The organism is Lawsonibacter faecis, assembly GCF_014287675.1.
Classification (GTDB): Bacteria; Bacillota; Clostridia; order Oscillospirales; family Oscillospiraceae; genus Pseudoflavonifractor; species Pseudoflavonifractor faecis.
Genome location: NZ_JACOPQ010000014.1, coordinates 1 through 57671, shown reverse-complemented (window position 1 = coordinate 57671; position 57671 = coordinate 1). Strand labels below are relative to the sequence as shown.

The following is a 57671-nucleotide window of genomic DNA, read 5'->3' as shown; positions in this document are numbered from 1 at the left end:
GCCACCACCGTGACGGCCTGGATGCCGCCATGGCTGCCCGCAATACCGATTGCGATGGGAGTGGTGACCGACTTGGGCATGAGGGAGGCGGTCATGGCCTCATCCAGCCGAAAGAGGCGGCACAGTCCCCAGACGCTGCCCATGGAGGTGAGGGAACCCACTGCGCAGCCCACCAGGATGGGGAGCCAGTTCTCCCTGAGCAGGGGGAGCTTGGTGTAGATGGAAACGGCCAGACAGGCCGTGGCGGGGGCGAGGAACATATTGATGACAGCGCCTCCGGCATTATAGTCCTCATAGGGGATGCGCAGGAGGAGGAGCACGGCTGAGACCAGAACAATGGCGATGAGCAGAGGATTGCAGAGGACCAGGCCGGTCCTCTTCTGTATTCTGACGCCCACCCAGAAGGCGGCCACGCTCAGAGCGATACCGAAGAAGGGGGAAGCGAATAGTTCGCTCACTGCTTTTTCCTCCTGTCCATAAGATAGCGGGTCAGCCGGACGCTGTAGGCTGTGGCGGCGAAGGTCAGCACCGTGGTGACAAGGCAGATGACCAGCAGGGGAAGAAGGGCGGAGCGGAGCACGTCGAAATAATTGATGATGCTCACCCCGGCGGGGATGAAGAAAAAGGCCATGTTGCCCAAAAGAAAGTCGGACTTCTCACGGATGTGGTCCACCCGTACCGCCCGCAGGCAGAGCAGGGTGAAGAGCAGCACCATGGCGGCCACGCTGGCGGGGAACGGGAAGGGGAGCAGAGACTCGATGATCTGCCCTACCCAGCAGATTGAGAAGATAATGGCGATCTGATAGATGATGTTCACGTACGGCGGCCTCCCGGCGCGTCTCCGGCGCGGGGTATGCGCAAAGACGCAGGATATTCACGTCAGGCGTGCCGGCTTTGCCGAAAACGTGGGTCGGCGGCGGAAAATACGGCGATGTCCTGACGGGAAAAGAAAAATCTGGGGCGGGCTGGCGTGGGGAGAGGCGCTTTGAGGGACGATACGCTTCAGGCCCGGCCCGGGTTTTGATTCTACCGCCGAAGAGACGGATTGTCAAACTGAGTTTTTGCCTGGGGCCAAATCAGCGGCTAGAAAGCACAAAATATAACAGGTTGCCCCAATTGGGGCAACCTGTTATAATATGGAAGATTCAAGAATTTATTTTTCCTTCCGCTGGAGCTGGAGGCGGTCGGCAATCATGGCGATGAACTCGCTGTTGGTGGGCTTGCCCTTGACGTTGGAGACGGTGTAGCCGAAGTACTTCTGTAGTACGTCCAGATCGCCCCGGTCCCAGGCCACCTCGATGGCGTGGCGGATGGCCCGCTCCACCCGGGAGGCGGTGGTGTTGAAGCGCTTGGCAACCTCCGGATAGAGGACCTTTGTGACGGCGTTGATGACCTCCATGTTCTCCACGGCGATGATAATGGCCTCGCGGAGATACTGGTAGCCCTTGATATGGGCGGGAACGCCGATTTCGTGGATAATGCCGGTGACTGCGCTCTCCAGGCTCTGGCTCTGCTCCCGGAGGCCGGAGTGAGAATCGCCCTCACTCTGGTCGGCCTGACGCAGGGAGGCGAGCTGGCGGATGCGCTCCAGCACGGTGCTGATTTTACAGGGCTTCATGAGGCAGTAGTCCGCGCCGCCCGCGGCCACATGGCTGGTCATGCTGAGATTGGCAAAGCTGGAGAGCACCAGCACCCGGGGCCGCGGAGAGAGGGCGGTCAGCTCGGTAAGAACCTCAAGACCGTCCATCTGGGCGAGAATCAGATCCATCGCAACCACGTCGGGATTCAGCTCGCGGACCAGGGAGATAGCCTCCTTGCCGTCGCCGGTGGCGCCCACCAGCTCCATGTCCGACTCCTCCGCCAGAGCGTCCGTCAAGAGCCTGCGGAACTCCTCGCCCGCATCCGCAACCAGAATCTTTATCGTCTTATCCACTACACTCGTCCTTTCCTGTTAAAGCGTCATCGCTTCTTCAAATCCATCGTATGGCCATCGCGTATTTACCGGTTGCCTATAATTTACCATAATCAGACAGCGAACGCAAGAGGGAAATGACAATTTCTGGATAAAATTGATTCGACTTCCGTCGACTGCAAAAGTCGAAGAAATTTGACGAAAGAGCGGGATTAAAGGAAATCATTGTCTATTTTTGCAAATAAACTGTAAAAAGATGGATGTTATTGTTGCCGGGAGAGGGGCATTAGTGCCTTTCGGGGTAACTATTACGACCATGCTATGGCAGGGAGTTTCTTCACTATTCTCAAAATGGGATGCATCTACCGACACAAGCTTGCTTCCTTTGAGGAGGCCAAGGACATGGTTGCCTGCCCGCTTCATCTATTTCAACAACCATGAGCGCGTGCAGTTAATAACCGGAGAGGCGCCGCTCTCGCGGCGCCTCTCCATTTAATCCTGGCGTTTTCCTACAGGGGGCTTTTTTGTGCTGTCCGAATAAACTGGAGCTTTCAAGCTCTGTTTTACACCAAGGGCATTTTATCTATTTTATGCTATTAGCAGGACTATTCATGGCACCGCTTTTTGCCTGTTGTCTTAATCGGATTTTGTCAGATATGCTCGCTGGCCTCGGCGGCCTGGGCCAGCATATTCTCCGCCAGGATGCCGTAACCGCTGGTGGGGTCGTTCACGAGTACGTGGGTGACAGCGCCTACCAGCTTGCCGTCCTGGAGGATGGGGCTGCCGCTCATACCCTGGACGATACCGCCGGTGGCATCCAGCAGGCGGGAGTCCGTAACCTTGAGCATCAGATTGCGGGTATCGTTGTCGTTCTGAGGATAGACGCGGGTGATCTCCACCTCGTACTCCTCCACCTTATCGCCGGCGATGTTGGAGAGAATGGTGGCTTTGCCGGTCTTCACGTCGCTGCGCTGCGCCACCTCCACCGGCTTCGCGCCCGCGGCCAGGCTCTCGTCGGTGAGCTGGCCGAAAATGCCGCTCTTGGTGTTGGCGTAGAGATCGCCCATATCCCGGCTGACCTGGAAGGTACCATGGAGCTCGCCGGGGGCGCCGCAGGTTCCCTTCTTCACGTCGCTGACCTCGGCATACATAATGGAGCCGGAGGATAACGGCATCAGCAGTGCCGTATCCACGTCGTTGATGCCGTGGCCCAGGGCTCCAAAGACGCCTGCCTCCGGGTCGTAGAAGGTCATGGTGCCGATGCCGGCCATGGAGTCCCGAATCCATGCGCCCAGTTTATAGGAGCCGTCGGGGCTGCACTTGGCGGCCTGGACGGTCATCTGGACCTGCCTTCCGTCGCGCATAGCCCGGATACTCAGCTTGTCATCTCCTACGGTCTGCAGGATCTCCTGTACTTCTTCAATGGTATCTACTTCTTCGCTGTTGATGTGGGTTATAATATCGCCCTCCCGCAGGCCGCAGTCCTTGGCGGGGGTCAGCGACCCGTCTGCGGTGGGAATCTCCGACAGGCCCACGACCAGAACCCCGTCGGAAAAAAGCTTGATGCCCACCGCCCGGCCCAGCGGGATCACCGTCCGTACCGCGCCGGATGACGCGGATTTTGACGCCGGCACCGCCTGCGCAGCTGAAGCCGGTCCGCCTGCTGCGCCCAATGCGAAGGCCGCGGCGAGACATACCGCCAGCAGCCGGGCCAGCGGGAGGGCGAATGACGCCCAGTGTGGACTTTTCTGTTCCTCCTTCATGCAACCACCCCTTTAAATAAATCAAAAATGAAAACGGCGCGCCTCAAGCGCCATCTTTAATATGGCCGATCCGCCGTGAAAAAAGCGCCGTCCGCACTGCCAATGAAACACACCTTTGGATGGAAGAAAAAACCGATCCACGCGCCGCAGGGCTTTCAAAAATCATGCTGACGGTTATTTCCCCGATTGCAAATATCCTGCGCTTTTTCCGTGGAAGACTTTTCTTTTTCCCGCATATGTGCTAGACTAAGAGATAAATAAGACGGCTGATTTTGAAACATTTTTGATGTGAAATGCAAAAAAACATAATAAAATAGCCGAATTAACGCGAGTGACAGCGGGAAATTACCATTTGCGCGAATTTGTTCCAACGAGGGGGCAGAGCATGGAGAAACCGGCGATCCGGGAGAAAGAGGCGGCATTTGACCTGAACGCGGCGCGGACGGCGGCGGAGTCCTTTGCCTGTGCCTGCGGCGTGGGCTGCGCCCTCTTCGACACCCGGGGAAATCGAATGTATGATAAACGGGACCGGGACGGCGGCTGCGCCACCTGCCGGGCCGTCGCGGCCCGGCGCGGGGAGGAGCTGGGATGTGAGGAGCTCCACCTCTACGGGGCCTTTCAGGCCGAGCGCTTCGGAGGGCGGTACATCTACTTCTGCCCGTCGGGGCTGTCCTACTTCGCGTCCCCCATCCTGGTGGGCGGCGAGGTGGCGGGATTCCTGGTGGGCGGGCCGGTGCTCATCATGGACGTGGAGGACTACCTGGCCGGGAACACCCAGAGCGAGCGCCGGCTCACCGACGAGGAGATGGAGCCGCTGCGCATCGCCCTGGAGCAGGCGCCCAGAGCGGAGCCGGCGCGGTTGTCGCATATGTCCAGCCAGCTCTTTGCCACGGCGGTCTACATAGGAGATAATTCAAATGCGCTCTTTGCCCACCGGGACGCCACCGAGCAGCAGCGGGACATCGGTGTGCAGATTCAGCAGCTGAAAATCGACGGCGCGGCCCCGGCGTACCCGCTGCCCAAAGAGCGGGAACTGGTCCACGCCATCACCGAGGGGGATCAGCCCACCGCCCGTCGGCTTTTAAATGAAATGCTGGGGCACATCCTCTTTCTCACCGGCGGAGATTTCCAGCTCATGCGGGCCCGGGCCATTGAGCTGATGGTGGTCATCTCCCGGGCTGCGGTGGACGGAGGCGGCGATATCGATCAGATTTTCGATCTGAGCCGGCGCTACCTGGGTGAGGTGGACACCCTGCGCACTTCCGAGGACCTGATTTTCTGGCTGACCCGGATTATGGAGCGGTTCTCCGAGCTGGTGTTTAATCTGGTGGACATCAAGCACAAGGACATCATCTACAAGGCCATTGAATATATCAAGCGGGGCTACCGCGGAAAGATTACGCTGGACGATACCGCCCTGCACGTGGGGCTGTCCCCCTCCTATTTCAGCAAGGTTTTTAAGGAGGAGATGGGGACCACCTTCAACAGCTACCTGGGCGAGCTACGCGTGAGCAAAAGCAAGGCCCTGCTCCTGACCACCGACGCCACGATTGTGGAGGTCTGCGAGCAGTCGGGCTTTGAGGACCAGAGCTATTTTACCAAGGTCTTTAAAAAATACACAGGCGTCACGCCGGGCCGCTTCCGGGAGCGCCGGGGCCGGCCGGACAGCGAGATTGATCCGGGATAGGGCAATGCGCCGCGATGATTTTAAATGCAGGGAGACTGACAACATGGATATTTTAAACGAGATTTCGCAGGCTATGCAGAAGGGGCGGGCCAAGCTGGTCCGGGAATTGGTTCCCAAGGCCATGGAGGAGGGAATCTCCGCCAAGCAGATCCTGGAGGAAGGGCTGCTGGCGGGCATGAACATCGTGGGCGATAAATTCCAAAACAATGAGATTTTTGTCCCCGAGGTGTTGATAGCAGCCAGGGCCATGAACGCGGGCACGGAGCTGCTCAAGCCCTATCTGGCCGACGCCGATACCCGCCCGATGGGAAAGGCGTGCCTGGGCACGGTGAAGGGCGACCTTCACGACATCGGCAAGAACCTGGTGCGCATGATGTTCGAGGGCAAGGGCATTGAGGTGATCGACCTGGGCGTGGATGTGAGCGCGGAGACCTTTGTCCAGACCGCCATTGAGCAGGACTGCGATATCATCGCCTGTTCCGCCCTGCTGACCACCACCATGCCCGTCATGGAGGAGGTCGTCCGCAGGGCCGACCAGGCTGGAATCCGTGACAGGGTGAAAATTATGGTGGGCGGCGCCCCCGTGACTGAGAAATTTCGCGCCTCCATCGGCGCGGACGTCTACACCGCCGATGCGGCCAGCGCAGCCAATGCCGCCGCCGAGATTTTGAAATAAACACAAGACCCCCGGCGCACTGTGCGCCGGGGGTCTTGTGTTTTTCACCGCGCTCCGGCGCGCGTGGGGCGTTGACAACGCCGGGGAGATGTGCTATGGTTTGGATATAGTTAGTGAAGACTAACCGTGGGCATGAAACAGGGATAGCCCGGCGCGCCTGCGCGCATAATAGATAGAAAGACCGCGCTGTTCTGGCGCGGGTGAGGTGAATCCATGAAAACATTGCTGTGGGCGGCCGGGGGCACCGGCTTTACATTTTTGATGACAACCTTGGGAGCGGCGGTGGTGTTCTTCTTCCGCAGGCAGGCCACCGCGATGGCCCAGCGGATTTTCCTGGGCTTCGCCGCCGGCGTCATGACGGCGGCGGCAGTCTGGTCCCTGCTGATTCCCGCCATTGAGGAGGCCGAGGCGGCGGGAATGGTTGGCTGGATCCCCGCCGCGGGAGGGTTTATCGTGGGCGTTGGGCTGATGATCGCCCTGGACGGCCTGCTGCCCCATCTCCATCCGGGGGCCAGGGAGCCGGAGGGGGCCAAGTCCAAGCTGAAGCGGACCAGCCTGCTGATCTTCGCGGTTACGCTCCACAATATCCCGGAGGGCATGGCGGTGGGACTCTCCTTCGCCCTAGCCGCGCAGCACGGGGAGGACCCGGCCCTCTACGCCGCCGCCATGGCGCTTGCCATCGGCATCGGCATTCAGAACTTTCCCGAGGGCGCGGCCGTGGCCCTGCCTCTGCGGCAGGAGGGGGCGAGCCGTGGACGGGCCTTCCTCTACGGAAGCCTCTCCGGGCTGGTGGAGCCGGTCTTCGGAATCCTCACCGTGCTCATCGCCGGGACCATCCAGCCGCTGATGCCGTGGCTGCTGTCCTTCGCCGCCGGGGCGATGATCTATGTGGTGGTGGAGGAGCTGATTCCCGAGGCCCACCTGGGGGATCACTCCAATATCGGCACCCTGGGTGTGATGGGCGGCTTTCTGGTGATGATGGTTCTGGACGTGGCGCTGGGGTAGACGGGTGCTGCGGGAATGGGGGCACGGCCGAGAATATGCGACAATATTTTTCAAAGAGCCGCGGCGGGATTTTCTCCCGCCGCGGCTCTTTGAAATTATAGCTTTTTCCGTGCCACCAGGAAGCCGAAGGCGGTGCCGCAGGCGCCGCCCACCAGATGCATGAAGTTGGCCACGTTGCTCTGGACGAAGAGGGCGGCATAGACCTCCTTGCCCATATAGAGCAGGGCCACCAGGATGAGGGTGATGGGGACGGAGCCGTTTTTCATACCCGCCAGAGAGGAGAGCATGATGAGCATGAACACGATGCCGCTGGCCCCCAGCAGGAGCGTACCGGGGAAGAAGAGGCACTGGAGCGCGCCCGAGATGACCGCCGTGAGCAGAATGCCCACCAGCAGGGTCTTGCTGCCGTACTTCTCCTCCATGGGAGGACCCACCACGAGGAGCAGCAGCATATTGCCCATAAAGTGATCCCATCCCGCGTGGCCCAGCACATGGCCGAAGAGCCGCACGAAGAAGAGGGGCGTCATCGGAGAGCGGTAGACTGAGAAGAGATGGGTGTTGGTCCAGCCTCCGGTGGCGAGGCCCAGGAGAAGGGCGGTCAGGGAGACGAGGAAAAAGGTCAGGATGACGGGAGAGTTATAGTGCAGCTTTTTCATTTACGACACCTCACGGCTTACAGTTTCCGCAGGGCTTGTACCCGGCGGCGGCAGCCTCGTCCCGGCTGCTGAAGACAATCTGGTTTTTCTCCGCGGGGAGGTTGGAGCAGGTCTCGGTATGGAAGGTCTTGGAGCGCACGTTGCCGATGTATGCTGACTCGGCCGCGCCGTCCCGGCCGGGCGCAGGGGCGGCGTCCGTCTCCGTGGTGAACGAAACCGTGGTTCCGTCGCTCACCGCCACCACCGTACCCTGCCGGTCGGTGCGGTAGACGGTGCAGTCCGCGTCCCTCAGGCGGCTGAGGGTATCATCTGAGGGGTGGCCGTAGGAGTTGCCCTCCCCCGCGGAAATCACGGCGTACTCCGGCATGATTTCCCGCAGGAAGGGGTAGCTGGTAGAGGTGTCGCTGCCGTGGTGACCCACCTTGAGGACGGTGGCGGAGAGATCGGCGCCGGCGTCCAGCAGATCGGCCTCGGCTGTGCGCTCCATGTCCCCGGTGAAGAGGAAGGAGGTCTCGCCAAAGTCCACACGGAGGACCAGGGAGGTGTTGTTGGTCTCGGAGTATTCCTTCACCGGACCCAGTACGGTCACCCGGGCCTCGCCCAGGGAGAAGGCATCTCCTGGAGCAGGAATCTCCACCTCCAGGCCCTGGGCGGAAGTGTACTTGAGAAAGTCCCGGTAGGCCTTGGAGTCGTACTCGGTGACGGGGGAGTAGACGTGGTTTGCCGTGCAGGCGTTCAGCGGTCCGGAGAGGCCGCCCACATGGTCTTCGTGGGCGTGTGTACAGACCACATGGTCCAGGGTATCCACACCCTGGGATTCCAGATAGGACACCACCAGACTGCTGTCGGCCACGTTGCCGCCGTCGATGAGCATGGACTCGCCCCCGCAGAGCAGCAGGGCGGAGTCTGCCTGACCCACGTCGATAAAGTGGACGGCCAGTGTTGAGCCGTCCGTGGGCGGCGGGGAGGAGGGGGTGTGGGTATCCCCACAGGCGGAGAGGGGGAGGAGCAGGGCAAGGGCCAGCAGAAAGGCAGAATATTTCTCTCGCATGGGAACTCCTTTGGAAGTATAATGTCATCAAAGATTATAACCCACGGAGGAAGAAAAGTGAAGATCATCATTTCTCCCGCCAAGAAAATGAATGCGGATTTGGACAGCCTGCCGCCCCGGGGATTGCCGGACTATCTGGACCGGGCGGAGGCTCTGGCGGCGTATCTGCGGGGACTTACCTATCAGCAGCTGAAAAAGCTTCTGGCCTGCAACGACCAGATTGCGCAGCTGAACTTCAGGCGCTATCAGAGCATGGATTTGCGGCGGGATCTCACCCCGGCCATTCTGGCCTACGAGGGAATCCAGTACCAGTATATGGCCCCCGGCGTCTTTACCGCCGGGCAGTACAGGTACATAGAGGCGCATCTGCGGATTCTCTCTGGGCTGTACGGTATTCTGCGGCCCTTTGACGGCGTGACGCCCTACCGGCTGGAGATGTGCTGCAAGCTCAGGACGGATTTCTGCGCCTCCCTCTACGACTACTGGGGGGAGCGCCCGGCGGCTGCCTTGACGCGGAAGGACGGCACAGTGCTGGATTTGGCCTCGGAGGAGTACAGCCGGGCGGTACGGCCCCATCTGGACAGGAAGATCCGCTGCGTCAAGGCGGTGTTCGGACAGATGATTGGCGGCAGGGTGGTGGAGAAGGGCGTCTATGTGAAGATGGCCCGTGGAGAGCTGGTCCGCTGGATGTCCGAGCGGGAGACGGAGGATGTGGAGGAAATCCGGCGCTTTGACCGCCTGGGCTACCGCTATGAGGCCGCCCTCTCCGACGATGCCGCTTATGTTTTTATTAAGGAATAAAGAGCGTGTGGACGCGCATACCCTCTATTGAACAAAAAAGGGGGTATCGCCCATGCCGCGCCTCAGTAAAAACACACTCATCGCCTTTGTCGCCGCCACCCTGGCGGGAGCCTGCCTGCACTTCGTCTATGCCCTCGCGCCCAATTTCGTCACCGCCGTCTTTTCCCCCGTGAACGAGAGCCTGTGGGAGCATGTTAAGATCATTTTCTGGCCCTTCCTCGCCACGGCCCTGCTCCTCACCCGGAGGGGGGAGAAGGGATGCCGGGGGCCGTGGCTCCTCTCCCTGCTGATGATCTGTGCCGTGATGCTGGGCGTGGGATACGTCTATCACGTGAAGGCTATGGGGGAGTCCCTCGTGTTCGACGTCGTCCTCTATGTCCTGCTTATGGCGGCGGGCTTCCTCCTGGCCTTGATGCTGGACCGCCCTGCCGTCCGTAAACGCACCGATTTGCTGACGCTGATGGTTCTGGCTCTGGGGGTGGGACTGGTGCTTTTTGCCTTTCTTCCGCCGGACAATATACTTTTTACAGACCTCTCCGGGGTCAATACCTGGGCCAGAATCCCCTGCTGAGCGGGACGCGGCGGAAAAATCGAATGAAAAAATAAAAGAGCCCCTTTACAAATTGGGAAAAGGTTGATATAATAATCAAGCGCCTCTGAGAGGTGCTTGATTACGCGCCCGTAGCGCAATTGGATAGAGCGTTAGATTCCGGTTCTAAAGGCTGGGGGTTCGAGTCCCTTCGGGCGTACCAACAATACAGACCTGTTTTTTATTGAAAGATAAAAGACAGGTCTGTTGCTATTTTATAACATTGTTCTGGAAAACCGCTACATAACGATCGTGTTTCGCCACATGTGAAAATAATTTATCTGTTTTTTAATATGGCCTTTGTTCAATTCAGCTTCTAACCATACAGTCTTCGGATGCCTTTAAACACACTGATGTTCGTGTTTGGTGGCCATTTTAATTATAAGGTACCTATGCGTGCCATTTAGGAGAAAGGACGGCCAATCATGGGATATATCCCGTATGGATTTGTGCAGAAACCCGTCGGCATTTTCGTCGAACCACAGCAAGCAAACGTAGTAAAGCAAATCTATCAGCGATATCTGGAGGGTGACAGCCTTGAAGGTATCGCTGATTTTCTTTTTCAGGAGAGTATCCCCTCCCCGCAGGGAAAAGAGCGGTGGACCCGTCCAGTAATCAATAACATGCTCTCCAATCAAAAGTACGTCGGCTACATTATTGATTTTGCAGACTTCTTCATGGTGCAAGGAGAAAAGAGCAAACGCAGTAATATAGACGAAGACACAGGCAAACGAAAGGCCGCCCGGTACAGTTCTCAGAACGTACTGAGCGGCCTTGTAGTTTGTGAAGAGTGCGGCGCCAACTACCGCCGAATCACCCGACCTTCCGGGGAGGTTGTCTGGCGCTGTGCCAACCGTGTGGAACATGGAAAGCGGATTTGTAGAAGAGCACCAACTATTCCGGAGGAAAGGCTTAAAACTGCCCTTTGCAAATTTCTTAGTCTGGATGATTTTGATGAACAGATGATTCAAAAGCATATAGAACGGATCACCATACAAGCAGAAGGAGTTCCTTATATACAGGATTATCAGCTGCATGAGCGTGGCATGGCGCTTCTATAGAGGGCTGCCCTGCTATAGGATAAGCAGCCACTCAAGGGAACATGGTCAAAAACGTCTTTCGTTGGTCCTTCTTACAGACAAGATAGTAAACGACCTGAACTTCCGGGTCTGTGATTGGGATGGTCACTCGGTCTTTGGGCGGCGGCGACTGGGAGGCGAGGTCGGTGGCGAAGGATGGCAGCACGGAATTTTCGACCAGTTCCATAAAGGAATAGCGCTCTGTTTGCAGCAGGAAGCGGGAATCCGGCATTTTTTCACTGACGAGATCGTACCAAAACCCGATGTCCTGAAAGAGCAGCATATTTTCACCGTTCATATCCGAAAGAGAGAGTTGCTGCCTTTTAGCAAAGCGATGCTTCTTCGGCAGGCAGAACAAGAGATTCTCCCGCGCGAATTCTTGACTAAAAAACTCAGGGTCGTCCGGACGCGTGGGGAACAGGACGAGCTGATAGGTGCCGGCCCTGAGTCCCTCCAGCAGCAGGGGCAGCTTTTTGATCTCGGTGGCAATCGTCGCCTCCGGGTGGGCATAGGACAGCCTGCGCACCAGATCTGGGAGCAGCACCGGCGTACAGGCCCCGACGGTGATTGTGCGGTTGGCCCGGTCAAATTCCCGGACCCGGTGGAGCATCCCCTCCGTCTGCCGGAGCACCAACTCCGCCTCCTGGGCTGCCAGACGGCCGGTCTCGTTGAGGATGATGCGGTTCTTCGTTCGGGCAAACAGAGGGACGCCAAACTCCGATTCTATTTTCTGCATACTTCTCGTGAGCGTGGACTGGGAAATATGGAGCCGCTCCGCCGCCTCGGACAGCGTACCCACATGATGAAACGTGACAAATTGATGCAATTCACGATAGTCGATCATGGACCCGCCTCCTCTCATTATGTATAGTATCCTACATTCTCGGTAGAAAGGCAAGTAGCTCAGATTGCATTTTGTGAAATCTGGATTGCAGGATTGATATTGTACATTTGGGCAATTTCTTTTTATACTGAATACAACAGGAGGCGCAGAGAGATGGTATTTTATTTCACAGGAACGGGAAACAGCCTGTACATCGCCAAAAAGCTGGACGCCGCCCCCATCAGCATCCCACAGATCATCCGGCGGGAGAACCTGACCTTTCGGGCGGAGCAGATCGGTATTGTCTGCCCCATCTACGGCCACGAGATGCCCGCCATGGTCAAGGAGTTCCTGCAAAAGGCCACCTTCCACACCGATTATTTCTATGTGGTACTGACCTATGGCAAACGCCACGCCAATGCAGTGGAGCTGGCCGACGCCGCCATGGTCAAGGCGGGCAAGCTGGCGGACTACGTCACCACCCTGCTGATGGTGGACAATTTCCTGCCCGTCTTTGACATGACTGAGGAGACGGCTCTGGAAAAGCATGTGGAGGAAAGCCTTGCTGCCATCCAGGCAGACATTCAGGGGAAAAGACGCTGGCGGCAGGAAGTGACCGACGCCGACCGGCAGACCCACCGGCAATACCTGGATTCGGTGAACGGCCAGCCGGAAACCGTGTGGGCAGCCTATCAGGTCACGGACGCTTGTATCGGCTGCGGCATCTGCACCAGAGTGTGTCCGGCCGGGTGCATCCATCTGGAACACCAAAAGGCGATCCATACCATCTCAGGCTGTCAAGCCTGCATGGCCTGCATCCACGTCTGCCCGGAGGGGGCGCTGGTACTGGACCTGCCCATGAAAGAGCCCAACCCGGAGGCCCGCTACCGGAACGAGCACGTCAGTCTGGCGGAGCTGATCGCCGCCAATGAGCAAGCCGCTCAAGGCGCCCCAGCCAAATGATGGAGATATGGAAGTGAGGCGCGGAATGAATTTTATGACACTGGTTTTGACAGGAGCGCTTTTGCTCTCCGCCTGCGCCGCCCCTATGGAGCCTCCGGCGCAGGATACGGACAGCGCCCCTGCCGTGACCCGGCCCGCTGATGAAGTGGATGTCTTTCAGGACGAGAGCGCCTATGTCACCGGGGGCGATCAAGACTACGAGGACTTTACGCTGGACCATGTACTGCACTCGGACCGCCATGCCGACATCCACTACAATCTCTACGTTCCGGAGTCCTACGACGGCAGCCGCCCCTACGCCATTTTCTTCACCTTGCCCGGCTGGGAGGGGCTGTACTTCCAAGGAGTGGGGATGAACATCCGCGCGGAGCGGTTCGGCTTCGAGGCACAGAAGTACCACACCGATATGATCGTGGTGGCGCCCCAGCTCTCCGGCTGGGGCGAGACCTCGGCGGACGAGACCATCGCCCTGGTGGAGTATTTTTTGAGCCACTACAACATCGACCGGGAGCGGGTCTATCTCAACGGCTTTTCCGGAGGCGGCGAGACCCTGTCCCTGGTCCTTGCCAAGCGGCCCGAGCTGTTCACCGCCGCGCTCCATTGTTCTTCTCAATGGGACGGCGACCTGGCCCCTCTCGCGGAGAGCCGGACGCCGCTCTATCTGGTCATTGGGGAATCCGATGAATACTACGGCTCCCAGCCTGCGGCCCAGGCGTATGACGCCCTCCGTGCCCTCTATACGGAAAAGGGGCTGACGGAGGCGGAGATCAGCGCGCTGCTGGTGCTGGATGTCAAGGACCAGACGTACTTCACCAGCCGGGGGCTGACCAACCAGCACATGGGCGGCGGCCTGTTCGCCTCTGACGAGGAGATCATGGGCTGGCTGTTCGGCCATGGGGAAAAAGAAGATGTGATTTCATTGACTTCGGAAACGGCGACTGCGGATGTGGTGGCGCGGCCCGCCTTTGAGGGCTTCGGACAATTCCTGTTTCCGCTGCGTTACAATACTCTGAATACCGGCATGACCCTCTCGGAGATCGACAGCCTGCTGCCCTACCACGACCACATTCGGGTGGAGACCACCATCGACGTGTTGACCGCCATGGAGGATAATGCGGTTTCCGGGGCGCGGATTTTTTATGACATCTACTCCGACGTGGAAAAGGCCGCTGATCCCATCAAGGAGAATACCGGGCTGTTCTTCTTTCGGGGGGACCCGGACGCGCCCTTTGCCATTGTAAGCGCGGGCGGCGGATTCTCCTATGTGGGCTCCATCCACGAGAGCTTCCCCCACGCTTTGGAGTTGAGCCGCCGGGGCTACAACGCCTTCGCCCTCCAATATCGCACTGGCGGCGCCGACGTGGCCTGTGAGGACTTGGCGGCGGCCATCTCGTTTGTCTTTGCCCACGCCGGAGAGCTGGGCGTCTCCACCGAATGCTATTCGCTATGGGGCGGCTCGGCGGGGGCGCGGATGGCGGCCTACTTAGGCTCCTACGGCCCGGCGGCCTTTGGCGGAGACGACCTGCCCAGGCCCGGAGCTGTCGTCATGCAGTACACCGGCCACAGCGACTACACAAAAAATGACCCGCCCACCTATGTCTGTGTGGGCGAGGATGACGGCATCGCAAGTTGGCGGACGATGGAACAGCGGACCAACCATCTCAAGGCCTTGGGCATTGAGACGGAGTTTCACAAATATCCTGACCTGGGCCACGGCTTTGGCCTCGGCATCGGCACCTCGGCGGAGGGGTGGCTGGATGACGCATTGGCCTTTTGGCAGACACAAATCGAAACGACAGGGGGAACGGTATGAACAATTTTGTTTTTGAAAACAGTACCAAGGTCTATTTTGGGAAGGGCTGTGTGGCGGAAAATCTGCCCGCGCTGACCGCTGCCGCCCGCACGATCCTGTTGGCATACGGCGGCGGCTCCATTAAAAAGAACGGCGTGTACGACGAGATTACCGCCATCCTGCGCTCCACTGGCAAACAGGTGGTGGAGTTTGACCGGATCATGCCCAACCCCACCTACGAAAAGGTGCTGGAGGGTGCGGCGCTGGTCCGGGAAAACCAAGCGGACCTGATCCTGGCCGTGGGCGGCGGCAGCGTGATGGACTGCTGCAAGGCCGTTTCTCTGGCGGCGGCGTATGACGGGGATGTGTGGCGGGACTTTTGGGCCAAGCCCGGCATCATCGACTTCCAGACTGTCCCCCTGGGCGTGGTGGTCACCGTATCCGGCACCGGCAGCGAGTGCAACGGCGGCGCGGTCATCACAAACCAGAAGGTCAAGGTCAAGACCGGGCGGGATTACCCCGCGCTCAACGCCCGCTTCGCCCTGTTGGACCCCGCCTACACGCTCTCAGTCCCCAGAACGCAGATTCTCTCCGGCGGCTTTGACACCCTCAGCCACATCATGGAGATTTACTTCAGCCCGCCAGACACGGAGAACGTCTCCGACGATCTGGCCGAGGCCCTAATGCGGGGCGTCATCCGCGATCTGCGGGCGGCGGCCAGGGACCCGCGGGACTATGCCGCCCGCAGCAATCTCATGTGGGAGGCCACCATGGCGGAGAACCGCGTTCTGAAGCTGGGCAAGCAGACCGACTTCCAGGCTCACATGATGGAGCATCAGTTAGGGGCCTACACCGACTGCAACCACGGCCTGGGGCTGGCGGTGCTGCACCCGGCTTACTACCGGCATATCTGCGAAAAAGGCACGGTGAAGTTCGCCCGGTTCGCCGCCCGTGTTTGGGGCATCGACCCGGTGGGCAGGAGCGAGGCCGAGCTGGCCCGCGCCGGAGTGGAGGCTCTGGCGGATTTTATCCGCGAACTGGGCCTGCCTGCCACGCTGCGGGAGCTGGGCGTGAGGTCGGAGACGCCGCTGAAAGAGATCGCGGATTCCGTCCCCCTGACCCCCGGTGGATACGGGAAACTAACCCATGCGGAAGTTCTGAACATATTCAAAGCCTGTTACTAAGGAGGAACCTCTATGAGACGAATTACCGCCCTGCTTTTGAGCCTGACCATGCTGTTCGCCCTCGCCGCCTGCGGCGGTCCCCAGGCGGAACGGCCCGGCGCCCCTTCTCTCACACCAGAAACGACGCCAGTTCCCACGCCGGAGGCATCCCCCTCCGAGACCCCGGTGACTGACGGCAGCCGTATCCTGGTAGCCTATTTCTCTGCCACCGGCAACACGGAGACGGTGGCAGGGCATCTTGCGGAGACGCTGAATGCCGACACCTACGCCATCACCCCAGAGGCCCCCTACACCTCCGACGACCTCAACTGGAGGGACGAGACCAGCCGCAGCGTTCAGGAGCATAACGACCCATCCATCCGCCCGGCCATCAGCGGCGGCGTGGAGGACATGGCCGGGTACGATGTGATTTTCCTGGGCTACCCCCTCTGGTGGGGCGACGCGCCCCTCATCGTCCGCACATTCCTGGAGAGCTACGACTTGACCGGGAAGACCATTGTGCCGTTCTGCACCTCCTCCAGCAGCGGGTTCGGTGACAGCGGCAAAAACCTGGAGGAATTTGCCCCGGACGCCCTGTGGCGGGACGGGGAACGCTTTACCGGTAGTTCAACCCAGGATGAGGTGGCGGAGTGGGCGGACAGCCTGGGCCTCGCGGCAGACAATACTTCCGTTTCCGCCAATAGCGGAGACGGCAATATACTGGTGGCCTATTTCTCTATGCCGGAGACCGCCGCCCCCAACAACATGACCCAGGACGAGGAGCAGAGCACCGTGGTCATAGATGGCGAGATACTGGGAAACACGCAGTATGTGGCCACTGTCATCCAGGAGCAGACCGGGGCGGACCTCTTCCGCATCGAACCGGCGGAGCCCTATCCCACCGACCACGATACCCTGGTGGAGCAGGCGTCGGAAGAGCAGAAAAACGCAGCCCGTCCGGCGATCCTGGGGCGGGTGGAGGATATTGGCCGGTACGACACGATTTATCTGGGCTACCCAACCTGGTGGAGCGATCTGCCCATGATCCTCTATACGTTCCTGGAGGAATACGACCTGTCCGGCAAAACCATCGTCCCCTTCAACACCCACGGCGGCAGCGGCTTTGCCGACACGCTCGCAACCATTGCCGATTTGCAGCCACAAGCTGATGTGCTGGAAGACGGCTTCACCGTGTCCCGGAACGATGTACAGGAGGCGGAAAGCGACATCATTGCCTGGCTGAATGGGCTGGGTGATATGAAATAAAGGAGAAGAACACAATGAATAAAAGAGTATTGATTTTGTCTGGCAGCCCCCGCAAGGGCGGCAATTCCGATCTCCTGTGCGATGAATTTCTGCGGGGCGCGCAGGAGAGCGGCCATCAGGTGGAGAAGATTTTTCTCCGCAGTAAGAAAGTGGATCCCTGCAACGCCTGCTATCACTGCAAGAAAAGCGGCGGGAAGTGCGCTATCCAAGATGATATGGGCGAGATTCTGGACAAGATGCAGCAGGCCGATGTGATCGTCATGGCCAGCCCCGTCTATTTCTACTCCATCGACGCCCAGATGAAGGCGGTGATTGACCGCTCGGTAGCCCGGTGGACGGACATCCCCAATAAGGAGTTCTATTACATTATGACCGCGGCTGAGGACACGGATACCGTCATGGACTGCACGCTTGAATGCTTCCGGGGCTTCGCCGCCTGCCTGAAGGGCGCGCAGGAGAAGGGCGTCATTTACGGCAAGGGCGTGTATGAGGCCGGGGCCGTCAAAGGCCTGCCTGTAATGCAGGAGGCCTACGAGATGGGCAGACAGGTGTGAAAGGAGTACCCCTATGGAAAAGGTAACGGCAGGCAGAGACGCCATGGGGGACTTCGCCCCCAAGTTCGCGCAGCTCAACGACGACGTTTTATTTGGAGAGGTCTGGAGCCGGGAGGAACAGCTCTCCCCCAGGGACCGCAGTCTCATCACAGTCTCCGCGCTGATGGCCAGTGGGATTCTGGACAACTCCCTGCTCCACCACATCCAGAGGGCCAAGGCCAACGGCGTCACACAGGCGGAGATGACCGAGGCCCTGACCCAGCTGGCCTTTTACGCCGGGTGGCCCAAAGCCTGGGCGGCGCTCCGTATGGCAAAAGAAGTTTACGAGGATCAATAGGAGGAATATGAGCATGGAATATATCAAATTGCAGAACGGTGTCAAAATGCCGCTTGAGGGCTTCGGGGTGTTTCAGGTGCCCGATCCGGCGGTCTGTGAGCGGGCGGTGCTGGACGCCATTGCCTGTGGCTATCGGCTTATCGACACCGCCGCAGCTTATGGGAACGAGGAGGCCGTCGGCAGGGCAATCGCCAAATGCGGCGTGCCCCGCGAGGCGCTGTTTATTACCACCAAGCTGTGGGTCCAGGACGCAGGCTGTGAAACAGGCAAGAAAGCCCTTGAAACCTCGCTGCGCAAGCTGGGCACTGATTATATCGACCTCTACCTTATCCACCAGCCTATGGGCGACTATTACGGCGCGTGGCGCGCCATGGAAGAGGCTTACAAGTCCGGGAAAGTAAAGGCCATCGGCGTGTGCAACTTTTATCCCCACATCCTGGCCGACTTCTGCGAGACCGTGGAGATCAAGCCCATGGTGAACCAGGTGGAGCTCCACCCCTTCTTCCAGCAGGAGAGCGCCCTGACACTGATGCGGAAGTACGGCGTTGTCCCTGAGGCCTGGGGTCCCTTTGCCGAGGGTGGCCACGGCATCTTTGCCCACCCTGTTCTCACCGCCATCGGGGAGAAATACAGCAAGTCCGCGGCCCAGGTGGCCCTGCGGTGGAACGTCCAGCGGGGCGTGGTGGTCATCCCCAAGTCCGTCCATAGAGAGCGGATGGAGCAGAACATGGAAATCTGGGACTTTGTCCTTTCAGAGCAGGATATGGCGGACATCGCGGGATTGGACATCGGACACAGTGAGATCGTGAACCACGCCGACCCGGCCTTTGTCAAGACGCTCCATTCCATGAAGCTCCACGACTGAACAAGGAGGACTTTTCATGAAGAAAGCCCATAAAACCATGGCCCTTATGTTGAGCGGCGTTATCGCCCTCTCTCTCCTGACGGGTTGCGGCAACACTCCGTCGGCTCCCTCTGATCCTCAGCCCGGCGATCCTTCCGTCTCCAATGCCCTGGTGATTGCGGAGCAGGGCATCTTTTCCGCCGGAGGCATCACCATGACCTCCGACGGCGCCTTTGACCCGGAGAACCAGTGGGAGGAGTCCGGCGCGGGCCAGACCGCCCATGTTGACCACGCCAACGTGCTCTACCAGATTCCCAAAGACGAAACCGGCCTACCCATGGTATTCCTTCACGGCTACGGCCAGTCCCGCATGGGCTGGATGACCACCCCGGATGGGCGGGAGGGTTGGTCAGACCTGTTTTTGAAGATGGGGCACAGCGTCTGGTTGATTGACGAACCAAGGCGGGGTGAGGCCGGGGCCACCTCAGTGGCGGGCACCATCAGCACCAAAACTCTGGACCAGCGGTGGTATACGCAATTTCGGATTGGCCGCTGGGAGGATGGGCGGTCGGTTGCAAACGATGGCTCCCAGTTCCCCAACGATTCGGAATCCGTGGACCAGTTTTTCCGCCAGATGACCCCCGACACCGGCATGACCAACGATATGGGTGGGGATTTTGACAACGAAGTGGTGGCCCAGGCAGTGGCGGCGGCTATCGATGAGATATACGCACGCACCGGTAAAAACGCCATCCTGGTCACACACTCCCAGGGCGGAGGACCGGGCTGGACGGCAACCCGGCACACCGACCACATCGCCGCCATCGTCGCTATCGAGCCCGGCGGGGCTCCGGGGGCGGACAGCGTGGACTTCCAGACGCTTGCCGAGAAGAACATCCCCATCACCATGTACTTTGGCGACTACATCGACAATGGAGACCCGGCCATCCAAGCCACGGCCATGTGGCAGATGATGCGCCAGACCTGCTACGACTTCGAGACGGCCTACACCGCCCAGGGTGGTAACTGCACCGTGGTGGACCTCCCGAAGGAGGGTATCACCGGCAACGACCATTTCATGTTCCAGGACCTCAATAACGATGTGATCGCGGACCATGTGGAAGCCTGGATTCAGACAAACACGGCAGGATAAGGAATAGGAGTGAATCCAATGAAAAGACTGACACGAGTGACTACTGTACTGCTGGCGGTGGTAATGCTGCTGGCCATGAGCCTTCCCGCTTTCGCCGCTGTGGACGATACCGGCTTTACCGATGTGGCCGCGGACGCCTGGTACGCCGACGCAGTAGAGTACGTTCGGGATAAGGGACTGATGAGCGGCACCGGCGCCGACACCTTCTCTCCGGAGGCCACCACCAGCCGGGGGCAGATCGCCGCCATCCTCTACCGGGCCGCCGGAAGCCCCGCCGTGACGGGAGACAACCCGTTTCCGGATGTGGAAAGCGCCGCCTATTATACGGACGCCGCCCGCTGGGCCTCTGCCAGCGGTATCATCTCCGGCTATTCCAACGGCAACTTCGGCCCCAACGACCCCATTACCCGTGAGCAATTTGCCGCCATCCTGTGGCGCTATGCCGGAAGCCCGGCCGCTGACGCTGGGGAGGATTTCGCGGATGAAGATACCATTTTCCCCTATGCTTCTACTGCGGTGGACTGGGCCAGGGCCAACGGTATCATCAATGGCAAGGAGGGAAACCGCTTCGACCCTGACGATAGCGCCACCCGCGCCCAAGCAGCCGTGATCCTCCGCAACTACATGGAACTGGAGGCCGGACAGGCCGCCCAGCCTGACGGCTCCCGTGTCCTTGTGGTCTACTACTCCGCCACCGGCAGCACCGAGGCCGTGGCGCAGACCATTGCCAATACTTTGGGAGGCGACCTCTTTGAACTTGTTCCAACGGACCCCTATACCTCCGCCGACCTGGACTGGACGGCGGACGGCAGCCGGGTCAACCGGGAGCATGACGACGAGGCTTTGCGGGATATCGCCCTGACTTCCACAGAGGTGGAGGACTGGGAGGATTATGATACTGTGTTCATCGGCTACCCCATCTGGTGGGGCATCGCCGCGTGGCCGGTGGATGCCTTCATCAAGGCCAACGACTTTACCGGCAAAACGGTGATCCCTTTCTGCACCTCCGCCAGTTCCGGCCTGGGCCGGAGCGGCGAGCTGCTGGAGGAGATGGCCGGGACGGGTAATTGGCTTGATGGCCAGCGGTTCTCCAGCGGTGCGTCCAGCTCCGCCGTGGACGCATGGGTAAACGGTCTCAGACTGCCCGCCGTGTCCGATTCCTCCAATGAAACAAATCATTCCACGTTGGTGGTCTACTTCTCCATGCCTGAGACCATGCAGGCCGGGAATATGACTACCGAGGAGGACAACAGCACCGTGGTAATCGACGGTGAGGTGCTGGGCAACACTCAGTATATGGCCCAGGTCATCGCAGAGGAAACCGGCGCGGACATATTCCGCATTGAACCTGTGACCCCCTATCCCGCCGACCATAGCACTCTGGTGAATCAGGCGGCGGAGGAGCAGAAAGCAAACGTCCGGCCCGCCATTCTGGGAAGTGTGGATCTGGAAGATTACAACACCGTTTTCATCGGCTACCCCATCTGGTGGAGCGACATGCCCCAGATCCTCTACACCTTCTTTGACAGCTACGATCTCTCCGGGAAAACGGTGATCCCCTTCAGCACCCACGGCGGCAGCGGCTTTGCCGGGACGCCGGACACGATCCGGGAGTTGGAGCCGGACGCCAACATGCTGGACGGCCTGACCATCTCCCGCGACAGCATCCAAGAAGCCAGGGATAAGATCGTGGACTGGGCGAAAGGGCTGGACATCACATATGGCCCTGTTTCCTAATATCGATTTTGCAAGGTAGTGGCAACAAAACAGACCTGTTTTTTATTGAAAGATAAAAGACAGGTCTGTTGCTATTTCGGTCATAAAACAAGGAAATAAGGGACGAGGGAATGATATCCCCTAAAATGGAGGTCCCGATCCAGCTAATATATACAAATGAGTACCTTTAATCATCTCGCAAAAATAAATATAATGATATGTGCCTTTTGCGGCGCCAGAAAGGACAATTAATTATGGGATACATTCCATACGGCTTCGTGCAGAAGCCAGCCGGTATTTTCATCGAGCCTCAGCAGGCAAAAGTAGTCCAACAAATCTATCAGCGGTATCTGGCAGGCGACAGCTTGGAAGGTATCGCTGATTTTCTTTTTCAGAACGGTATCCCCTCTCCGCAGGGCAAAGAGCGATGGACAAGGCCCATAATTAACTGCCTGCTCTCCAATGAGAAGTACGCAAAATATATCATTAGCTCTGATGACTATTCCACGGTGCAGATTGAGAAGGAAAAACGTAGTAATATAGATAAAGATACAGGCAAACGAAAGGCCACTCGGTACAGTTCACAGAACGTACTGAGTGGCCTTTTGGTTTGTTCGGAGTGCGGAGCCAACTACCGCCGAATCACCCGGCCTTCCGGGGAGGTTGTTTGGCGCTGTGCCAACCGCGTGGAGCATGGCAAAAGAATATGTAAGCATTCACCCTCGATATCAGAAGTACTGCTCAGAGAAGATATTTGTAAGCTTCTGGAGATGGACTCGTTCCATGAATTAAACGTAGAGAAGTTTACTGAAGGTATACACGTTCAGGAAAACGGTACATTGGAGATAAACTACAAGGAACAGGAATTTTCTCTAGTTATGAGGGGTTAAGGCTATCTTTGCAGTAACCTGTCTGGTATAATATCCCTATAATCGGCTTTGTGCGATTGAGGTGAATACATTGACGGAACGGGAAGCGCAAATCGAGGCTCTATGGACCTATGAGGTGGCCACGGAAAAGGTTCTGAGACGGTCTGTGAAGAAAGGGTACATCACTCAGGAGGAAGCAGAAGAATTCTCCGAAAAGCTCTTTGAGCAGCTCAACACAGATAATATCCCCGGCTTCCGACCTTCCTCACTGGGCGAGATAATGCGGATGGAAGACATTCATGTGAACCCCTTTGTATCCCTGACGGAAATCGCAAGGGAGAAGAAATCCTCCAGCCCCAGCTATCTGATTCAGAGCTGGCTGCGGAGCAGTACCACGATCGAATACCTGCGGATGTGGGAGAAAATCTACAATCCAAAATTTCAGGAAGATGCGTGTGAACAGCTTATCGAAACAGTTCATAAGACGAGTACAACTATGACGCCAAGTCTCTGGATAAACACTACGCATGCGTTAGGAATTAGGTCGAGTCGGGGCAGAGGTGGCGGGACGATAGCGCATCCGGAGATTGCGGAGGCTTTCCGAGCGTGGTTATTCCCGGAGTATATGTTGAGGCTGGTAAAATGGTATCGAATGTATCATCGTGAAGGTAACCTATAAACTCAAGAAGCAGCTGTATTCAAACCCTTAATACGGTTTACGGATTGGCATATTTCATTATCAAAAAGTTGTGTGGTTGTGGCGATATACAATAAATCTTAAAAGTGTTGGGGGCGTTACGATGTATATCCAAAAAATATCAATCAAGAACTATAGATGCTTTCAAGATTTTTCTATGGAATTTCAAAAGGGGTTAAATGTCATAATCGGTGCGAACAATTCTGGTAAGACAGGGCTGCTTTATGCCATACGACTCTTAAATGAACCGACTTTATCTGTTGATGATTTTAACAAAAATAATCTTATGAAATACGCTAAGCAATACCTTGAGGATGCTCCAAGGATTGAGATAGAATATGTCATTCGGCACCTGATTTCCGAAAATGATACAGAAGACGAAAGCATTATTCGTCTTCTTCCATTTTTGGGAATGGATAGGCTTAACGAAATCGTGTCCAAAGATAATGATGAAAATTTCCAATATGATATTACAGCTGTTATAAAAGCCGTTTGTACGCTTGATTCAAAGGTTCTTGGTGAATATAAAGATGCAGTCGCAAGTGTTTCAGATTTTATTGGATATATGACTGTACTTAAATCATTCATTCCAAAGTATTCTTGGACTTATTATAATGGCGCAAGTAATACTGAAGCGACCAAAAAAGAAGCTACAGAAATTTTTGACATTCGGTTTATTGGTGCTGAACGGACAAGCGATGCGGTCAGCAAGGAAACCCGTAGGGAGATCGACTCATTTGCTAAGGATCAAAGTAATTCCCTGTTAATAGAAAAGTTAAGAGATGATATCTCTGCAGAAATGAAACGACTGCTTCAATCTCCCCTTGAGAAATTATCAAAACTCTTTGAGAATGAAAATAATGATATTGGATTGGCCCGTGGAAACGTATCGATATCGCATGACTTGCGTCCTAATGTATCGGTCGGCGAGGCATATGTTACGGAGGTACGGGATACTAATTCGGATTATGTTGTTCCTCTGGATTACAATGGGCTGGGCTATAATAACTTGATTAGTATCTATATGCTGGTAAAACTCACTGAAATCCAAAAAGGACGCGATTTCCGTATTTTGTGCCTTGAAGAGCCGGAAGCACACTTACATCCCGCGATGCAGTATAAGTTGTTCAAGTATCTTCGCACATTAGATGAAACTGACAAACTTAATCAGCAGATATTCGTTACAACACATTCAAGTAATATTTCGGCGGTCGCAGGTCTTGATAATATGTATATGCTTGCACATGGAGAATCTGATTGCAGACAACAGGGTCTTGCTAAACTTTTTTCAGATAAAAAAGAATCAGAGAAAGCGGATGTAGGCGATAAGGCCGATACAGACACGAAGGAAACCAAGACTGAGAAAAGCGACAAGCAAACAGCTAAGGAGCATTTAGCTAAATTTCTTGATGTTACTCGGTCTGATATGTTATTTGCAGATAAAGTGATATTGGTAGAAGGAATTGCCGAAAAGCTACTGCTTCCGATGTTTATGGAAAAATGCGGCTGTGCTTATGAAGATGAGCATATTTCCATAGTAGAGATTGGCGGGAAGCATTTTGAACACTTTGTCGAATTGTTCAATGGCAATAACGTACACAAAAAAGTTCTCTGTATAACTGACAGGGATTTTTCATGGATTAAAGAGGACGGCGGTGTTAAGTTACTGTCTGACTTTGGAACGTATGCCGGAAGTGTCACGCCACACATCAAAAAGTTGCATGAAAGATTTCCAATCAGCAACTTCCATATTGTAACGCAAACGATGGGTGGAAGAACGTTTGAGGATGAGCTATTTCTTACAAATATGTCTGCGGATTTTGCAGACTTTGCAGTAGCTATAAAACTACTGTCATTAGTTGCGAATGACACTGTAACAAAATTATTGAAGGATCACAGCCTGAATTTTGCCGCTTGGGATACAAACCGGCCCAAAGCAGCTAACAGTATTGTGTCAGTACATCTTGATGTTTTTAAAGCTGCAATCAATAGAGATGCAGAACATGAAGAACAATACAAGCAACTGTTCTTTGCAGAACTATTTCTTTATTATGCAAAGAATAATAAGGGTGATGTGGCACTTAGTATATTAACTGATGATACACTTATAAAAGACATTATCGTGCCACAATATATAAAGGAGGGCTTGGAATGGCTGTTGAAATAATATCAAGCGATATTTTTACGCCCGAGCAACTAACAATGCACTCCAAAATCTTCGCAGGTCCTGGTGCAGGCAAAACACACTTTCTTGTTGAAAACGTGAAAAATATTGTTACAACTCATCCTTTTGTAGCTAAAAGCCGGACACGCAAAGTGCTATGTATCACCTATACAAATGCAGCAGTGGATGAAATTGTTCGCCGTTTGGACAGATACGCCGATTCCGTGGAAATACATACGATTCACGGCTTTATTATAGAACATATCATCAAGCCATTTCAGCAGGATTTGAGAGAAATCATAAGCGAGGAATTTGGAATAACGTTAGACGGGAAAGGTCAAATAACATCGCAGGTTGAAGGTTTAGGGATCTTGCATGGTATAGACAAAGCTGACATATTCAAATATATTACCGACAAAACTGCTGAAATCACAGAGCTGAGTTATAGTAAAAAAATCATGGGAGATGTACAAGTAAAAATTACAGACTATTTACAAGATGCAACATTATTCGCTTCAAAGAAAGCTGACGAAAAATTATCTGCGTCACCCAAGATTATCGATACTCATATACTGCCTATAAAGGCATACATTTGGTCTGTGGTGAAAAAGCTGACACACGATGAGATCCTATATTTTGGATATCGTATCCTTGAGCGAAATCACACTGCTTTGTACGCGACACGAGTAAAGTTTCCTTTTATTTTTGTGGATGAATTTCAAGACACAAATCCGCTTCAAACAATGCTGATAAAACTTATAGGCACTAAATCAACGGTAATTGGGATCATCGGGGATATAGCTCAGTCTATCTATAGCTTTCAGGGAGCAAAGCCATCTCAATTTGCTGATTTCGCTATGAGTGGAGAGCGTGAGCTTGCTCAATACGTTATCAATGACAACCGGCGCTCCACTACCAATATCGTAAATTTCTGCAATTATCTGCGTCAATCAGACCCGAATGTATCCCAGTGCAGCAGAAAGCCATATTCGGACGATGCGGCAAAGCTAAAAGCAGAAGCTAAAAAAGTGCACTTTATAATTGGGGAAAGCGATGCGGCTAAAGCTCAGATAGCTAATATTCTTGCAGATGGAGGCGTCGTTTTGACCCGTACATGGGCGGCGGCGTTTTCATATATTCGTGGAATAACGCCGGAACAGGTTGCTTGTCTGAAAAAGATTTATAACAGCTATTACACTTCGCCCATTGACATTCGCCGTGATATTGAAGAACATAACTTTGTGACTTGGGTAAAAGCATTCAAATGTATTTTTGGCCTGTGGAATGGCTATAGGACAGGCGCATTCATTGATGTTCTGAAAGCCTTTTCGATTTATGTGGATATCAATCACAAAAAGATAACACCAAAATTCATATCTCTGATTAAAAAACTTTCAGAGAATCTTTTTGCCAGCTTAAATGAAAATACAACTGACAAAATCACAGCGCACGTTATTGAAAATTTTAATGAGCAGATAAAAGACGAACAATATGCTAAACTTATAGACGTTTTAGGTGCAGGTTTCAAGATTCCTATTTTCGATGATGCTGACAAGGATGATTTAAAAGCAAATGTCCTTTCTCTTAATTGGCAAACTTCTTATAAATTATTTACTGAGGTGTTTTCTGCTGGTAGTAAGTATATGACGGTTCATCAGGCAAAAGGATTAGAATGGGAAAAAGTTGTTGTTAGCTTAACTCCTAATAAGGCATCCAATAAAGATAACATCACGCTTGAAGTAATGTATAGCAAGCCTTGTTTATTAGAAGAACAATCTGCGCAGGAGTTTACTCGAATGTATTATGTTGCTTGTAGCCGCGCTAAAGAAGACCTGTATATCCACTTGCCAAACGGGTTTCCCTCAAATATTATTGATAACGCAATAGGTGCGTTTATAGAGAAAAGTGGACAACAGATTGAATTTGAGTTTATATAAAAACAATTGAAAGTGGGGCAAGCGTTTTGACGTAAAAAACTATCCCCAAAACTCGTTAGAATTGGTTTATCTCAAAATCAGTCTATGTCAAGTTTGCACAGACTGATTCGTTATATTGATCCGTTTCTCGTTTGCGCGGAAAGCTACACTGGATGGGGGGCTTCGCTGGATTCGCGGGCGAGATACGGAGACAGGGATGCGTATATCGATTTTACAAGGTACTGGCAAAAAATGCTTGAAACCATCGAAATTCGGTGGTTTCAAGCATTTTTTATTCGTGCACACATCTGCACCCTCAAAATATACCCGAAATCTATACTGCCGGGAGCGAACCGCTATCCAAAGTACGCTGTTTCATACAGAACAGCTTTCACCCTATTAGTCAAGACTCGTATATTTAAGGGCGGCTACCCTAACGAGGGGGATTTGGTGGATATAGAGCAGAGGGACGACGGCGTCACCGCCGCAGAGACCGTGGCTGAGGCGAGAGTTTATGCTGGCTTTACGGCACAGAGCTTTGCGCAGGAGACCACCGCCCCCGACGACTCCACCGTGGTGGAGATCCGGTACAGCCGCAACAGCTATCCCATAAACTGGGTGGTTGACGGCGAAACCACCACCGAGCAGGTGAAGTATGGGGCTGAAATCGTAACGCCCCAACCTCCTGCCAAGCAGGGCTACATCTTTGAACGGTGGCTCGGCTTTGACGAGGGTATGACCATGGGCACCGACGGGCAGACCTTCACCGCCCGGTGGAAGCCGGCGCCGGACACCGGGTACACGGTAAAGCACATTCTCCAGGAGCTGGACGAGAGCTATCCCGCCGAGGGAGACCTGGTGAAAAACGAGGTGAAAACCGGCGCCACCGGGAGCCAGACCGCCGCCGCCCCCAAAAACTACGAGGGCTTTACCCCGGGGCCGGTGACCCAGGCGGAAATCCTCCCCGACGGCACAACCGTGGTGGAGGTACTCTACGGCAGAAACAGCATCAGCAAAATGTTGTGGGCGATGAGTACACCCAAATCGGCAGGGATGAAGTGAAGTACGGAGAAACCGATACGGAAACGCCAGCGGCGGCCAATCACTACGAAGGCTTTACCCCGCTGGACTTTGAGCAGGTGAACATTGCCGGCGACGGCCTGGCGGCGGTCGATATCTTCTATGACCGTAATGTGCATACCGTCACCTGGGATATCAATGGTGCGTATACGACGCAGACCTGCCGCTACGACGCAGCCATTGCGGCGCCCAGGGCGGAGCGCACGGGCTATGCCTTCCAAGGCTGGAACGCCGCCCCCGAAAAAACCATGCCCGACCGGGACCTGGGCTACACCGCACAGTGGACTGCAAGGAGCTTTACCGTAAAATTCGACAGCCGGGGCGGCGGTCGGGTGGAGGGTATTTCCGTCACCTACGACGGCATATACCCGGCGCTGGCGGAGCCCACGCGCACCGGCTATACCTTTGCCGGCTGGTTTGGCGGCAGCACTCAAATCCGGGAGGGCGATATCGTCGCAGTCATAGCCGACACCACACTGGCTGCCCGCTGGAAGGCCAATCGCTACGCGGTCAACTTCGCACTGAACGGCGGCGCAGGAACGACGCCCGGGGGGATTACCGTGACCTATGACGGCACCTACAGCAAGCTCCCCGAAAATACGGCCGTGAAAACGGGTCACAGCTTCGACGGCTGGTACACGGCGGAGAACGGCGGCGCCAAGGTGGGGCCCTCCACAACGGTCAAAACCGCGGGAGACCGCACACTGTATGCCCGTTGGAAACTCAACGCGTATACCATCACGCTGGACGAGAACGGCGGCAGCGCGCTTTCCGACATCACGGCGGATTACGGCGCGACCGTCACCCTGCCCGGTCCTGAAAAGAAGGGGCATACCTTTGCAGGGTGGAAGCTGAATGAAACCACCACGTACCAGGCGGGGACGCAGATCACAATGCCGGAGGATGGCCTGACGCTTACCGCTCAGTGGAGCGTAAACCAATACACCGTGACCTTTGACAGCGCCGGGGGGCACAGACGTCGGGCCTGTCAGGGCGGATTACGGGCAGACCGTCCCGGCCCCGGCAGTTCCGGAGAAAAGCGGCTATACCTTTGTCGGCTGGCAAATGGACGGTGAAGACTTCAGCTTTGATACCCCGATTACCGACCACACTGTGCTGACGGCCAGGTGGGCCGCCACGGCGTATGCAATCACCTATCTCCATATGGACGGCGTGTCCCACAGCAACCCGGCGAGCTACACCATCGAAAGCGACGCGATTGCCCTGAACGCTGTGAACAGGGAGGGATATGACTTCGGGGGCTGGTACACAAGGGAGGATTTCACCGAGACCTCCAGGGTAGCCGGCATTGCCATTGCCCACGGCAGCACGGGGGCAAAAACCTTCTATGCCAAGTGGACGGCCATCACCTTCGGCGTCAACTTCAATGACAACACGCAGTCCAACAAGACCGCCTCCCAGAGCTTCAACTACGATCAGAGCCAGGCGCTGATGTCCAACCCCTTTACCAATCCGGGCTATACCTTTGAGGGGTGGAACACCGCGGCAGATGGCGCCGGCACAAGCTATTCCGACGGCGAAACGGTCAGGAATTTGATGGGCGTCACCCTCTATGCGCAGTGGGAGCCCATCGCCTACAGCATCTCCTATACCCTGGGCGCCGGAGGCGTTGGGGGGAATAATTCCACCAGCTACACCATTGAGACCGGCGACGTGGTGCTGAACGCGCCGAGCACCATCCATGCGGGCTATCAATTCCTGGGCTGGTTCAGCGGCGATACGCAGGTCATAGCCATTACCAAAGGCAGCACGGGCAATGTGGAGCTCACCGCAAAGTGGGGGCACAGCGGCGTATTCTCCCTCAGCTATGTGGGCACCAGCGGCAGTACGAGCACCTACCGCATCACCCGCACCATCCCCGCCGGGGCTGTCCCGAACCCCAATCCGCAGTATGTCTACTACCGTACCGTCAACGGTACCGCCATCGGAGGCACGGCGGAGGCGGTACACTTTAACCATGTGGGCGGCGAGAATGTCTATAAGACTTTTATGAAGGTCACTGACAATACCGATTATAACTCGAATACATCCCATGTGTTTGATATGAAAGACTATAGGGTATCGGCCAGCGACCTAAGCTATGACCAGTTGAGGCTATATTTTATTGGGACAACAAACAACACCGATCGTTTGTACGCCGGATTTACCATGAATATGCGAGAGGCAATGTTTGTCCGTGCGAGAAATGAATGACGATTCTGTTATGTATATCTCCTATGCAGAAATTGAGCATGGCGGGAGTGGTACGGATAAAAACTGGGCGGACTGGTCGGCGGATCTAAATCCACTGCCGCCGCTGAGCACCAAGGGACTGCGGTCCGTTTATGACGCATGGGGAAGCGGTAGCGATGATTGGTGGGTGAGAAACGTTCGCTTTAACGTCCGTGTCATCGACACCAAAGAGCCTGCGCAAATCGGCCTTGCTCCCATGGCGGAGGGACAGTACAGGCGGGGCGACACCATCACGCTCTCCGTGGTCTACGATGAAATCGTGGCAAACCGCAACAACGCAAGCCTCGGCAGTATCAGCGGACTGAGCCCGGCCAATGTGACCTATCGGGGGGGAGAGGGCACCAATATGCTCACCTTTACCGCAACGGTCAATCAGGACAGCTACGAGGTTGACAACATTGCCCTCATGGCGCAAAAGCCCATCGGGCAGACCGTTTACGATATGGCTTCCTAGAAATCGGGCCTGCCGTAGACTATACAAGGGTACACAAGTATGTTTTTCTGTTCCGGCTTGACTGCCGTGGTATTTTTGCTGTCCACACGGCACTGAGCAGAGTCCTTACCTGACATCAGCAGCACAGACGCACTGACTCCCACGACGCCGCTGTCCATGGATTCAGCCCCTACAGGAATGAAAGAGGCAAAAAAGAGCGGAGCTTTTAGAAAGCTCCGCTCTTTTTTGCCTCTTTCATCCGGTAGACTTTCGCAAAATGAAATTTTGTTCAGTTGTGGAAAACCATAAAATGATGCAGATTTGCCACAAATAACTTCGTCGACATTTAAGTATATGTAATAAACGACCAAAAAACTGTATTATTATTTTACGGTCAAAGATAATTAAATTTATTGACTAAAATTTATTTTATTATTATAATGGGCTTAGACAGAACAAAGGCAGCAGACCGACTGGAAAGAAGAGGAGGAGTTCATTTGAAAACGATAGCCACAGACAAAGCCCCGGCGGCAATCGGTCCCTATTCTCAAGCGGTTGTACAAAACGGGATGCTGTATACCTCCGGGCAGATCCCGCTGGACCCCTTGACTGGGGTGGTAAGCGGGGAGGACATCATGGAACAGACGCAGCGGGTTATGCTGAATTTGGCTGCAGTGCTGGAGGGCGCGGGGACCACGTTTGACAGGGTTGTCAAAACAACCTGCTACCTCCGGAACATGGAGGATTTCGGTGTATTTAACGAGATCTACGCAAAATATTTCATTAGCAGGCCCGCGCGCGCCTGTGTGGAGGTGGCTGCGCTCCCCAAGGGCGTTCTGGTAGAGGTGGAACTGATTGCGGCGCTGCCCTGAGCGGCAGTGTGAGGGATGAGCGTATTGAACACGGACGGATACGGCGGGGAGAAGCTCCTGACCTATGATTTCCTGGCGATATCAGCGGTAAGCCTTATCTCGGGCACCTATTCGATTATGCTTATGACTACGGTGCTGCTCTACGGTAACGCCGCGGGGTACAGCCCGGCGGCCGCCGGGCTGCTCTCCTCCTCGTTCGCATTCGCGTCGCTGGTGATGCGGCCGTTCACAGGATTCCTGGCGGACAGGTTTTCGAAGAAAAGCCTGTGTATGATCGGGCTGGCGGGATATATTCTGGCGCCGCTGGCGTTTGTTTTCACAAAATCCTATCTTCTGTGCTTAGTGGGGCGCATCATCTCCGGCGCTGCGATGGCGATGACCTCCACGGCCTCTAGCGCAATCGCCTCGGAAATCATACCAAAGTCCCGGTTTACGGAGGGAATCGGCTACTTTGGAATCGGCATGACAGTGGGGGCTGCGGTGGCGCCGGCGATAGGTCTGCGGCTGATTGCCCGCCTGGGATACGGCGGGATGTTCCTCTTCAGCTCAGCCATCTGTGCGGCGGCAATGGCCCTGATGGCAAGCCTTCCCTATTCCCGGTATCGGGTGAGCGCCCCGCCCGCACAAAGCCCGGCGGGACTGAAGGGCATTGTGGATGGCATGTACGAAAGATCGGCCGTGTTCGCCTCCGCCTCTACGCTGCTGATTACCGCAGCGCAGATCAGCGTCTCTCAATTCCTGCCTTACTACGCCCAGGGGAAGGGCGTGCAGGATGTGAGCCTTTTCTACCTGATATCGGCGGTGGGTGTGCTGCTGCCACGCCTGCTGGGCGGGGCGATGAAGCGGATGATATCGGACCGGAAACTGCTGCTGATGGGCTATGTGATTTTGGCAGCGGGCTACGGCGTCCTGTTTCTCACGACACCTTCCGGTGGGGCAATGGTGCTCTCTGCCATGCTCTACGGCTTTGGCCATGGAGCCAGCAGCATGGCGCTCAACTCCATGGCGGTTATCGACGCCGCGCCGGAAAAGGTGGGGGCGGCCAACGCCACCTACTGGGCGGCGGGTGATTTGGGCTTTGCTGTTGCGCCGATAGCGTGGGGCGTCTACTGCGGGCACATGCAGTACGGCGGCATCTACCTCATCTCCGCGATCCTGGTGAGCGCTGCGCTGGGCGCGTTTATTTTTCGGGGAAGGAAAAAACAAGAACCACAATAAAAGAGAGGATGTGTATCCATGCATTACGGACTGCTTTCTCTGATTCCTCCCGTTCTGGCCCTGTTCCTCGCGCTGTACACCAAGAATATCATGCTTGCCCTTTTCACCGGAATTGTCTCCTGCTCCATCATTGTCAACGGCTGGGGGTTTCTTCCCGCGATTTTCGACAGCTACCTGATGGAGGGCGTGGGCGGAAACGTGGATATGTTTATCTACATGTTTGTGTTCGGCGCCTTCATCGCCGCCATTAAGAAGGGCGGAGGCTTCGCCGCGTTTTCCGATTTTGCCGAGAAGCATTTCAACACGCCCAAAAAATCCAAGTTCCTCACCTGGCTGCTCTCCGGCATCGTGGTAAACCAGTCACTGGGCACCATCGGCGTTGGCTCCATCATGCGGCCCATCACGGACCGGCACAAGATCTCCCGGGAGAAGCTGGGCTACCTGCTCTCCACCACCGCGGAGCCGGTGACGGCACTGGTCCCCATCACGATCTACATCCTGTTCTTCGGCGGTATGATAAGCTCCATCGTACCCGGGTTGAACGGTCAGGAGGAGTATGTGAAGGCCATACCGTTCAACTTCTTCTGCATCATCTGCCTGGTGGTAGGGCTGCTGACGGCTCTGGAGGTGATTCCTGATTTCGGCTATATGAAGAAGCGGGAAAAGGCGGCCCGGGAGAACGGCGAGCTGATCCGGCCCGGCTCCAGCCCCATTGAGACGAAGGAACTGGACGAGATGCAGGCGCCCGAGGGCATCAAGCCCGACTTCCTCTGCTTCCTGCTGCCGTTCATCGCGTTTTTCGCGGGCATTATTATCATCCGGATTCAAACGGGAATGTTCTCTCTGGGCACCCCCATTCTGGTGGGCTTTATCGTGTCCATCGCCTACCCGATCATCCGCAGGTATTTCAAGTTTTCCGACGTGATGGACCTGCTGATCAACGGTGCGAAAAGCATGGTGCCCGTGTGCCTGATTCTGGCGCTTGCATTCGGCTTCGGCAAGTCCGTGGCGGCGGTGGGCTTTGCGGCCTACATTGTGGAGATGACCCAGTCCATCCTCACCCCGGCCATCCTCCCCGCAGTGGTGTTCGTCATCTGCGCGGTGGCCTCCTACGCCACCGGCAGCCTCATCAGCGCCTGCGTGATTCTGGCGCCCATCGCCGTGACGCTGGCATACAGCGTGGATGCCAACCTAACGCTGACCATCGCCGCTCTGGTAGGCGGTTCTACCTTCGGCGACTGCTCGTCTCCGCTTTCCGACATTGTGATTGAGTCCGCCATGGGTGCGGGCGTGGACGTGATGGACCTGGGCAAGGCTCAGCTGCTGCCACGGCTCATCCTGGGCGTGGTGACCGTCGCACTATACCTCGTATTCGGCATGATTTAAAAAGCGTTATGGAATACTGATTGGAGGGTGGATATGTTTAACCCAAGGACTTTGATGGACCCCGCGTTTGCAAAGAAGACCAGCAAGGGCGGCACATTTTCGTTCCAGATGGACATGAAGAAGCAGCCCACGGCGATGAACTGGGCGGACCCATACCGGCCCAACGATACGGTGCCGCCGCACGTCAAGCAGGCCGTCATCGACAGCCTCAATACCACTGCGGCCCACTACAGCTTCCCGACGGGGGACATGGAACTGCGGGAGGAGATAGCCAAGCGGGTCCTGAAGCTCAACGGTGTAAAAATCGATCCCCGTACCGAGCTGACCATCTCCAACGGCTCCGATTCGGCATTCGCCTATGTAATGCGTCCATTCCTCGTACCGGGGGAGGAGAACGAGGTCCTGATCCCCGTTCCCTCCTACGCCCACAATTTTGACGTCCCGCCCCTTATCGGCGGCAAGTCGGTCATGGTGCCAACCAGAGCGGAGAATAACTTCGACCTGGACATAGAGGAATTCGAGAAGCGGGTTACGGACAAGACCCGACTCGTCGTGTTTACCAATCCGAACAATCCCACCGGGACTGTCTATCGGCGGGAGACCATGGAGAAGCTGGCCGAGTTCTGCATCCGGCACAACCTCATCTGCGTGGTGGACCAGTGCTTTGAAGACAGCGTTTTCGACGAACATGAGTTTGTCAGCATAATGGCGCTGCCGGGTATGTTTGAGCGGACCATCACCATCGGATCGATCTCCAAGGGAATGGGGCTGTGCGGCTTCCGGGTGGCGTATATCGTTGCCCCCGGGGAGATTACCGACGTGCTTCATGAGACTGCCGTCCTCTTTGTGGGCGCTACAAATACCATGGCCCAGGCGGGGGTGACCGCCGGACTGCGGGATACGCGCTTTATGGAGGAGCTGCGCCGGGAGTGGATGGTCCGGGCGGAGATTTTGGGCAGCATTTTGGACAGCACGCCCCATATCAGCTATGTAAAGCCGGAGGCGGGCTTCTTCTTCTGGATTGACGTGTCCTACTACGGCACCGATCGGGAAGTGATGCAGTATTTGGTTGAGGAGGCTGATGTTCTGGTCAGCACCGGCAGCGGCTTTACCGACCCCACCCATATCCGGGTGATCTACGGCTGTCTTCAGGACAGGCAGGAGTGTATCAGCGCGGTCGAACGTATCAAGGCTGCGCTGGAGCGGCATCCACGCAACCGGTGAGGCGGCGCGCAGAGGAAGAGGAGGCGGAGACCAATGAGCGTACGGCGTTTAATGGACCCGGTATACCGGGACCTGAGAGGGGTAGGCTTTGACGGTTATGAGGATTTTATGAAGCGGACGGATCTGGATTTCTTCACGTTCGCTGATCCCTTCTATCCGGACGCCTGTATCCCGGAGCATATCAAGCAGGGAATATACAGCTCGCTGGAGTCCAATGCCGCCCACTATACGCTGCCCGTGGGGCTGGACGAGCTGCGCCGGGCAGTGGCGGAGAGGGTGCGGCGGGTGAACGGCATACAGGTGGACCATAATAAAAACATTATTATTACCAGCGGATCGGACTTGAGCTACAATTTCGCAATGCGCCCGTTTCTGACACCGGGCGAGGAGAACGAGGTCATGGCGCCGGTACCGTCCTACACACATAATTTCGTCTCCCCGGGGCTGATGGGCGGCAAGACAGTACCTGTACCCACCTATGCGGAGGACGGCTACGATCTGCGGATAGAGGAGTTTGAACGGCGGGTAAGCGCCAAAACACGCATTGTCTCCATCACCAACCCCAATAATCCCACCGGCACGGTATACAAGCGCGAGACATTGGAGCGCCTGGCCGAATTCTGCATCCGCCACGACCTGATCCTCTTTGCGGACCAATGCTTTGAGGAGCATACGTTCGACGGATACGAAATGTTTAACATTATCAATATACCCGGCATGTGGGAGCGCACCATCCTCTGCAACTCATTTTCCAAGAGCATGGGGCTGTGCGGCTTTCGCCTGGCCTATCTGGTGGCCCATGAGGAGATCATGAGTGTACTCCAGGCCTGTGCGGTCCAGTACGTGGGTGCGCCCAGCACCATGATCCAGTGCGCGGGTATCGCCGCACTCAGGAATAACGCCTTTGTGGAGGATATGCGCCGGGAGTTTCAGGTGCGGGCCGAGGCGGCGTACAGACTCCTTAGTGATATCCCCGGCGTCAAATGCACCATGCCCCAGGCGGGATTTTACATTTGGCTGGACGTGGGGGAACTGGGTACCTCCAAGGAGGTCTGCGACTATCTGCTGGAGCAGGCCCGCGTAGTGGTCACCAGCAGCGACGGGGATATGTGGGGACCCGGCACTGGGCGGTACGGCGTACGGATTATCTACGGCTCCAGGCGGGACCGGGATGAATGCTTCGGTGTTCTGGAGCGTATACGCCAGGCACTACTCAACTACCCGAAAGCGGGAAGCTGAATGAACAATAAAACGGGCGGCGCCGCGGCGCCGCCCGTTTTATTGCTCAGAAGCTGATTTCAGGTTTCGAATATGCATATAGACGGTGTTTCTGCTGATATTGAGAAGTTTTGCGGTCTTGGCGACGGAGTCCTTGAGCTTGAAAATCCCCCGGGAGGCGAGGATGCGGAGAATCTCCTTATTTTTGCAGTTGGCCGGGACAGCATAGTTTTCGTAGACTTCCTGCCGGACCTCCGCCACGGCGCTCTCGATCAGATCGTCAATGTTCTCGGCAAAGTTCTCTCCGCTCTGGGAGGTGGAGAGGGGGGCCTTCTGCTCGCAGAAGGTGGAGACTACATCGGTAAAGGGGGTGTTTAAGTAAAAATTGATGCAGAGCAGACCGATAGTGCGGCCCCTCTCCCCGGAGATTGTAATGGTCGCGCTTTTAAGGGGTTCGCCCTTCTTGTTCTTGGTGTAGTAGGAGATGCTGCCGGCGCCGTCCTTCCCGTTGATCCGCTCTAGCATGGAGAGCGCCAAATCGGTGATGGGCGCGCCCTCGGTGCGGCCGGTGTGAAAGCCATTGATGATCTTGATGACAGAGTGATCGTAGTTTTCCAAACTGTGGAGGACGAACTCATACCCGTCGCCCAGGTAATCGGAGAGTCCCTCCAGCATGTTCTTGTAGGATTCGAGAATCAGGCGGTCCGTATAGGTAAGGGACATATGTTCTTCGTTCATAATAATCCTCTAATCGTCTTTATGTACTGACCGGCACCTATTGTGTGTTATTTTATTATAAAATAGATTTCATGCTTCTGCAACCGGACAGAAAGAAATCTAAGGAAAAAATAAAATAAAATGCAGGCGTCTTTCAAGATGCTTCCCCGGCGGGCTCCTCCCGGCAGCAGACGCTTCAGGCGCTCTGTCAAACGGCTGGGAGGTGCCGTGCAGATGGATGTGCTGGTGGATACACGCATAGAGTTCAGGAAGACGCGGCGCAGCGTTTTTGAGAGCGTTTATCTTCCGCGCATGGAACCTGAATGATGAAAGGGGATCTGCAGCAGCTGTTTATTTGACATACTCAGCCGGCACTGATGACGAATTTGAAAACGGGGGGAGCGTCAAACAGATGAGAGACGGGGGCCGGACTTTTTAGCCCGGCCCCCGTCTCTCCACGGAAAGAAGGAAGAAGGTTATTTCACCACTGACTGCACAAAGCGAGTCAGAATGGTGGCGATTTCAGCCCGGGTGGCGATGCCCTGGGGATCGCTCAGACCGCCGGGCTTTCCGGAGATCAGGCCGTACTTGACGCACAGCTCCATGCTGTCGCCCGCCCAGCTGCTGACTGTGCCGAGGTCGGTGAGGCCGTCGGTGCCGGAGACCTCATCCAATGCAATCCCGGCATACTCCATGTAGCGGATTAGTATGGTGCAGAGCTGCTCGCGGGTAATCGCGCCGTCGGGGTAGAAGCCGCCGCCGGTGCCGGTAACCACGCCGGCCTCTGCGGCCCAATCCACCGCGTCGGTGTACCAGGTGTCCCGCGCCACATCGGTGAAGCTGGAGACGGTGGCTGCGTCCTCGCCGGCAATGCGGTGGAGCACGGTCACCAGCATGGAGCGGGTCATCAGGGCGTCGGGGGAGAAGCTGCCGGCGCCGGTACCGTTGAAGAACTCACGGGAGGTGACGAAGGAGATGGCGTCGGCGGCCCAATAGCCGCTGCTTACGTCCTCAAAGCGCTTGCCGTTATCCACGATTTTGTAGGAGCCCGTGACTTGGGCAATGTAGGAGACGGCGCCGCCGTCTATCACGGAGAAGGGCAGAATCACGCTGGATCCGTCCTCCAGGGTGACCTGAATGACGTCGCCCTTGTCGGTCGGGTTTACAATCATGGCATTGATATCGGCGCCGCTGGAGAGGGTGCCCGCAGGGATGGTGACGGTGAGCTCGCTGCCGGAGATGACAATAGGCTTGGAGGCGTTTTCTCTGATGAGCTGGGCCTGCTGGGCGCCGGAGAGGCCGGCGTTGAGGGTGACGGAGACCTTGTCGCCGCCGACGGAGATTTTTGAGGTGTTTTTGGAGGGCTTGCCGGAGGTGGAAGGCACATAGACGTCGTCAGGGTCTGTGACAGCCACGTCATACCCCAGGCTCCATCCGGAGGGGGCGGGGGCGATGCCGTGAGCAGTGCCTTCCGTCTCGCTCTTGACAAAATTTGCAACCATCTGTGTGACAAGGCCCTGCTCATCTCCCAAGGCGTCCTGGGAGGACCAGAGGGCGCCGGCAATGATTTCGGCTTTCTCTTCCGTGCTGGAGGCGTCCTTGCCCATGGCCTTGACGAAGGGGTCCTGGCCAATAACATAGTTGTTGACGCCCACAACCAGGGTGCTGTCGGCGGTAATCGCTTCGCCGGTGGAGGAGCGCTTCAGGTTTACAACGCGTTCACCCTCAGGCTTTGCAAGGTCGTATTGGAAGTCAAGCCCGTAGAAGAGCGCGGTGACGAAGTTGTTTTGGACCTTGTAGGTGACATCGTCCCCATCCACCTGCGCGGAGTAGAAAGCTGCGACGCCCTCTAGCCAGTCCTTGAGCTGGGCTCCGGTCATCTCCACCGCGTAGAGGTAGTTGTCGTACCTGTACATACGGTAGATGTCCTTGAGGGAGATGTCGCCCGTACTGACGACGTAATTCCCGCTGACGATGGAGGTGGTGGCGGCGGCGTCCATCTTGACGCCGTTTTCCCCGGCGGTCCAAATCTGCGCGCGGTTGATAAGGTCGATGGTGTCGTTGTGGCCCATCTTATACTGCGTGCTGCCATCCCACTGGCCGATGGCGGTTCCGTACTTGGCGTTGACATAGGCGGTGGCCGCGTCGGCGGCGGGCTTGATGAGGGCGGTCAGGCCAGCGTCGTTCTCCAGGCTGTTGAGGCTCAGGTTGCCCTGATCGGCCACGGTGACGGAGAAGCCGCTTTCGGCATCGTAGGTGACGGAGAGGAGCGCACGGGCCAGGGAACCGCCGCCGCCGTTGATGACGGGGATATCCCTGCCGTTGGCGTCCTTGGCGGTCCTGGAGCGGTAGGACTGGTGGTCGTGACCGGCGATGACCAGATCGATGCCGGTATTCCCGGCCACCATGCGGGCAACCTGGCTCTCCGTGTTGGTGCCGATGGTGAGGTCGCCGGTGATGTTATTGCCGCCCATACCGGAGTGATAGGAGACGATGACGAAGTCGCAGCCTTCACCGCCGTCTGCAGCGGGCTTGCGCAGCTGAGTGACATATTTCTGTGCCTCAACAGCCATGTCGCGGGTGGGGTTGCCGGGCGGTGTCAGGGTGACGCCGCCGGTTCCGTCGCTGTTCACACCAAAATTGGCGGGGACGTCAAACTGGTCGCAGTCGGTGTTCTCAAAGCCGATGATTCCGACCTTGAAGGCCTGGCCGTTGACCTCGAAGGTTTTGGTGGTATAGGGGGTGAAGGCGTTCTTGTCCTTATTGTCGCCGTCTCTCCAATAGAGGTTGGCCGCCAGAACGGGGACGCTGGAGCCGTTGCCGTCGTCAGCCGCGCTCAACTGGGCGTACATGGCCTGGGTGGTCTCCCAGGGATAGTTGAACTCGTGATTGCCAAGGACAAAGGCGTCATAGCCGATGCTGCGCAGGGCGAGGACCATGGGGTTATCCCGGCCGCCGCTGGAGAGAATGTTGTAGGTGGAGACGGTGGTGCCCTGGAAGAGGTCTCCGTTGTCCACCAGAATGGTGTTTTCCTCCCCGTAGGCGGAGCGGATATCCTGCACCGCGGTGGCAACCTTGAGGAAACTGTTCTTCACCGCCGCATCAGTAAGTACGTCGGTGTTCCAGACCTTACCGTGCATATCTGTAGTGGACATGACCATAATTTGGGTGACGGGGTCCTTGCCTGCGTTTACCGTCCAATGTGTCTCAGAGCCGGGAGTGAGTGCTTTCCCACCCTCACACATGGCTTTGATGTACTCACCGATAATAAGGGTGACGGAGCCGCCGACGGCGCCGAACTCGGCGTCAACAGTGCCGTCCCAAATGGCCTTGCTCATATCAATTCCGGTGGCGGCAAACCAGCCGTATTCGTCGGCCTCGGCATTGGCTGCAAGGCGGTAGCTGGAGAGGGCCACCACAAATTTATCCGTAGGCTTCACCTCGGAGCCGTCGGGCCAGGTCATATTCCTTACCCGGTTTCCCTCGGCCTCACCCAGATAGACGTCGTAGTTGATGCCGTAGGCAATGTCGGTGCCGAATCCGCCGCCGGTGACGCTGCCGTCCTTGATACTGTAGGTCTTGGTGCAATGCTCCAGCCAGTTTTTGAGTTGCTGGCCGGTCATCTCAATGGCGTACAGCAGATTGTTATCGTATTTATAGAAAGAATAACAATCCTTCAGGCTGATATCGGCGGTGTCGGCGCCGTCTGCAAAAAGATTGGAGAGTGTAAACCCTCTATTCGCAACAGGGGTGGTAATGGAAACAAAACGAGTGTCGGCATATTTCCCGGCTTCGTCACTTCTGGCGAGGCCCTCTTTGGCGGCCCAGATCTGGGCCTTATGAACGAGGTCATAAGTATCGGCCTGTTTGGTATGATAGGAGGAAATGGAGTCCCACTCGCCGGACAGGGCGCCGATCGGCGACTGCACAAACGCCACAGACAGATCGTAGACGGGCTGGATTAAGGCCTTAAGTCCCGAATCGTTCGAAAGGTCCTCGGATGAAAGCGCTATCAGGGAACTCTCGCCAAACTCATAGGTACCGTCACTGTTTAAGGTAATTACGGTTTTGGTCAGCTGGCTGGTGCCGCCGTTGACGCAGGGAACACTTTTTCCGGCGCCATTGGTCAGTGTCCGCGTTCCGGAGCTGTGGTTATGTCCGGCAACGACCATGTCAATGCCGGTGGTGTTGGCCACAAAGTGGGCCACCTGGCTCTCCACATTGAAGCTGCTGGCGCTGCCCTCGCCGGAATGGGCGGCCACGATGACGATGTCGCAGCCGGCCTCCTTGAGTTCGGCCTGCCATTTGTTTTCCCATTCCCAGGCGTAGGAACGTTCGGCATTGTCGTCGCTCCAAAACTGCATACCCTCATAATGGGATGCAACATCCCAGTTGGGGACATTCATATTTTCAAAGCCCAAAACACCGATTTTGAAGGTCTTGTCTCCGACGGTGAACTCTTTGATGATATAGGGAACATAGGGAGCGGCAACCTCACCGGTGCCGGTATCCAGCAGGTTTGCACACACGGCCGCCACCGGCGTACCGGGTAATGCGTCCGGCTGGCCGGAGCCGTCCGCAGGCGCCGCCAGCATGTCATAGAAATTGTTTTGAACCTCCAGAGTATAGTTAAACTCGTGATTCCCGGGAACAAACATGTCGTATCCGCAATAACGCAGACACAGAGCAACCGGGTTGTTCTTACCGCCCTGGACGTTCACGTTGTAGCTTGTGATGGCAGTGCCCTGGATGGAATCACCATTATCAATTAAAATGGTACCGCCCACAGCTGCACGTTCCTGCTCCATCGCAGCAGCGACCTTCAGGTAGCTGTTGGCGATGGTGCCGCCGACAGGGTTCTGATCGTAGACCTTGCCGTGCATATCGGTGGTGGTATAGACTCCGATCTGGATGGAAGCGGCTGGAGATTCTGCGGGAGACGGGACATCGGCGGGGGTCTGCTCGTCGCTCAGAAATTCGGTTAAGGGAGGTTCGTCGGAAGGGTCCGGGCTTTGTGCCAGGGATGGGGTGGGGAGGAGCGAGAAACACAGTGCGAGCGTGAGGATAATTGCCAGGAGGCGATTGCGTTTCTTCTTCACAGTTCTCATCCTTTCTTTACTTCCAAAAAAATACAAAAGACGTGGGAATATTCCCACGAAGAAAACGGGTATACCCGTTTTCTTAATTTATACTATTTACCGCTTGCCAAACACCACTCCCTTTGTATTTTTTACATATTTAGGGTACCTTGATTATAGTTAAACTAAACATATTAGTCGCGGACAAATGTCCTAAAATTGGTCAAAAAATGATATATTGTGGGCGGCGAGACGCCGGAGAAAGAAAGCAATACGAACCGGAGCGCCATAAAAGCGCTGCTCATGGGAGCCTGGACGGCAGCGGCAAATCCCGATTGGACTGGACCGGCCCTTCGCAAGCAACCGGGGGGACAGCATCTTTAAATGCTGTCCCCCCGGTTGAGCCGTTTCTTATGTTGAGTCCCCCTGGCCGCGGCAGAGCCGCCGGGCCCCCTGTGTTTACATCATCAGGTGAAATTCAGCACTTCCTCAAGATACGGAATGGAGGGCACGGCGCCTTTTCGCGTCACTGAGAGGGCGGCGGCCCTGGCGGCCAGCTCCAGCGTCTCTGCCCAGGCGAGCCCTTTCAGCATACCATAGACGCAGTATCCCGTAAAGGTATCGCCGGCCGCAGTGGTATCCACGGCGCTGACCGGGAAGGCCGCCTGGTGAATGCGGCTATGGGCGTCGCAGAAGCAGGAACCTGCGCCGCCCAGGGTGAGCACCGTGCGGGCGTCCGGATAGGTTTTCAGCATATGGTCCAGAATTTTTTCCGGGTCGTGGGCGCCGGAGATTGCCCCGCCCTCAATCTCATTGATGAAAAACACGGAGACTTTCGAGAGGTCGCAGCTGGCGAGGGTCTCGTTGATGGGGGAGGGATTGAGCACGATGGTCAGCCCCTTCTCATGGGCCCGGTCGATGATATAGGGCAGCAGATTGACCTCGTTCTGGAGGAGCAGGGTGTCCCCCCTGCCGAAATGGGAGAGCACCTCGTCCACAAAGTCCTCGGTCAACGCGCCGTTGCTGCCGGGGTAGAGCAGAATGCTGTTCTGGGCGTTCTTATCGATCTGGATAATGGTATGTCCGCCGGGGCCGTCTATGGCCCTGATAAATCTGGTGTCAATTCCATTCTCCCGGCACACGTCCAGAAGCATCTGCCCGTCGTCCCCAATGAGTCCCGCGTGGCAGACCTGCACGCCCGCCCGAGCGGCGGCCACGGACTGGTTCAGGCCCTTGCCGCCGGGAAAGGCCTCCCGCCCGGCGGCCCGCTGGGTCTCGCCTTCCCGGGCCATATGGTCGACCTGATAGACGTAGTCCACGTTCAGGGAACCGAAATTTAATACTCTCATACCCCGCACCTTAAAACGTCACGCCCGCGCGGAGCACCACATTGGGGAAGGGGGAGTACTCTCCGGTGCGGACTGCAAATTTGCACTCCCGGGTCATTTCCTTCAAAGCGGCGTGGGGCATCCTCTCGCTGGGAATGCCCGGCATGACCTGCCGGATGTGCTCAAGAAGCCCGGGGTTGCGCTGGGCAATCTCCTCGGCCAGGTAGTAGAACTCCACCTCCGTCTCGCGCAGGACCGCGTCCAGCACGGCTGCAAAGGATGGGACGCCCTCGCAGAGCGCCAAATCGATGACCGGCACGCCCTTGGGGATTGGCATACCCGCGTCCCCGATGAGGAAGAGCTCCATATGGCCGAGCGCCGCGATCTGCTTCATCAGCTCGGCATTGATGATTCCTGTTTTCTTCATTCGTCTCCCTCGCTCCGCCGGTTTTGGTTTTCGCTTACGTTCTCCTCGGCCACGTCCACGGCCACACGGCTGCGGATATCCGTGGAGGAGGCGCCCACAAGGACCTCGCGCCCGCCGGTGAAGACCTGGTAGGACCGGGAGTCCGCGTCGTAATATTGGAAATATCTCGCCTCAATGTTGAAGGTGACCCGGCGGGTCTCTCCTGCGGGGATGAAAACCCGCCGGAAGTCCACCAGCATCTTGGGCACGCTCTGGATGCCCTCGGGGACCCGCTCAGGCCGCCCCAGATAGCACTGGGCCGCCTCGTCGCCGTCCCGCGTGCCGCTGTTTCGGATGTCGCAGGACACCTCCAGCCCTCCGTCCCTCCAGACGGCCTGGGCCGGGCCGTATTCAAAGCTGGTGTAGCTCAAGCCGTAGCCGAAGGGGTAGAGGGGCTCTTTCCCGGTCTCGTCGAACCAGCGGTAGCCGTTGAGAAGGCCCTCGGTGAAGTGGGCGGTGTTGGGGTGGACGGCGTCCTTCTCGCTGATACGGCCCGACGGGGCGTACCGCTCCGGGTGCTCCGGGTCCCGGGCAGCCAGGTCCTCCAGCTTCCTGGGGAAGGTGACGCTCAGCCGTCCGGCGGGGTTGACCTTCCCCTCCAGCACGGCCAGGGTCGCCCGGCTCCCCTCCTGGCCGGAGAACCACATCTCCAGAATGGCCTTGACCTCGCTGTGCCAGGGCATCTCCACCGGGTCGCCGTTGTTCAGCACCACCACGGTGTTGGGGTTGGCCCTCGCCACCCGGCGGATTAGCTCGTCCTGGTTCTCCTCCAGGGCCAGAGAGTCGTTGACGCTCTGGTGCCACGCGAAGACGATGGCGGCGTCGGCGTCGGCCGCCGCCCGCTCCGCCTCCTCCATGGCCCTCTCGTACATGGAGGGGGTGGTCCAGGCCAGACGGACGCTCAGGGGCTCCAGGTAGATGCAGGTGTGGTTGAAGTAAATCTCATACTCCTTGCCGGCCTCCAGATAGACCGCACCGCCCGCATTGTTCCAGCCGTCGGCGCAGGGGACCACCTCGGAGAAGGGGTTGGCGACGCCGTTGGCGGAGATGCGGGTGCCCAGGCCGATGCGCTCCAGACAGCCCCTGCCCGCCTCCCGGATGTAGAGGTTGCCGGAGGTGGAGATGGACAGGTCGCCGTTCTCCACGCCGTTGCGCTCGAAGGCCTCCCTGCCGGGGAATTTGCTCTGGAGGCTCAGGCGGTGCATCCCCGTCTCCTTGGGACACAGATACCCGTGCCACATGTAGTACTCCTTGGGGGTCTCCTTAAAGAAGCCCCGCCGCTGGTCCCGGGCCAGGGCCGGGAGAGGGTGGTCCTCATCGAAGTTCACCACCGCGTCCACCACGGCCTCGCCGCCCCTGGGGTAGTCCTCCAGGTCGCCGTTGCTCAGGGTCTCGTAGGTGAAGCGGCCCACGTACCGCTCCAGGCCGTGCTCCCCGCTGTTCAGCGCGGGCTTCAGGCACTCGGAGGGGACCACCGCGCCATCCAGGTCGTCACCCACCGCGAAGGAGATACTGCCGCCGTACCGCTCCCGCAGGAGGGGGTACAGCCCGGTCCGCCGGTCGTCGAAGCCATAGGGGGATTCTTTGAAGGTGGGCATGGCCTGATTGGCCGCGCCGGGGCCGATAAGGGCTATCTTCTTCCCCTCGAAGGCCAGGGGCAGGATGTTGTCCTCGTTCTTGAGCAGCACAGCCCCCTTCTCCGCCAGCTTCCGGCACACCTCGATGCTGCGCTCCTTGGTGGCGGGGTCGAGGCCGCCGGGGATGCGCTGGGCCTCGTCCAGCATCCCGAAGCGGTCCAGGGTGTCCAGGTAGTAGTAGACGGCGTGGTCCAGGTCCTCCATGGTGACACTCTGCTCCGGGTCCTCGATGGCGGCCAGCAAGCGCTTTCCGAAGGTGGAATGCTCGCTGCCCTCGTCGTAGTAGTCCTCGCCGGGCATCTCCAGCGTCGCGCCGTGGCGGATGGCGTTGGGGTCGTAGAGACAGTACCAGTCGTCGAAGATGAAGCCCTGAAAGCCCCACTCGCCCCGGGCCAGGTCCTTCATCATGTGGCCGTAATCGTAGGTCCAGGTGCCGTTGACCTGGTTGTAGTTGGTCATGGCGCTGGCCACCCCCGCGCGCATCACCAGCTCGTAGGGCCGCATGTAGAGCTCGTGGATGGTCTGCTCGTCGATGATGCAGTTGCCCGCGCCCTGGGCCGCGCCGGTGCTGGAGGCGAACATCTGCTTGAGGTTGGCGAGGGCCTGCTTCTTGTCCTGGATGCCCCTGGCCTCCTGGGCCCCCAGCTCGCCGTTCAACACCGGGTCCTCGCCGTAGGTCTGATAGTTCCCGCCGTTGCTGGTGCCCTTGAGGGACACCGGGTCCCGGGCGATGTTGACCCGGGGCGTCAGCAGCAGATGGATGCCCGTGGCCTTGGCCTCGCGGCCCATGGCCTGTCCGTAGAGGAAGGCGCACTCCCGGTCGAAGGTGGAGCCGAGGCTCACCTTGGCGGGGAAGACGGTGGTCTCAAAGCTGATGTTGACCCCCTGCTCGCCGTCGGCGATGAAGAAGTCGGGGATACCCAGCCGCTCGTTGCCCCGGACGAACCCGGCCTGATTGGCCCGGTAGGGGTCCCAGAGCTGTCCGTGGACGCAGAGGAGCTTCTCCTCCGCGCTCATGTCTTTGATCATATCCAGCACGCGCTGGTTGGTAAAACATTCCATTGTAATCCGTGCCTTTCTTGCCGCTGACGCGGGGACTTGCTCAGGCCTTCTTCCGGGCCAGCTTCTTTTTCCGCTGGAGCCTGAAATAGGCGTAGACGCACATGGCGATCAGAGTCACCACATAGGGGATCATCAGAACCAGCTGGGAGGGGAGGTTGATGGTCTGGAGGGTATTGGCCGCCGCGTCGGCGATCCCGAAGAAGACGGAGGCCACCATGGCGCCCACCGGGTGCATTCCGCTCATGGCGGCGGCGGCGATGCCGATCCAGCCGCGGCCCGCGGTCAGGTCCTTGGCAAACCAGGACACATACCCCATGGACATATAGACGCCGCCCATGCCGGAGAGCACCCCGGCGATGGTGAGGGCGATGCTCTTGGTCTTGTAGACGTTGACGCCCACGCTCTTGGCCGCGTCGGGGTTTTCGCCCACCGAGCGGATGCGCAGGCCCAGGGCCGTCTTGAAGAGCAGGAACCAGATGACGATAACCGTCACGAAGGACAGGTAGGTGATGATGTTGTGCCCGGAGAGGATTTCGCCCAGAATGGGAATGTCCCTGATGAAGGGAATATCGATGGAGGGCATCACCTTGCTGCTCAGGGAGGTGGAGATGCCCCGCACGCCGGTGAGGGCGAAGAGGAGGAATACCGTGCCGCCGCTGCCGATGAGGTTGATTGCGATGCCGGCCAGGATGTCGTTTACCTGGAGCTTGAAGATGATGTAGGACAGCAGCCAGCCAGTGAGGCCGCCGATGACCACGCCGCCCAGGAATCCGAGCCACGCGCTGCCCGTGTAGGCGGAGACCACCACGCCCATAAAGGCGGAGATGAGCATGGTGCCCTCCATGGTGATGTTGCCGATGCCCGCCCGCTCGGAGATGACCGAGGCCAGGGCCGCCAGGAGAATGGGGGTGGTCAGCCGGAGCACCGAGAAGGCAAAGGATGTGCTGAAAACCAGTTCCAATACTTCGTTCATTCCCTTAACCCCCCATCTCTTCCCTGGCTGTCTCAAGCTGCTTGCTCAGTGCGTAGGTCTTCTTCTGCCGGTAGCGGGAGAGGAACTGCTCCGCCAGCAGGAACACCAGAATGACCGCCTGAATGATGGAGACGAAATCGGTCTGCATTCCGGTCTTCATGCTCATCAGGTCCGCGCCCTTTCTCAGATAGGCCAGGAAGAGGGCCGCCAGGGGGATGTACTTGGGGTTGCGCCCGGCCAGGATGGCCAGGGTCACGCCGTCCCAGCCGTGGCCGGTGAGGGAGGTGTAGGAGAAGCGGGAGTATAGCCCCAGGGTCTCCATGGCCCCCGCGCCGCCGGCCAGGGCGCTGCCCAGCACCTGGGAGAAAACGGTCACCGCGCCGATGCTGACGCCGGTGTACTTGGCGAATTTTTCGTTCTGCCCCACCAGACGGATCTCATAGCCCCAGCGGGTGTGGTACATGAAGAAGTAGACCAGCACCACCAGCACCACCGCCACGATCAGCCCCACGTGGATGTTGCTGCGGGGAATGAGCTCCAGCAGCTTTGCGCTCTCGGGGTATTTGCGGGAGGCCACGCTGCCCGCGTTGGCGTCCCGGAAGAAGTAGCTGATGATAAAGAGGCCCAGCTGCAGCACCGCATAGTTGAGCATGAGGGAGGCCACCATCTCGCTGGCGCCCAGCTTGTGGCGCATCAGCGCGGGGATGGCCCCCATCAGGCCGCACACCGCCGCCGCCGCCAGGACGCACACCACCGGGTGGATGCCCGCAGGCAGGTTCACCGACAGGGCCACGCCCGAGGCCACCACCGCGCCGAAGAAGAACGCGCCCTCGGCGAAGAGGTTGAACTGGTTGGCGCTGAACATGATGCACACGGCGAGGCCGGTGATGACAATGGGAATCCACATGGTAAAGAGGCTGTAGAAATTGTTCAGATTCATCACCGGCCCGATGAGCAGGTACTTGATGGACAGCGCCGGGTCGTCGCTGACGATGAGGATGATAATGATGGACAGCGCGATGCCGATGGACACGGCAAGCCCCGTGCGCAGCATGGAGAACCGCTTCTCCAGCGTCTCCTGGGTCATTCCAGGCCTTCTGAGCCGTACTTTCAACTTATCCATGGAATTTCTCCTCTATCTCTTCCGCGGTCTGCTTTTTGATGCCGAGCATGTAGAGGCCGAGCTCCTCCTCCGTCAGGGCGGAGGTATCCTCGAAGTATCCGGTAATCCGACCGTTGTGGAACACCGCCAGGCTGTCCGAGAGGCCCAGTACCTCGTTGAGGTCGGCGGAGTTTACCAGGATGGCCTTTCCCTCGTCCCGGAGCTGGACCAGGCGGTTTCGGATAAAGGTGGCGGCGCCGATATCGATCCCCCGGGTGGGCTGGTCCACGAGAATGACCTCGGGGCCGGCGGAAAATTCCCGGGCCACAACCACCTTCTGGATGTTGCCGCCGGAGAGCATGCCGATCTCCTGCTCCCGGCCGCTGCACTTCACCTGATACTCCCGGACCAGGGTGTCCGCCTCGGCGCGGATCTCCTTCATCTTGAAGAGCACCTTTCCGGTATAGCGTGGATTGCGCTGCCTGCCCGCCAGGATGTTATTGGTGATGCTGAACTTCTTGGCGGTACCCTCGGCCATCCGGTCCTCGGGAATATGGGAGACGCCAGCCTCCCGCCTGGCGCGGATGGAGTCGTTGGTGATGTCCCTGCCGTGGAACTGGATGGTCCCCGCAGTCAGCTTCTCAATGCCGGCAATGGCCTCCAGCAGCTCGTGCTGGCCGTTGCCCTCCACGCCCGCCAGACCCAGAATCACGCCCTTGCGCACGTTCAGGGAGACATTGTCCAGCAGCTTTCTGCCCGAGGAGTTCACGCATGTGACGCCGCTGAGCTTCAAGACCGTGTCGCCGGGGACCGCCCTGTCCTTCTCAATGACCTCTACCACGTCCCGGCCCACCATCATCCGGGAGATATCGGCCTCAGACACCTCGGATACGTTCTTCGTGGCGATCATCCTGCCGCCCCGCATCACCGTCACCCGGTCGCAGAGCTTCTTCACCTCATAGAGCTTGTGGGAGATGAAGAGGATGGTGTGGCCCTCGTCCCGCAGGTGCTTCAGCTCCACGAAGAGCTCCTCGGTCTCCTGGGGGGTGAGGACGGTGGTGGGCTCGTCCAAAATCAGGATTTCCGCGCCCTTTAAGAGGGCCTTGATGATCTCCACCCGCTGCTTGAGACCCACGCTGATATTCTCCACCTTCTCCTTGGCGGGGACGCTTAGGTTGTACTTCTGCGCAATCTCCTCCGTGAGGCGCACGGCCTCCTTGGCGTCGAACTTGATGCCCCTCTTGGGCTCCACGCCCAGCACCACGTTTTCCGCCACCGTGAGAGAGGGCACCAGCATGAAGTGCTGGTGCACCATGCCGATGCTGTGCTCGATGGCCTTGGCGGAGGAGGTGAGGTGTACCTTCTCCCCCTTGACATAAATATCGCCCTCGCTGGGCTGCTCAATTCCGTAGAGCATTTTCATCAATGTGGACTTTCCGGCGCCGTTTTCGCCGCAGATGGCGTGGATCTCGCCCTTTTCAGCGGTGAAGTTGATGTCCTTGTTGGCCATTACGCCGTTGCCGTATACCTTCATCAAATGCTCTACACGCAATATCTCGCTCATTGGGGAAGGCACCCTCTTTCTTTATCAACAGTTCCTGAGACCGGAAGAGAGCCACTCAACCAGAATGGCTCTCTCCCGCGTGTTCAATCCGATGGCGTCTCTTACTTGATAAACTGGCTCTTAAACGCGCTGATCTCCTCGGTGGACATACCGTAGGCGGAGGAGACCGTGATTTTGCCGTCGATGATGTCCTGCTTGGCCTGGGCAATCTTGGCGGCCTGCTCGGCGGAGACATGGGCGCTGAAATTGTCGTTCTCCACGATGCCCACGCACTCCTTGTCCAGGCCGAGCTGCTCGCAGGTGCCGTAGGGAACCGTGCCCGCCTTGTAGAGCTCATAGGCGTGCAGCAGGGAGGTGTCCACCCGCTTGAGGGAGCTGGTGAGGATGGCGGCGGCCTTGTCCGGATCGCTGCCTGTAAAGATGGCGGACTGGTCGGTGTCGGAGCCGATGGCCAGCTTGCCGGTCTCCTTGGCGGCCTCGAATACGCCTACGCCGGCGTTGGAGGCCAGCTGGAACACCACGTCCGCGCCGGCGTTGTACTGGACCAGAGCCAGCTCCTTGCCCTTGGCGGAGTCGTCCCAGTTGCCGGTGTAGGAGACGATGGCCTTGATGTCGGGGTTGACGTAGGCGGCGCCCTCCAGATAGCCCACCAGGGAGTCGTTCACGATGGTGGAGTCCTCGCCGCCGATGAAGCCGATGACCCCGGTCTCGGAGACGCTGGCGGCGGCCTCGATGTACTCAATCATAGTCCAGGAACCGGCCACGATGATGTCCCAGTCCTCGCTGAGGGTATCGTTGATGATGGAGTCGTACTTGGATTTGTCGGTGGTCATCTCGATGACCTTGGTCTCCACCTCGTCGGGATACTTCTCCTGAATGGCGGTAATGCCGGCGGCGGAGCAGTCGTACCAGGCCAGGTCGCCCAGATAGCCGTTGAGCAGGAGAACGATTTTGGTTTTTCCGTCCGGGTCCTTGGCGCCGTCGGGCGCGGGCGTCTTCCCGTCGCCGGTGCCGGAACCGCCGCAGCCGGCCATGGCTGCCAGAAGCCCTATCGCCAGTAGCATGCTGAGGATTTTTTTGAAGCCGTGCTTTTTCATAGTCGAGTCCTCCGTCCTTTTGATTCCTTTTTTGTGAGTTGAGCCGCAATTCATTAAAACGTTTGAATGAATTGCAAAAAATGAAATGACGCTCATTTTTCCGTGTTGGCACGTCATTGTATGGTGGATATTATCACAATTGCACGATATATGTCAATGTAAAATGTATAGTTTTATATTTTTTGACTTTTTGCATACATTTTGATTGACAGTTTTGACAAGATGTACTAAAATCGTTTTAACAAACAAATTGAATTGATTTCCAGCTGAAAGCAGAAAGGACTGAGCGGCGTGCGGGCAACGATAAAGGATGTCGCCAAGGCGGCCGGAGTCTCTCCGTCCACCGTCTCCCTCATCATCAATGAGAAGCCGGTCTCAATCTCTAAGGACACCCGCGAAAAGGTGATGCGGGCGGTCAATGAGCTGCACTACAGGCCCAACCAGCTGGCGGTGGGGCTGGTGACCAACACCACGAACACCATTGGGCTAATCCTCCCCGATTCCAACAACCCCTTCTTCGCCGCACTCTCCAATCAAATTGAAATCAGGCTCCGGCACGAGAATCTGAACGTCATTATCGGCAATACCGGAGGGGACCCCAAAATTACCCGGCAGTATCTGCGCATCTTCTCCGACCGCTGCGTGGACGGCATCGTCCTGGCCCAGATGGACTTTGAGGACGGGGAGGAGACCGCCAAGTGCCAGGAGCTGCTCAAGAGCATCGACATCCCCGTTGTCTATGTGGACCGGGTCACGGACGACCGCAACCACTTCTCGGTGGAAGTGGATCAGACGCAGATTGGCTATCTGGGCACCCGCCATCTGCTGGAGCTGGGGCACAGGCAGATCGGCTGCGCCTCCGGCTCCATCCGCCTGAACGTCAACGCCGGGCGGTACCGGGGCTACTGCATGGCCTTTGAGGAATACGGGCTGGAGGTCAATCCCGACCTCCTTTTCTGCGATTCAATGTCCATTGAGTGCGGACGAAAGGCCCTGCCCTGCCTGCTGGGGCAGAACGTCACGGCCATCTTCGCCTTCAACGATATGATTGCCTACGGCATCTATCAGGAGTGCCGCAGCTACGATCTCTCCATTCCTCACGACCTCTCCATCGTGGGGGTGGATGATATTGCGCTGTCCGACATTATCTATCCCCCACTTACCACCGTGGCCCAGCCGATGGCGGAGATCGCGGAGCACGCGGTAAGCGGGATGCTCCACCTGCTGAAAAACCAGCGGGAGCGGCAGGAGACCGCCAAGCTGAACCCCATCCTGAAGGTACGGGGGAGCACGGCGAGGACGGAGTAGGACGCCGCTGCTTTTTGCCGCAGGGAGGCGTCCGCCAAGCTTACATATTCGTATTTTGCAGGAAAACCGATAGAACAGATGATAAAGGAGCCGGACCTGATTGAACGGGTCCGGCTCCTTTCAGCCTGTCAAAGAAGCCCCAAGGGGCTTCTTTGATAAAAAGCTGCACGACGGATGGGGCTCGATTTCTTGGAAAAAAGCAGCCTTATTCGTCATGAGAAGTGTCATTTCTCAGGCATATGTCCCCAGAAATGACGGATTTTCCATTTGATTGCACCGCCTGCGGACAGCGGAACTCTGCTGGGCTTGCTCTGCGGAGGGGTTTTTGACAGGCTGAGGAGCCGCTTTCAGAGCGCGCCGTCGATGGCGGCGTCCAGTTCCTCGCTGCTTGGGATGATGGAGGAGAATTTCAGCTCGCCGTTGAGGTAGATGGCGGGCAGATTTTGAACCCCCATTTTCTTGCACCGGGCGATATTTTCCTTGCGGGTGAATTTGTACTCCACCACGTCGATGCTGCCGCCGTAGCGGGCCTTGGCGCCGTTGGCCGCCCCCATCATGTAGGTGCAGGCGGCGCAGGTGGCGGAGTCCAGCGTAAAGACCTCCAGCAGCGGGCGCTCAAGGTGGGCGTAGTCGGGCAGCTCTACGTCGGTGTCGTCCTCCGCCTGGACATAATTTTTTACCATTTCGGCCATGGCCTCGGTCTCCAGCGCGGCCTGGGCGGCGCCGATGGCGTTTTCAACCGGAACGGCGTAGGGCATGTCGCAGCCGGGGGCGACGATGAAATTCCTGTACTCCGGCAGCCTGGCGAGCAGGTCCACGACATATTTGATATTGTCTTGTTGGGTTCCGTGTAGCATAATTGAGGTGAGGGGAATATTCCCGCCGATGGCGACGTTGTACCGGTCACAGATCTCCTTGGCCGCTAAGATGTCCACGTTTTCATCCACCGAGATGGAATCCGGGGCCGTGCGGCACATGACCTCGATGCTCCGGGTGGCGTTACCGCAGACGAAGAGGGAGGAGAAGGCCCCCTTGTCCTCGCGGAGGTAGCGGAACAGCTCGGTGAAGGGCGCGGAGAGGAATGCCTCAAAGTGCTGCTCGGAGATCTGGCTTACCAGGGGGTCCACCACGGCGATTACGTCCATGCCCGCGCCGAGAAAGAGGTCGGCCATGCGTTTGGCGCAGGCGGTGCAGAAGGCCAGCAGCTCCCGGACGTAGTCCTCGTCGTCGAACATATCCATAAAAATATCGTTGCCCCGCAGGTGACTCGCCAGCGTAAAGGGTCCGCAGAGCAGACCGTAGAGGGCGGTGGTTTCGCCCACGGCCTCCTTCATGCGGCGCATGGCGGAGAGCACCATGGGCAGCCGCCCGCGCTCCGGGGTGGGCAGTGCCCCGGCGTCGGGCACCTCCGGCGCGTCCGCCAGGGGGTGGGAGGCCACGCTGGGCGGGCAATCCCTGGCCCAGACCAGCTCGCAGCCCAGAATTTCCGCCTCCAGCTGGAGGTCAAATACCACGGGCTGTCCGTCAGGCTTGTAGAGCCGGTTCACCTCCAGCAGCGCCCGTACCAGGGTATCCCCGTCGGTGAGAAGCTGTTCGGCGTCGGCGCCGATGAGCGCTCCGGCGTGGACGCCCGCGAAGGGGACCCAGGGCGCGCGGGGAACGGCCTCGTGGCGGAGGGTCCGGAAGAGCAGTTCCTTTCCCGTCATGCAGCGCCCTCCCCCCTGCACAGGGACACGGCCGCGTCCGCCGCGGTGGCGGCGTCGGGGGTGTAGCGGTCCGCGCCGATGGCGGCGCAGAAGGCATCGGTCACAGGGGCGCCGCCAATCAAAATTTTCACGCTGTCCCGGATGCCGGCCGCCTCCGCGCACTTCACCACGTCGGCCATGACGCCCATGGTGGTGGTGAGCAGGGCGGAGCAGCAGATAATCCGGCAGCCCTGGTCCCGGGCGGCGGCGATATACCGCTCAGGGGGTACGTCGGTGCCCAGGTCCACGACCTCCAGCCCGCGGCCTTCCATCATCATCTTCACCAGGTTCTTGCCGATGTCGTGGAGGTCGCCCTTTACCGTACCGATGCAGACTCTGCCGCTGGCCTTGACGCCCGCGTCTGCCAGCAGAGGCTTGAGCAGGGCCGCTCCCATATTCATGGCCCGGGCCGCCACCAGCACCTCGGGGACGAAAATCTCATTGTTTTTAAACCGCTCGCCCACCATGCTCATGCCGGCCAGAAGCCCCTCCGTCAGAATTTCCCCGGCGGGAATACCCGCGTCGACGGCCTGCTGCACCAGCTCCTTGACCAGCTTTGCCTTGCCGATCTGGAGCTGCTCGGAGATTTCGTTTAGAATACCCACGGTGATGTCCTCCTGTCTTAATTTTCCGCTTTGGCTGAGTTCAATATACCGCGTCGGCCGCGGCAGGGCTGGTGGGCATCTGTCAATTTAGGTACTTCCTTGTCCGCTTTATACCGCCGCTACCGGCGCAGGCGGGACGCAATTTATGAGGGGAGGAGGCGCGGATATGCCGCAGACGGCTGGTCGCGCGACCTTTGATGAGAAGCAGGCTGCCGAGTGCGCACGGGCGTTCGCCATCTGCTCGGGCCTTGGCTGCACGGTGTCGGACGCCGGGGGGACGGTATTTTACGAGTACGGGTACGGCTGCGCCTCCTGCGGCCTGTGCGCCGCCGCCGGGCAGAGCGGGGAGCGCTGCGCCCAGTCCCACGCCTACGGCATGGCCGAGGCGGAGCGCTTTGGCGGAAAGTACGTCTACTTCTGCCCGATGGGCCTCACCCACTTTGTCTCCCCCATTCTGGGGGACATCAGGAGCGAGGCGAGGCTCACGGCGGGCCCGTTCATCATGGTGGAGCACCGGGACTTTATCGACTGTGAGCTGGCCGAGCAGCCGGCGCTGAAGGGGGAGGCGCTTGGGGCGGCCGTCGCCGTCCTGGAGCGGATTCCCTACGTGGAGCCCCGGCGGGTGACGGAGCTGTCCACCCTGCTCTCCATGGCGGCGGGCTTCCTGAGCAACGCGGAGGCGGAGCGCCGGATGCTCAACGCCGGCGCCTCCGGGCGGCTCCAGGAGCAGATCAGCTCCTATATCATCTCCCTCAAGGAGGCGGAGGGTCCGCCGCCGTACCCCTTTGAAACCGAGCGGGCCCTGCTGGAGAGCATCACCCGGGGAGAGAAGAAGGAGGCCCAGCGGCTCCTCAACGAGCTGCTGGGGGCGATCCTCTTTTCCGGCGGCGGAGATTTGGAGCGAATCAAGAGCCGGGTTTCCGAGCTTCTGGTCCTCATCTCCCGGACGGCCATCGAACGCGGGTCCGACCCGGAGGAGACGCTGAAGCTCAGCCACCGGCACCGGCAGGTTATCCCCCAGATGCGCAGCATCGACGAGCTGTGCTTCTGGCTGTCCGGCGTGATGAATCAGTATATGGCGGGCATCTTCGATCTGGCCGACGCCCGCCATGCCGACATTATTCACCGCTGCATCCAGCATATCGGGGCCAACTACGCCAGCCGACTGACCCTGGAGGAGACCGCCGGGATGGTCTACCTCTCTCCGGCCTATCTCAGCCGTATTTTCAAGAAAGAGACGGGCACCAGCTTCAACGAGTATCTCAGCGGCGTGCGCATCGGCAAGGCGAAGGAACTGCTGCGACATCCGGAGCTGCGCCTCACGGACATCGCCCAGATGGTTGGGTACGAGGATCAGAGCTATTTTGCCAAGGTCTTCAAGCGTGTGACGGGCAGCTCCCCCAGCGGCTACCGCAGCGGCCTCGCGGCCAGAAGCGCCGGGCGGAACGGTGCTGGCAAGCCCTGAACAAATACATCCCGGGAAACACAGGGCCTGCCGGGGCCGCGCGGTGGAGCTGGTGGAGGCGGGAAGCAGGCTGGGCGGCAAGATTCTGCCTGGCAGCGCCCCTGCCGTGAAATTCGACTTTAAGTGCTGCCTGGACCGGGTGAGGGAGCAGAATGATGACGCGGCGGTCTTCGCCGTGGGCGCCTAAAACGCCTGCCCGCCCATCCCGGCATCAACCAGCGCCCACAGCCTGGGCCGCCAATTTTTCCAAAGAAATCAAGCCCCATCTGCCATGCAGCTTGCTGTCAAAGAAGCCCCAAGGGGCTTCTTTGACAGGCGGCGGGAATCGTAGAGGGAGCGGGATGCATCAGCATCCCGCTCCCTC

49 protein-coding genes, 1 tRNA gene and 1 pseudogene (1 of these 51 running past the window's edge) are annotated in these 57671 nt (G+C 57.6%); 33 read left to right on the top strand and 18 right to left on the bottom strand.

The window, feature by feature from the left end; genetic code table 11:
• The 4 genes from H8S62_RS15080 to spoIVB all read right to left on the bottom strand — a co-directional run.
• Nucleotides 1–458, bottom strand: the 5' portion of a protein-coding gene (locus H8S62_RS15080) for an LrgB family protein (protein WP_173023918.1). It extends 223 nt beyond the left edge of the window; only the first 458 of its 681 coding nucleotides appear in the window; its start codon is at nt 456–458; its stop codon lies off the left edge, out of view.
• Nucleotides 455–817: a CidA/LrgA family protein gene (locus tag H8S62_RS15075; protein ID WP_173023919.1), complete on the bottom strand. Its 363-nt coding sequence runs from the start codon at nt 815–817 to the stop codon at nt 455–457. Before H8S62_RS15075 ends, H8S62_RS15080 begins: the two co-directional genes overlap by 4 nt.
• Nucleotides 818–1153: 336 nt before the next feature.
• Nucleotides 1154–1933 carry a sporulation transcription factor Spo0A gene (gene spo0A, locus H8S62_RS15070; RefSeq protein WP_173023920.1) on the bottom strand — a complete coding sequence of 260 codons (780 nt, stop codon included), beginning with the start codon at nt 1931–1933 and terminating at the stop codon, nt 1154–1156.
• A 629-nt stretch (nt 1934–2562) separates the two neighbouring features.
• Nucleotides 2563–3675, bottom strand: coding sequence for a SpoIVB peptidase (spoIVB, locus tag H8S62_RS15065; protein ID WP_155146137.1), 1113 nt, complete (start codon nt 3673–3675; stop codon nt 2563–2565).
• A 385-nt stretch (nt 3676–4060) separates the two neighbouring features.
• Here spoIVB and H8S62_RS15060 point away from each other — a divergent pair, with 385 nt between their 5' ends.
• The 3 genes from H8S62_RS15060 (at nt 4061) to H8S62_RS15050 (ending at nt 7043) form a co-directional block, all read left to right on the top strand.
• A complete protein-coding gene (locus H8S62_RS15060; protein ID WP_186920125.1) occupies nt 4061–5362 on the top strand; it encodes an AraC family transcriptional regulator in 1302 nt (433 codons plus the stop codon).
• A gap of 43 nt (nt 5363–5405) precedes the next feature.
• On the top strand, nt 5406–6038 hold the full coding sequence (locus tag H8S62_RS15055; RefSeq protein WP_186920123.1) for a corrinoid protein: 633 nt from the start codon (nt 5406–5408) through the stop codon (nt 6036–6038).
• Nucleotides 6039–6251: 213 nt separating this feature from the next.
• A complete protein-coding gene (locus H8S62_RS15050) occupies nt 6252–7043 on the top strand; it encodes a ZIP family metal transporter (RefSeq protein WP_155146130.1) in 792 nt (263 codons plus the stop codon).
• Between the two features lie 95 nt (nt 7044–7138).
• Here the strand turns inward: H8S62_RS15050 and H8S62_RS15045 are convergent, their stop codons facing one another.
• Together H8S62_RS15045 and H8S62_RS15040 are read right to left on the bottom strand one after the other, a co-directional pair.
• On the bottom strand, nt 7139–7699 hold the full coding sequence (locus tag H8S62_RS15045; protein ID WP_155146128.1) for a rhomboid family intramembrane serine protease: 561 nt from the start codon (nt 7697–7699) through the stop codon (nt 7139–7141).
• A 10-nt stretch (nt 7700–7709) separates the two neighbouring features.
• Complete coding sequence (locus tag H8S62_RS15040) at nt 7710–8750, bottom strand: MBL fold metallo-hydrolase (protein ID WP_186920122.1); 1041 nt, start codon at nt 8748–8750, stop codon at nt 7710–7712.
• 57 nt (nt 8751–8807) lie between these two features.
• On the opposite strand from H8S62_RS15040, the gene yaaA reads away from it, so the two are divergent.
• The 4 genes from yaaA (at nt 8808) to H8S62_RS15020 (ending at nt 11201) form a co-directional block, all read left to right on the top strand.
• On the top strand, nt 8808–9551 hold the full coding sequence (gene yaaA / locus H8S62_RS15035) for a peroxide stress protein YaaA (RefSeq protein ID WP_186920120.1): 744 nt from the start codon (nt 8808–8810) through the stop codon (nt 9549–9551).
• Between the two features lie 52 nt (nt 9552–9603).
• A complete protein-coding gene (locus tag H8S62_RS15030) occupies nt 9604–10122 on the top strand; it encodes a DUF6512 family protein (protein ID WP_186920118.1) in 519 nt (172 codons plus the stop codon).
• A gap of 104 nt (nt 10123–10226) precedes the next feature.
• Nucleotides 10227–10303 (top strand) — tRNA-Arg (locus tag H8S62_RS15025).
• Between the two features lie 262 nt (nt 10304–10565).
• Nucleotides 10566–11201 (top strand): recombinase zinc beta ribbon domain-containing protein, encoded by a 636-nt coding sequence (locus tag H8S62_RS15020; protein ID WP_186920116.1) that lies wholly within the window; start codon nt 10566–10568, stop codon nt 11199–11201.
• A gap of 31 nt (nt 11202–11232) precedes the next feature.
• Here H8S62_RS15020 and H8S62_RS15015 read toward each other — a convergent pair whose 3' ends face one another.
• Nucleotides 11233–12063, bottom strand: a complete 831-nt coding sequence (locus H8S62_RS15015) for a LysR family transcriptional regulator (RefSeq protein ID WP_186920114.1) — start codon at nt 12061–12063, stop codon at nt 11233–11235.
• 153 nt (nt 12064–12216) lie between these two features.
• Here H8S62_RS15015 and H8S62_RS15010 point away from each other — a divergent pair, with 153 nt between their 5' ends.
• The 23 genes and pseudogenes from H8S62_RS15010 (at nt 12217) to H8S62_RS14895 (ending at nt 37181) form a co-directional block, all read left to right on the top strand.
• The gene (locus tag H8S62_RS15010) at nt 12217–13005 is read left to right on the top strand and encodes an EFR1 family ferrodoxin (RefSeq protein ID WP_186920112.1); all 789 of its coding nucleotides are present in this window, start codon (nt 12217–12219) and stop codon (nt 13003–13005) included.
• A gap of 25 nt (nt 13006–13030) precedes the next feature.
• A complete protein-coding gene (locus tag H8S62_RS15005) occupies nt 13031–14818 on the top strand; it encodes a prolyl oligopeptidase family serine peptidase (RefSeq protein ID WP_186920110.1) in 1788 nt (595 codons plus the stop codon).
• Complete coding sequence (locus tag H8S62_RS15000; protein ID WP_186920109.1) at nt 14815–15981, top strand: iron-containing alcohol dehydrogenase; 1167 nt, start codon at nt 14815–14817, stop codon at nt 15979–15981. Before H8S62_RS15005 ends, H8S62_RS15000 begins: the two co-directional genes overlap by 4 nt.
• A 12-nt stretch (nt 15982–15993) precedes the next feature.
• Nucleotides 15994–17226, top strand: coding sequence for a flavodoxin (locus H8S62_RS18175; RefSeq protein ID WP_243255744.1), 1233 nt, complete (start codon nt 15994–15996; stop codon nt 17224–17226).
• A gap of 14 nt (nt 17227–17240) precedes the next feature.
• A complete protein-coding gene (locus H8S62_RS14985) occupies nt 17241–17780 on the top strand; it encodes a flavodoxin family protein (protein WP_186920107.1) in 540 nt (179 codons plus the stop codon).
• A gap of 13 nt (nt 17781–17793) precedes the next feature.
• Nucleotides 17794–18117 carry a carboxymuconolactone decarboxylase family protein gene (locus H8S62_RS14980; protein ID WP_186920105.1) on the top strand — a complete coding sequence of 108 codons (324 nt, stop codon included), beginning with the start codon at nt 17794–17796 and terminating at the stop codon, nt 18115–18117.
• Between the two features lie 13 nt (nt 18118–18130).
• Nucleotides 18131–18982, top strand: a complete 852-nt coding sequence (locus tag H8S62_RS14975; RefSeq protein ID WP_186920104.1) for an aldo/keto reductase — start codon at nt 18131–18133, stop codon at nt 18980–18982.
• A 16-nt stretch (nt 18983–18998) separates the two neighbouring features.
• Nucleotides 18999–20114 (top strand): alpha/beta hydrolase, encoded by a 1116-nt coding sequence (locus H8S62_RS14970; RefSeq protein WP_186920102.1) that lies wholly within the window; start codon nt 18999–19001, stop codon nt 20112–20114.
• An 18-nt stretch (nt 20115–20132) separates the two neighbouring features.
• Nucleotides 20133–21851, top strand: a complete 1719-nt coding sequence (locus H8S62_RS18580; protein ID WP_186920101.1) for a flavodoxin — start codon at nt 20133–20135, stop codon at nt 21849–21851.
• Nucleotides 21852–22084: 233 nt separating this feature from the next.
• Entirely contained in the window at nt 22085–22720 is a 636-nt protein-coding gene (locus H8S62_RS14960) for a recombinase zinc beta ribbon domain-containing protein (RefSeq protein WP_186920099.1), read from the top strand.
• 70 nt (nt 22721–22790) lie between these two features.
• Nucleotides 22791–23378, top strand: a complete 588-nt coding sequence (locus H8S62_RS14955) for a KilA-N domain-containing protein (RefSeq protein ID WP_186920097.1) — start codon at nt 22791–22793, stop codon at nt 23376–23378.
• A 121-nt stretch (nt 23379–23499) separates the two neighbouring features.
• A complete protein-coding gene (locus H8S62_RS14950; protein WP_186920096.1) occupies nt 23500–25563 on the top strand; it encodes an ATP-dependent nuclease in 2064 nt (687 codons plus the stop codon).
• Nucleotides 25548–27497, top strand: coding sequence for an ATP-dependent helicase (locus tag H8S62_RS14945; protein ID WP_186920094.1), 1950 nt, complete (start codon nt 25548–25550; stop codon nt 27495–27497). The genes H8S62_RS14950 and H8S62_RS14945 overlap by 16 nt, the downstream gene beginning before the upstream one ends.
• Before the next feature lie 429 nt (nt 27498–27926).
• Entirely contained in the window at nt 27927–28538 is a 612-nt protein-coding gene (locus H8S62_RS14940) for an InlB B-repeat-containing protein (protein ID WP_186920092.1), read from the top strand.
• A complete protein-coding gene (locus tag H8S62_RS18155) occupies nt 28499–29632 on the top strand; it encodes an InlB B-repeat-containing protein (protein ID WP_341481070.1) in 1134 nt (377 codons plus the stop codon). Before H8S62_RS14940 ends, H8S62_RS18155 begins: the two co-directional genes overlap by 40 nt.
• Nucleotides 29583–30137, top strand: a pseudogene (locus H8S62_RS18150) (InlB B-repeat-containing protein); the annotation flags it as partial. The gene H8S62_RS18155 and the pseudogene H8S62_RS18150, both read left to right, overlap by 50 nt.
• Entirely contained in the window at nt 30114–30770 is a 657-nt protein-coding gene (locus H8S62_RS18145) for an InlB B-repeat-containing protein (RefSeq protein ID WP_186920164.1), read from the top strand. The pseudogene H8S62_RS18150 and the gene H8S62_RS18145, both read left to right, overlap by 24 nt.
• Nucleotides 30771–30936: 166 nt before the next feature.
• Entirely contained in the window at nt 30937–31263 is a 327-nt protein-coding gene (locus H8S62_RS14920) for a hypothetical protein (protein ID WP_186920089.1), read from the top strand.
• Nucleotides 31264–31682: 419 nt separating this feature from the next.
• Entirely contained in the window at nt 31683–32114 is a 432-nt protein-coding gene (locus H8S62_RS14915; protein ID WP_186920162.1) for a RidA family protein, read from the top strand.
• Between the two features lie 24 nt (nt 32115–32138).
• Nucleotides 32139–33332, top strand: a complete 1194-nt coding sequence (locus H8S62_RS14910; protein WP_186920087.1) for an MFS transporter — start codon at nt 32139–32141, stop codon at nt 33330–33332.
• An 18-nt stretch (nt 33333–33350) separates the two neighbouring features.
• Nucleotides 33351–34718 (top strand): Na+/H+ antiporter NhaC family protein, encoded by a 1368-nt coding sequence (locus tag H8S62_RS14905; protein ID WP_155146106.1) that lies wholly within the window; start codon nt 33351–33353, stop codon nt 34716–34718.
• Nucleotides 34719–34751: 33 nt separating this feature from the next.
• Nucleotides 34752–35942 (top strand): pyridoxal phosphate-dependent aminotransferase, encoded by a 1191-nt coding sequence (locus H8S62_RS14900; protein ID WP_186920085.1) that lies wholly within the window; start codon nt 34752–34754, stop codon nt 35940–35942.
• 33 nt (nt 35943–35975) lie between these two features.
• Nucleotides 35976–37181 carry a pyridoxal phosphate-dependent aminotransferase gene (locus H8S62_RS14895; RefSeq protein WP_186920084.1) on the top strand — a complete coding sequence of 402 codons (1206 nt, stop codon included), beginning with the start codon at nt 35976–35978 and terminating at the stop codon, nt 37179–37181.
• Nucleotides 37182–37220: 39 nt separating this feature from the next.
• On the opposite strand, the gene H8S62_RS14890 is transcribed toward H8S62_RS14895, so the two are convergent.
• The 9 genes from H8S62_RS14890 to H8S62_RS14850 all read right to left on the bottom strand — a co-directional run bounded on the left by H8S62_RS14890 (nt 37221) and on the right by H8S62_RS14850 (nt 52184).
• A complete protein-coding gene (locus tag H8S62_RS14890; protein ID WP_155146100.1) occupies nt 37221–37898 on the bottom strand; it encodes a helix-turn-helix transcriptional regulator in 678 nt (225 codons plus the stop codon).
• 455 nt (nt 37899–38353) lie between these two features.
• Complete coding sequence (locus H8S62_RS14885; RefSeq protein WP_186920082.1) at nt 38354–42976, bottom strand: 5'-nucleotidase C-terminal domain-containing protein; 4623 nt, start codon at nt 42974–42976, stop codon at nt 38354–38356.
• A gap of 446 nt (nt 42977–43422) precedes the next feature.
• Nucleotides 43423–44304 (bottom strand): ribokinase, encoded by an 882-nt coding sequence (locus tag H8S62_RS14880; RefSeq protein ID WP_186920080.1) that lies wholly within the window; start codon nt 44302–44304, stop codon nt 43423–43425.
• Nucleotides 44305–44314: 10 nt separating this feature from the next.
• The gene (gene rbsD, locus H8S62_RS14875) at nt 44315–44710 is read right to left on the bottom strand and encodes a D-ribose pyranase (RefSeq protein WP_155146094.1); all 396 of its coding nucleotides are present in this window, start codon (nt 44708–44710) and stop codon (nt 44315–44317) included.
• Entirely contained in the window at nt 44707–47448 is a 2742-nt protein-coding gene (locus H8S62_RS14870; RefSeq protein WP_155146091.1) for a beta-glucosidase, read from the bottom strand. Before H8S62_RS14870 ends, rbsD begins: the two co-directional genes overlap by 4 nt.
• 40 nt (nt 47449–47488) lie before the next feature.
• Nucleotides 47489–48421: an ABC transporter permease gene (locus H8S62_RS14865; RefSeq protein WP_186920079.1), complete on the bottom strand. Its 933-nt coding sequence runs from the start codon at nt 48419–48421 to the stop codon at nt 47489–47491.
• Between the two features lie 4 nt (nt 48422–48425).
• The gene (locus H8S62_RS14860) at nt 48426–49544 is read right to left on the bottom strand and encodes an ABC transporter permease (protein ID WP_186920077.1); all 1119 of its coding nucleotides are present in this window, start codon (nt 49542–49544) and stop codon (nt 48426–48428) included.
• Entirely contained in the window at nt 49537–51087 is a 1551-nt protein-coding gene (locus tag H8S62_RS14855; RefSeq protein WP_186920075.1) for an ABC transporter ATP-binding protein, read from the bottom strand. Before H8S62_RS14855 ends, H8S62_RS14860 begins: the two co-directional genes overlap by 8 nt.
• A gap of 101 nt (nt 51088–51188) precedes the next feature.
• Complete coding sequence (locus H8S62_RS14850) at nt 51189–52184, bottom strand: BMP family ABC transporter substrate-binding protein (RefSeq protein WP_186920073.1); 996 nt, start codon at nt 52182–52184, stop codon at nt 51189–51191.
• 291 nt (nt 52185–52475) lie between these two features.
• On the opposite strand from H8S62_RS14850, the gene H8S62_RS14845 reads away from it, so the two are divergent.
• Entirely contained in the window at nt 52476–53492 is a 1017-nt protein-coding gene (locus tag H8S62_RS14845) for a substrate-binding domain-containing protein (RefSeq protein ID WP_186920071.1), read from the top strand.
• A gap of 347 nt (nt 53493–53839) precedes the next feature.
• On the opposite strand, the gene H8S62_RS14840 is transcribed toward H8S62_RS14845, so the two are convergent.
• A complete protein-coding gene (locus H8S62_RS14840; RefSeq protein ID WP_186920069.1) occupies nt 53840–55198 on the bottom strand; it encodes a uroporphyrinogen decarboxylase family protein in 1359 nt (452 codons plus the stop codon).
• A complete protein-coding gene (locus H8S62_RS14835) occupies nt 55195–55842 on the bottom strand; it encodes a cobalamin-dependent protein (RefSeq protein ID WP_186920068.1) in 648 nt (215 codons plus the stop codon). Before H8S62_RS14835 ends, H8S62_RS14840 begins: the two co-directional genes overlap by 4 nt.
• Nucleotides 55843–56008: 166 nt before the next feature.
• Here H8S62_RS14835 and H8S62_RS14830 point away from each other — a divergent pair, with 166 nt between their 5' ends.
• Complete coding sequence (locus H8S62_RS14830; protein ID WP_173023566.1) at nt 56009–57307, top strand: helix-turn-helix domain-containing protein; 1299 nt, start codon at nt 56009–56011, stop codon at nt 57305–57307.
• Nucleotides 57308–57350: 43 nt separating this feature from the next.
• Nucleotides 57351–57494 (top strand): hypothetical protein, encoded by a 144-nt coding sequence (locus tag H8S62_RS14825; protein WP_186920066.1) that lies wholly within the window; start codon nt 57351–57353, stop codon nt 57492–57494.
• Nucleotides 57495–57671 lie beyond the last annotated feature (177 nt).

What these genes read in the sequence shown, in the direction of transcription:
- H8S62_RS14980 (WP_186920105.1), top strand. Translation starts at nt 17,794, where the DNA reads ATGGAAAAGGTAACGGCAGGCAGAGACGCCATGGGGGACTTCGCCCCC.
- H8S62_RS14960 (WP_186920099.1), top strand. Translation starts at nt 22,085, where the DNA reads ATGGGATACATTCCATACGGCTTCGTGCAGAAGCCAGCCGGTATTTTC.
- H8S62_RS14945 (WP_186920094.1), top strand. Translation starts at nt 25,548, where the DNA reads ATGGCTGTTGAAATAATATCAAGCGATATTTTTACGCCCGAGCAACTA.
- H8S62_RS14840 (WP_186920069.1), bottom strand. Translation starts at nt 55,198, where the DNA reads ATGACGGGAAAGGAACTGCTCTTCCGGACCCTCCGCCACGAGGCCGTT.
- H8S62_RS14890 (WP_155146100.1), bottom strand. Translation starts at nt 37,898, where the DNA reads ATGAACGAAGAACATATGTCCCTTACCTATACGGACCGCCTGATTCTC.
- H8S62_RS14950 (WP_186920096.1), top strand. Translation starts at nt 23,500, where the DNA reads ATGTATATCCAAAAAATATCAATCAAGAACTATAGATGCTTTCAAGAT.
- H8S62_RS15015 (WP_186920114.1), bottom strand. Translation starts at nt 12,063, where the DNA reads ATGATCGACTATCGTGAATTGCATCAATTTGTCACGTTTCATCATGTG.
- H8S62_RS15030 (WP_186920118.1), top strand. Translation starts at nt 9,604, where the DNA reads ATGCCGCGCCTCAGTAAAAACACACTCATCGCCTTTGTCGCCGCCACC.
- H8S62_RS14985 (WP_186920107.1), top strand. Translation starts at nt 17,241, where the DNA reads ATGAATAAAAGAGTATTGATTTTGTCTGGCAGCCCCCGCAAGGGCGGC.
- H8S62_RS14850 (WP_186920073.1), bottom strand. Translation starts at nt 52,184, where the DNA reads ATGAAAAAGCACGGCTTCAAAAAAATCCTCAGCATGCTACTGGCGATA.
- H8S62_RS18145 (WP_186920164.1), top strand. Translation starts at nt 30,114, where the DNA reads ATGGGCGTCACCCTCTATGCGCAGTGGGAGCCCATCGCCTACAGCATC.
- H8S62_RS14880 (WP_186920080.1), bottom strand. Translation starts at nt 44,304, where the DNA reads ATGAGAGTATTAAATTTCGGTTCCCTGAACGTGGACTACGTCTATCAG.
- H8S62_RS15020 (WP_186920116.1), top strand. Translation starts at nt 10,566, where the DNA reads ATGGGATATATCCCGTATGGATTTGTGCAGAAACCCGTCGGCATTTTC.
- H8S62_RS15005 (WP_186920110.1), top strand. Translation starts at nt 13,031, where the DNA reads ATGAATTTTATGACACTGGTTTTGACAGGAGCGCTTTTGCTCTCCGCC.
- H8S62_RS18580 (WP_186920101.1), top strand. Translation starts at nt 20,133, where the DNA reads ATGAAAAGACTGACACGAGTGACTACTGTACTGCTGGCGGTGGTAATG.
- H8S62_RS15055 (WP_186920123.1), top strand. Translation starts at nt 5,406, where the DNA reads ATGGATATTTTAAACGAGATTTCGCAGGCTATGCAGAAGGGGCGGGCC.
- H8S62_RS15040 (WP_186920122.1), bottom strand. Translation starts at nt 8,750, where the DNA reads ATGCGAGAGAAATATTCTGCCTTTCTGCTGGCCCTTGCCCTGCTCCTC.
- spoIVB (WP_155146137.1), bottom strand. Translation starts at nt 3,675, where the DNA reads ATGAAGGAGGAACAGAAAAGTCCACACTGGGCGTCATTCGCCCTCCCG.
- H8S62_RS14900 (WP_186920085.1), top strand. Translation starts at nt 34,752, where the DNA reads ATGTTTAACCCAAGGACTTTGATGGACCCCGCGTTTGCAAAGAAGACC.
- H8S62_RS14970 (WP_186920102.1), top strand. Translation starts at nt 18,999, where the DNA reads ATGAAGAAAGCCCATAAAACCATGGCCCTTATGTTGAGCGGCGTTATC.
- H8S62_RS14860 (WP_186920077.1), bottom strand. Translation starts at nt 49,544, where the DNA reads ATGGATAAGTTGAAAGTACGGCTCAGAAGGCCTGGAATGACCCAGGAG.
- H8S62_RS14905 (WP_155146106.1), top strand. Translation starts at nt 33,351, where the DNA reads ATGCATTACGGACTGCTTTCTCTGATTCCTCCCGTTCTGGCCCTGTTC.
- H8S62_RS14975 (WP_186920104.1), top strand. Translation starts at nt 18,131, where the DNA reads ATGGAATATATCAAATTGCAGAACGGTGTCAAAATGCCGCTTGAGGGC.
- H8S62_RS15060 (WP_186920125.1), top strand. Translation starts at nt 4,061, where the DNA reads ATGGAGAAACCGGCGATCCGGGAGAAAGAGGCGGCATTTGACCTGAAC.
- H8S62_RS15010 (WP_186920112.1), top strand. Translation starts at nt 12,217, where the DNA reads ATGGTATTTTATTTCACAGGAACGGGAAACAGCCTGTACATCGCCAAA.
- H8S62_RS15050 (WP_155146130.1), top strand. Translation starts at nt 6,252, where the DNA reads ATGAAAACATTGCTGTGGGCGGCCGGGGGCACCGGCTTTACATTTTTG.
- H8S62_RS14895 (WP_186920084.1), top strand. Translation starts at nt 35,976, where the DNA reads ATGAGCGTACGGCGTTTAATGGACCCGGTATACCGGGACCTGAGAGGG.
- H8S62_RS15045 (WP_155146128.1), bottom strand. Translation starts at nt 7,699, where the DNA reads ATGAAAAAGCTGCACTATAACTCTCCCGTCATCCTGACCTTTTTCCTC.
- H8S62_RS14870 (WP_155146091.1), bottom strand. Translation starts at nt 47,448, where the DNA reads ATGGAATGTTTTACCAACCAGCGCGTGCTGGATATGATCAAAGACATG.
- H8S62_RS14830 (WP_173023566.1), top strand. Translation starts at nt 56,009, where the DNA reads ATGCCGCAGACGGCTGGTCGCGCGACCTTTGATGAGAAGCAGGCTGCC.
- rbsD (WP_155146094.1), bottom strand. Translation starts at nt 44,710, where the DNA reads ATGAAGAAAACAGGAATCATCAATGCCGAGCTGATGAAGCAGATCGCG.
- H8S62_RS14855 (WP_186920075.1), bottom strand. Translation starts at nt 51,087, where the DNA reads ATGAGCGAGATATTGCGTGTAGAGCATTTGATGAAGGTATACGGCAAC.
- H8S62_RS14865 (WP_186920079.1), bottom strand. Translation starts at nt 48,421, where the DNA reads ATGAACGAAGTATTGGAACTGGTTTTCAGCACATCCTTTGCCTTCTCG.
- H8S62_RS14915 (WP_186920162.1), top strand. Translation starts at nt 31,683, where the DNA reads ATGGGCTTAGACAGAACAAAGGCAGCAGACCGACTGGAAAGAAGAGGA.
- H8S62_RS18175 (WP_243255744.1), top strand. Translation starts at nt 15,994, where the DNA reads ATGAGACGAATTACCGCCCTGCTTTTGAGCCTGACCATGCTGTTCGCC.
- H8S62_RS15000 (WP_186920109.1), top strand. Translation starts at nt 14,815, where the DNA reads ATGAACAATTTTGTTTTTGAAAACAGTACCAAGGTCTATTTTGGGAAG.